This is a genomic window from Mesorhizobium shonense (assembly GCF_040545255.1).
Taxonomy (GTDB): domain Bacteria; phylum Pseudomonadota; class Alphaproteobacteria; order Rhizobiales; family Rhizobiaceae; genus Mesorhizobium; species Mesorhizobium shonense.
Genome location: NZ_JBEPLM010000012.1, coordinates 167657 through 224100, shown reverse-complemented (window position 1 = coordinate 224100; position 56444 = coordinate 167657). Strand labels below are relative to the sequence as shown.

Annotated in this window: 52 protein-coding genes and 1 pseudogene (2 of these 53 running past the window's edge); 32 read left to right on the top strand and 21 right to left on the bottom strand. The window is 64.1% G+C overall.

Annotated elements, in window-relative coordinates:
• Positions 1–333 carry the start of a diacylglycerol/lipid kinase family protein gene (locus tag ABID26_RS27050; protein ID WP_126097568.1) on the bottom strand. 588 nt of this gene lie to the left of the window's left edge, so only the first 333 of its 921 coding nucleotides appear in the window; it begins with the start codon at positions 331–333; its stop codon lies beyond the left edge, outside the window.
• Between the two features lie 242 nt (positions 334–575).
• Between ABID26_RS27050 and ABID26_RS27045 the strand changes: the two genes are divergently transcribed.
• Positions 576–1892: a PRC-barrel domain-containing protein gene (locus ABID26_RS27045; protein ID WP_126097569.1), complete on the top strand. Its 1317-nt coding sequence runs from the start codon at positions 576–578 to the stop codon at positions 1890–1892.
• A 75-nt stretch (positions 1893–1967) separates the two neighbouring features.
• On the opposite strand, the gene ABID26_RS27040 is transcribed toward ABID26_RS27045, so the two are convergent.
• On the bottom strand, positions 1968–3515 hold the full coding sequence (locus ABID26_RS27040) for an alkaline phosphatase family protein (protein WP_354417060.1): 1548 nt from the start codon (positions 3513–3515) through the stop codon (positions 1968–1970).
• A 231-nt stretch (positions 3516–3746) separates the two neighbouring features.
• Between ABID26_RS27040 and ABID26_RS27035 the strand changes: the two genes are divergently transcribed.
• The 4 genes from ABID26_RS27035 (at position 3747) to ABID26_RS27020 (ending at position 6955) form a co-directional block, all read left to right on the top strand.
• Entirely contained in the window at positions 3747–4679 is a 933-nt protein-coding gene (locus tag ABID26_RS27035; protein ID WP_126097571.1) for a VOC family protein, read from the top strand.
• Positions 4680–4683: 4 nt separating this feature from the next.
• The gene (locus ABID26_RS27030; RefSeq protein ID WP_126097572.1) at positions 4684–5322 is read left to right on the top strand and encodes an alpha/beta hydrolase; all 639 of its coding nucleotides are present in this window, start codon (positions 4684–4686) and stop codon (positions 5320–5322) included.
• Positions 5315–5614, top strand: coding sequence for a GNAT family N-acetyltransferase (locus ABID26_RS27025; RefSeq protein ID WP_126097573.1), 300 nt, complete (start codon positions 5315–5317; stop codon positions 5612–5614). The genes ABID26_RS27030 and ABID26_RS27025 overlap by 8 nt, the downstream gene beginning before the upstream one ends.
• 282 nt (positions 5615–5896) lie before the next feature.
• Entirely contained in the window at positions 5897–6955 is a 1059-nt protein-coding gene (locus ABID26_RS27020; RefSeq protein ID WP_292372917.1) for a dipeptidase, read from the top strand.
• Positions 6956–7205: 250 nt separating this feature from the next.
• On the opposite strand, the gene ABID26_RS27015 is transcribed toward ABID26_RS27020, so the two are convergent.
• The 4 genes and pseudogenes from ABID26_RS27015 to ABID26_RS27000 form a co-directional block, all read right to left on the bottom strand.
• Positions 7206–7457 carry a hypothetical protein gene (locus tag ABID26_RS27015; RefSeq protein WP_126097575.1) on the bottom strand — a complete coding sequence of 84 codons (252 nt, stop codon included), beginning with the start codon at positions 7455–7457 and terminating at the stop codon, positions 7206–7208.
• A gap of 1 nt (position 7458) precedes the next feature.
• Positions 7459–8712 (bottom strand): aminomethyltransferase family protein, encoded by a 1254-nt coding sequence (locus ABID26_RS27010; RefSeq protein ID WP_292344025.1) that lies wholly within the window; start codon positions 8710–8712, stop codon positions 7459–7461.
• A gap of 38 nt (positions 8713–8750) precedes the next feature.
• A pseudogene (locus tag ABID26_RS27005) lies at positions 8751–10330 on the bottom strand (phytoene desaturase family protein).
• Complete coding sequence (locus ABID26_RS27000; protein WP_292343977.1) at positions 10317–11936, bottom strand: phytoene desaturase family protein; 1620 nt, start codon at positions 11934–11936, stop codon at positions 10317–10319. Before ABID26_RS27000 ends, ABID26_RS27005 begins: the two are co-directional and overlap by 14 nt.
• A 326-nt stretch (positions 11937–12262) precedes the next feature.
• Between ABID26_RS27000 and ABID26_RS26995 the strand changes: the two genes are divergently transcribed.
• The 5 genes from ABID26_RS26995 (at position 12263) to ABID26_RS26975 (ending at position 17541) form a co-directional block, all read left to right on the top strand.
• Positions 12263–12943: a class I SAM-dependent methyltransferase gene (locus ABID26_RS26995; protein ID WP_354417057.1), complete on the top strand. Its 681-nt coding sequence runs from the start codon at positions 12263–12265 to the stop codon at positions 12941–12943.
• 6 nt (positions 12944–12949) lie between these two features.
• Entirely contained in the window at positions 12950–13636 is a 687-nt protein-coding gene (gene betI / locus ABID26_RS26990; RefSeq protein ID WP_435528612.1) for a transcriptional regulator BetI, read from the top strand.
• A gap of 48 nt (positions 13637–13684) precedes the next feature.
• On the top strand, positions 13685–14767 hold the full coding sequence (locus tag ABID26_RS26985; RefSeq protein ID WP_292340788.1) for an ABC transporter substrate-binding protein: 1083 nt from the start codon (positions 13685–13687) through the stop codon (positions 14765–14767).
• 402 nt (positions 14768–15169) lie between these two features.
• Complete coding sequence (locus ABID26_RS26980; protein ID WP_292343981.1) at positions 15170–16246, top strand: extracellular solute-binding protein; 1077 nt, start codon at positions 15170–15172, stop codon at positions 16244–16246.
• Entirely contained in the window at positions 16243–17541 is a 1299-nt protein-coding gene (locus ABID26_RS26975; protein ID WP_292343983.1) for a flavin monoamine oxidase family protein, read from the top strand. Before ABID26_RS26980 ends, ABID26_RS26975 begins: the two co-directional genes overlap by 4 nt.
• Here the strand turns inward: ABID26_RS26975 and ABID26_RS26970 are convergent.
• Genes ABID26_RS26970 through ABID26_RS26960 form a run of 3 tightly spaced genes read right to left on the bottom strand, consistent with a single transcriptional unit; the run spans position 17505 to position 20351 of the window.
• Complete coding sequence (locus ABID26_RS26970) at positions 17505–18578, bottom strand: ABC transporter ATP-binding protein (protein ID WP_292344027.1); 1074 nt, start codon at positions 18576–18578, stop codon at positions 17505–17507. The genes ABID26_RS26975 and ABID26_RS26970 overlap by 37 nt on opposite strands.
• 37 nt (positions 18579–18615) lie before the next feature.
• Positions 18616–19437, bottom strand: coding sequence for an ABC transporter permease (locus tag ABID26_RS26965; protein WP_292343985.1), 822 nt, complete (start codon positions 19435–19437; stop codon positions 18616–18618).
• A complete protein-coding gene (locus ABID26_RS26960) occupies positions 19434–20351 on the bottom strand; it encodes an ABC transporter permease (RefSeq protein WP_354417054.1) in 918 nt (305 codons plus the stop codon). Before ABID26_RS26960 ends, ABID26_RS26965 begins: the two co-directional genes overlap by 4 nt.
• Before the next feature lie 286 nt (positions 20352–20637).
• On the opposite strand from ABID26_RS26960, the gene ABID26_RS26955 reads away from it, so the two are divergent.
• Positions 20638–22056 (top strand): aminotransferase, encoded by a 1419-nt coding sequence (locus ABID26_RS26955; RefSeq protein ID WP_292343989.1) that lies wholly within the window; start codon positions 20638–20640, stop codon positions 22054–22056.
• Positions 22057–22228: 172 nt separating this feature from the next.
• On the opposite strand, the gene ABID26_RS26950 is transcribed toward ABID26_RS26955, so the two are convergent.
• Together ABID26_RS26950 and ABID26_RS26945 are read right to left on the bottom strand one after the other, a co-directional pair.
• A complete protein-coding gene (locus ABID26_RS26950) occupies positions 22229–23431 on the bottom strand; it encodes an aromatic ring-hydroxylating oxygenase subunit alpha (RefSeq protein WP_292299665.1) in 1203 nt (400 codons plus the stop codon).
• A gap of 27 nt (positions 23432–23458) precedes the next feature.
• The gene (locus ABID26_RS26945; protein ID WP_292299666.1) at positions 23459–23641 is read right to left on the bottom strand and encodes a hypothetical protein; all 183 of its coding nucleotides are present in this window, start codon (positions 23639–23641) and stop codon (positions 23459–23461) included.
• Positions 23642–23886: 245 nt separating this feature from the next.
• Here ABID26_RS26945 and ABID26_RS26940 point away from each other — a divergent pair, with 245 nt between their 5' ends.
• Entirely contained in the window at positions 23887–24297 is a 411-nt protein-coding gene (locus ABID26_RS26940; RefSeq protein WP_292299667.1) for a hypothetical protein, read from the top strand.
• A gap of 91 nt (positions 24298–24388) precedes the next feature.
• Here ABID26_RS26940 and ABID26_RS26935 read toward each other — a convergent pair whose 3' ends face one another.
• Positions 24389–26488, bottom strand: coding sequence for a hybrid sensor histidine kinase/response regulator (locus tag ABID26_RS26935; protein WP_292299668.1), 2100 nt, complete (start codon positions 26486–26488; stop codon positions 24389–24391).
• A 32-nt stretch (positions 26489–26520) separates the two neighbouring features.
• Positions 26521–27249 (bottom strand): response regulator, encoded by a 729-nt coding sequence (locus ABID26_RS26930; RefSeq protein ID WP_245460182.1) that lies wholly within the window; start codon positions 27247–27249, stop codon positions 26521–26523.
• 93 nt (positions 27250–27342) lie between these two features.
• On the opposite strand from ABID26_RS26930, the gene ABID26_RS26925 reads away from it, so the two are divergent.
• A complete protein-coding gene (locus ABID26_RS26925; RefSeq protein WP_292299670.1) occupies positions 27343–28044 on the top strand; it encodes a response regulator transcription factor in 702 nt (233 codons plus the stop codon).
• Positions 28045–28128: 84 nt separating this feature from the next.
• Here ABID26_RS26925 and ABID26_RS26920 read toward each other — a convergent pair whose 3' ends face one another.
• Entirely contained in the window at positions 28129–28293 is a 165-nt protein-coding gene (locus tag ABID26_RS26920) for a hypothetical protein (protein ID WP_292299671.1), read from the bottom strand.
• A gap of 34 nt (positions 28294–28327) precedes the next feature.
• The gene (locus ABID26_RS26915; RefSeq protein WP_292299672.1) at positions 28328–28690 is read right to left on the bottom strand and encodes a hypothetical protein; all 363 of its coding nucleotides are present in this window, start codon (positions 28688–28690) and stop codon (positions 28328–28330) included.
• A gap of 339 nt (positions 28691–29029) precedes the next feature.
• On the opposite strand from ABID26_RS26915, the gene ABID26_RS26910 reads away from it, so the two are divergent.
• The gene (locus tag ABID26_RS26910) at positions 29030–29482 is read left to right on the top strand and encodes a L,D-transpeptidase (protein WP_126097593.1); all 453 of its coding nucleotides are present in this window, start codon (positions 29030–29032) and stop codon (positions 29480–29482) included.
• Positions 29483–29685: 203 nt separating this feature from the next.
• Here ABID26_RS26910 and ABID26_RS26905 read toward each other — a convergent pair whose 3' ends face one another.
• Complete coding sequence (locus ABID26_RS26905; RefSeq protein WP_292343992.1) at positions 29686–32769, bottom strand: efflux RND transporter permease subunit; 3084 nt, start codon at positions 32767–32769, stop codon at positions 29686–29688.
• Positions 32766–34067, bottom strand: coding sequence for an efflux RND transporter periplasmic adaptor subunit (locus ABID26_RS26900; protein WP_292343994.1), 1302 nt, complete (start codon positions 34065–34067; stop codon positions 32766–32768). The genes ABID26_RS26905 and ABID26_RS26900 overlap by 4 nt, the downstream gene beginning before the upstream one ends.
• A gap of 146 nt (positions 34068–34213) precedes the next feature.
• On the opposite strand from ABID26_RS26900, the gene ABID26_RS26895 reads away from it, so the two are divergent.
• Together ABID26_RS26895 and ABID26_RS26890 are read left to right on the top strand one after the other, a co-directional pair.
• The gene (locus tag ABID26_RS26895) at positions 34214–34747 is read left to right on the top strand and encodes a TetR/AcrR family transcriptional regulator (protein ID WP_292340804.1); all 534 of its coding nucleotides are present in this window, start codon (positions 34214–34216) and stop codon (positions 34745–34747) included.
• Between the two features lie 129 nt (positions 34748–34876).
• The gene (locus tag ABID26_RS26890; RefSeq protein WP_292343996.1) at positions 34877–36478 is read left to right on the top strand and encodes an inorganic phosphate transporter; all 1602 of its coding nucleotides are present in this window, start codon (positions 34877–34879) and stop codon (positions 36476–36478) included.
• 63 nt (positions 36479–36541) lie between these two features.
• Here the strand turns inward: ABID26_RS26890 and ABID26_RS26885 are convergent, their stop codons facing one another.
• The 3 genes from ABID26_RS26885 to ABID26_RS26875 form a co-directional block, all read right to left on the bottom strand.
• Positions 36542–37387 (bottom strand): MFS transporter, encoded by an 846-nt coding sequence (locus ABID26_RS26885; protein ID WP_292343998.1) that lies wholly within the window; start codon positions 37385–37387, stop codon positions 36542–36544.
• Between the two features lie 316 nt (positions 37388–37703).
• Complete coding sequence (locus ABID26_RS26880) at positions 37704–38864, bottom strand: patatin-like phospholipase family protein (protein WP_292372920.1); 1161 nt, start codon at positions 38862–38864, stop codon at positions 37704–37706.
• Complete coding sequence (locus ABID26_RS26875; protein ID WP_292344029.1) at positions 38857–39645, bottom strand: acetoacetate decarboxylase; 789 nt, start codon at positions 39643–39645, stop codon at positions 38857–38859. Before ABID26_RS26875 ends, ABID26_RS26880 begins: the two co-directional genes overlap by 8 nt.
• A 225-nt stretch (positions 39646–39870) precedes the next feature.
• Between ABID26_RS26875 and ABID26_RS26870 the strand changes: the two genes are divergently transcribed.
• On the top strand, positions 39871–40659 hold the full coding sequence (locus tag ABID26_RS26870) for a 3-hydroxybutyrate dehydrogenase (protein WP_126097601.1): 789 nt from the start codon (positions 39871–39873) through the stop codon (positions 40657–40659).
• 200 nt (positions 40660–40859) lie between these two features.
• Here ABID26_RS26870 and ABID26_RS26865 read toward each other — a convergent pair whose 3' ends face one another.
• Positions 40860–42056 carry an ROK family transcriptional regulator gene (locus ABID26_RS26865; protein WP_040973638.1) on the bottom strand — a complete coding sequence of 399 codons (1197 nt, stop codon included), beginning with the start codon at positions 42054–42056 and terminating at the stop codon, positions 40860–40862.
• Positions 42057–42190: 134 nt separating this feature from the next.
• Between ABID26_RS26865 and ABID26_RS26860 the strand changes: the two genes are divergently transcribed.
• From ABID26_RS26860 to ABID26_RS26790, 15 genes are all read left to right on the top strand, one after another.
• Positions 42191–43456 (top strand): ABC transporter substrate-binding protein, encoded by a 1266-nt coding sequence (locus tag ABID26_RS26860; RefSeq protein WP_292344004.1) that lies wholly within the window; start codon positions 42191–42193, stop codon positions 43454–43456.
• 55 nt (positions 43457–43511) lie between these two features.
• Positions 43512–44447 carry a carbohydrate ABC transporter permease gene (locus ABID26_RS26855; RefSeq protein WP_040973636.1) on the top strand — a complete coding sequence of 312 codons (936 nt, stop codon included), beginning with the start codon at positions 43512–43514 and terminating at the stop codon, positions 44445–44447.
• Positions 44440–45336 carry a carbohydrate ABC transporter permease gene (locus ABID26_RS26850; protein WP_292299681.1) on the top strand — a complete coding sequence of 299 codons (897 nt, stop codon included), beginning with the start codon at positions 44440–44442 and terminating at the stop codon, positions 45334–45336. Before ABID26_RS26855 ends, ABID26_RS26850 begins: the two co-directional genes overlap by 8 nt.
• Positions 45333–46454 carry an ABC transporter ATP-binding protein gene (locus ABID26_RS26845; RefSeq protein ID WP_292344006.1) on the top strand — a complete coding sequence of 374 codons (1122 nt, stop codon included), beginning with the start codon at positions 45333–45335 and terminating at the stop codon, positions 46452–46454. Before ABID26_RS26850 ends, ABID26_RS26845 begins: the two co-directional genes overlap by 4 nt.
• Before the next feature lie 11 nt (positions 46455–46465).
• Positions 46466–47233 carry an SDR family NAD(P)-dependent oxidoreductase gene (locus tag ABID26_RS26840; protein ID WP_292299683.1) on the top strand — a complete coding sequence of 256 codons (768 nt, stop codon included), beginning with the start codon at positions 46466–46468 and terminating at the stop codon, positions 47231–47233.
• Positions 47234–47273: 40 nt separating this feature from the next.
• A complete protein-coding gene (locus ABID26_RS26835) occupies positions 47274–48275 on the top strand; it encodes a sugar phosphate isomerase/epimerase family protein (RefSeq protein ID WP_292299684.1) in 1002 nt (333 codons plus the stop codon).
• The gene (locus ABID26_RS26830; RefSeq protein WP_292299685.1) at positions 48272–49084 is read left to right on the top strand and encodes an SDR family NAD(P)-dependent oxidoreductase; all 813 of its coding nucleotides are present in this window, start codon (positions 48272–48274) and stop codon (positions 49082–49084) included. The genes ABID26_RS26835 and ABID26_RS26830 overlap by 4 nt, the downstream gene beginning before the upstream one ends.
• Before the next feature lie 11 nt (positions 49085–49095).
• Positions 49096–49872 (top strand): SDR family oxidoreductase, encoded by a 777-nt coding sequence (locus ABID26_RS26825; protein ID WP_354417045.1) that lies wholly within the window; start codon positions 49096–49098, stop codon positions 49870–49872.
• A gap of 139 nt (positions 49873–50011) precedes the next feature.
• Positions 50012–50830, top strand: coding sequence for a chromate resistance protein ChrB domain-containing protein (locus tag ABID26_RS26820; RefSeq protein ID WP_126097608.1), 819 nt, complete (start codon positions 50012–50014; stop codon positions 50828–50830).
• Complete coding sequence (gene chrA / locus ABID26_RS26815; protein ID WP_126097609.1) at positions 50827–52215, top strand: chromate efflux transporter; 1389 nt, start codon at positions 50827–50829, stop codon at positions 52213–52215. Before ABID26_RS26820 ends, chrA begins: the two co-directional genes overlap by 4 nt.
• 103 nt (positions 52216–52318) lie before the next feature.
• A complete protein-coding gene (locus ABID26_RS26810) occupies positions 52319–53203 on the top strand; it encodes a dihydrodipicolinate synthase family protein (RefSeq protein WP_126097610.1) in 885 nt (294 codons plus the stop codon).
• Between the two features lie 22 nt (positions 53204–53225).
• Positions 53226–53885: a GntR family transcriptional regulator gene (locus tag ABID26_RS26805; RefSeq protein WP_292299688.1), complete on the top strand. Its 660-nt coding sequence runs from the start codon at positions 53226–53228 to the stop codon at positions 53883–53885.
• A 64-nt stretch (positions 53886–53949) separates the two neighbouring features.
• Positions 53950–55287, top strand: a complete 1338-nt coding sequence (locus ABID26_RS26800; protein WP_292299689.1) for an ABC transporter substrate-binding protein — start codon at positions 53950–53952, stop codon at positions 55285–55287.
• On the top strand, positions 55287–56225 hold the full coding sequence (locus ABID26_RS26795; protein WP_292299690.1) for a carbohydrate ABC transporter permease: 939 nt from the start codon (positions 55287–55289) through the stop codon (positions 56223–56225). Before ABID26_RS26800 ends, ABID26_RS26795 begins: the two co-directional genes overlap by 1 nt.
• Positions 56226–56444 carry the start of a carbohydrate ABC transporter permease gene (locus ABID26_RS26790; RefSeq protein ID WP_126097614.1) on the top strand. 603 nt of this gene lie beyond the right edge of the window, so only the first 219 of its 822 coding nucleotides appear in the window; its start codon is at positions 56226–56228; its stop codon lies beyond the right edge, outside the window.

The window sequence follows — 56444 nt, the reverse complement described above, 5'->3', positions numbered from 1 at the left end:
CAGCGCCGCATCCAGCGTCTGCGGGATGCCAAGGCCGCGCGCGAAGAGATTCATCGTGCCGGCCGGCAGTATGGCCAAGGCCTTTTTCTTGTTCATGAGAAGGGTTGCCGCCGTAGAAATCGTGCCGTCGCCGCCTCCGGCGATCACGACGTCGACACTGCGCTTCGCTACGGCTTTTTCCAGAGCAGCGGCGATTACGCGGCCGTCAACGATGTCGACCTCAACCGAATGGCCTGCCGCTTCCAGCGTCTGGCGCAGGCGGTCGGCAAAGGCTGAAATATCGGTCGTGCGCAGCGTGCCGCCGTCCTTGTTCAGCACCGCAGCAAACCGCATGTCCCGCTCCGTCTCTTCCATTCTTGGGCCGGAAACGAGCCCCGGCCGCAGGCTGAAACGGAAGGGCCGCGGAAAGGTTCCGCGCGCGGCGGCAATCGCTGGTTGAGCAACGTCCACGTGGTTGGAACATCCCCCCGCTCACGACGTTGTGAAGCTGTGGAATAGGGCCGCGCCCGACCTGCTCTTGAAGAGGCCGGTCGCGGATGCGGCGTGCACGAAATTAGACAGGAGGAGATACGATCATGATCCGCACTCTTTTTGCGACGACCGCGCTTGCAACACTGGTTGCAACCGGGGCCTTCGCCCAGACGGCAACGCCGGCACAGCCGCCTGCCGCCGAAAACCCCGCTCCCGTGATCCGCGCGGACGGCGCCCTGATGACCAACATCATCGGGGAATCCGTCTATAACGGCACCGGCAAGGACGCCCAGGATATCGGCAAGATCGACGACGTCGTCTTCGACGCAAGCGGCAAGGCCACGTCGGCAATCATCGGCGTCGGCGGATTCCTTGGCGTCGGCACGAAGGACGTTGCCTTCGACTACAGCAAGATGGAATGGGCCGAGAAGAACGGTGACCGCTGGCTGGTGGCCAAGACGACCAAGGACGAGCTGAATGCTCAGCCTGCGTTCGACCGCAAGCCTTACGATCCAGCCCCGGCGCAGCCGGCGGATGCTACTCAGCCTGCAACCACTGGAACGGCGCAGGCGCCCGCTCAGCCGGCTGAACCGGTGAAGAAGGCCGACGGCAATCTCGCCACCAATATCATGGGCGAGTCTGTCTACAATGGCACCGCCGACGACGCCCAGAAGATCGGCGACGTGAACGACATCGTGCTTGCCAAGGACGGCAAGGCAGAGTCGCTCGTCATTGGCGTTGGTGGGTTCCTTGGCATCGGTGAAAAGAGCGTCACCTATGACTTCGCCAAGGCAAAGTGGGCGGAAAAGAACGGCGATCGCTGGCTGGTGGCCGAGACCACCAAGGAGCAGCTGCAGGCTCAACCGGACTTCAACCGCAAGGCTTACGATCCGGCGCCGGCCTCGACAAGCACTGCTGCGTCGAACGAGACGCCACCTACCACAACGCCCGCTGTGGCGTCGTCCGACACCACGGCCGGCAAGGAGGCTAAGCCAGCCCAAACTGCGCAGGCGACCACCGAGACCAAGCCTGCGGACTCCGGCACGTCCGCCACCGACACGACGCAGACAGCTTCGATCGACAAATCGACGCTGACCGAAATGCCGATGGACAATATCCGGGGCGACGATCTGAAGGGCGCCACCGTCTATGGCGCCAGCGACGCCAAGATCGGCACAATCGGCGATGTCGTGCTGAAGGACAACAAGCCGGACGCCGTGATCGTCGACGTTGGCGGCTTCCTCGGCATTGGCGCCAAGGAAGTGGCGGTCGGCATGGACAAGCTCAAATTCATGACCGACAAGGACGGCAAGAAGTACCTCTACACCAACTTCACCAAGGAACAGCTGCAGGCGCAGGCGGCCTATGACAAAGGCACCTATGCCGAGAAGCGCGACCAGCAGCGGATGATTCTGAAGTAAGGCAGTAGGGAGTAGGGGAGTAGGCAGTGGGCAGTAGGGCATATGTTCGGGAACGAGCTTCCCAACCCCTACTGCCTATTTCCTAGCGACATAGCCGGCCACGCCGTCCTCCGTCAGCTCCGCCAGCGCCAGTGACTGGTCGAGATGCCTGGCGCGCCAGGCGAGCAGCTTTTCGGCAAATTCCAGTCGCACCGGCAGATAGGCGGTGTCGCGCGCGACATTGCTCAGTTCTCCCGGATCCTTCGCGAGATCGAACAGCAGTGGCGGCAGGCCGCCGCCGAAATGGACATATTTGAAATCCTCCGTGCGAATGACTGCCAGGTTGCAGTCGCGCGAGCCGACGCCGAAATGATGCTCAGCTTCGCCCTCGGCGACCGAGCGGAAATCGAACTCCCAATGCGCGGCGTCGCGCCAGTCGCCTGGCTGGTCACCGTCGAGCCAGGGTGCCAGCGATCTGCCGTCGAGATGTGGCTGCGGTGCGGAGCCGATCAGGTCGAGCAAAGTCGCATAGATGTCGACGGCTTCGGTGAAGCGGTCAACCGATGCGCCGGCAGTTGTTCCGCGGCTGGGATCGCGGATGATCAGCGGAATGTGGTAGCTGGCGTCGAAGAAGCCGCCTTTGCCCAGCATGAAATGGTCGCCCATCATCTCGGCGTGGTCGGAGGTGAGCACGATCACGGTGTCGTCCCAGGCGCCCGCCGCCTTCAGCGCCTGCCAGATGCGGCCGAGCTGGGCGTCGAGCTCGGAGATCATGCCGTAATAGATCGCGCGGATGCGTCGGAAGTTTTGCTCGCTCCAGTCCGGCACCTTGCCCTCGATGCCCGGAACGAATTTTGTCCGCTTCTGCAGGCCAAGATCGTAAGCGAGATAGGGATGGCTTTCGACCTCGGCCTGCCAGTTTGCGGCGCGCTGGAAAGCGGGGCCGTCGGCCGGGTCGTACAGGGTGTTGTAGGGCTCCGGCACGATGAAAGGCGGGTGCGGGCTGATGAAGGAGATGTGGGCGAACCATGGCACGACCTGCTCCTGCTCCCCAAGCCAGCGGATGAACTCGCCGGCGAGAAATGCGGTGGGCGTCTGGTCTTTCGAATAGACCGGCGGCGCGTTGGTCACGTCGCCACCGACCTTGCCTGGCCCGACTGCCGGACGATGGATGTCAGGGCTGCCCGCGCTGGCGTCGATGCCTTGCGCTTGCAGCCAGGACAGCCACTGCTTCTGGTGCTCGGGCAGCGCCTGCCGCACGGTGAAGCCGGGCAGCACATCCTCATAGCTGCGCAGCCGCGGATCGCCGGCCGAGAGCCGGCGTGGATCAGGCGCCACATCGGTGTAGCCGAACAGCGTCGGGTCGTAGCCCGCCGCGCGCGCCGAAAGTGCGATGTTGCCGTGGCGGGCGTCGAGCGGTGAGCCGTTGCGGCAGACGCGGTTGTTCATCTGGTAGAGGCCGGTATAGAGGCAGGCACGCGCCGGAGAGCAGGGCGCGGCCCCGCCAAAGTGGCGCCGGAATAGCACACCCTCGGCGGCCAGCGCGTCGGCATTCGGCGTTTTCACCACCGGATGGCCGGCCGCCGACAGGCAATCGCCACGCCACTGGTCGCAAGTGATGAGGAGAACATTCGGGCGGCTCAATCGGTTGTCCAAAGTCTTCTCCTCAAGAAGGCGCGCCGCTCATGGAGCCGAATTTCGCCAGCGTTGCAAGACCAAGTCAGTTTCGTCAATTGGTGAACGTAAATTCTATGCTCGTTCACTTTTATGACACAGTCCATTCTGTGTTTGCGTGCTTTCCCGTCGTCAGGCCTATCCTCATATTGGCGTGGACAGCGGCGAGGGCCGCAGCAAGGATAGGGAAGGAGCATGATCATGCTCAATCAGATCAAGGGCCTGCATCACGTCACCTCGATGGCGAGCGATGCGCGCCGCAACAATGAATTCTTCACGAGGAAGCTCGGCCTGCGCCGGGTCAAGAAAACCGTCAATTTCGACGCGCCGGACGTCTATCACCTCTACTACGCCGACGAGTTCGGCACGCCTGGCTCGGTGATGACCTATTTCCCGTTCCCCGACATCGGCAAGGGCCGGCATGGGGTCGGCGAGGTCGGCACCACGGTCTTTTCCGTGCCCGAGGGCACGCTTGGTTACTGGGAAAAACGCTTTGCCGATGAAGGCGTGAGCGGTGTTGCCCGCTCGACAAGCTTCGGCGAGAAGCGGCTCACCTTCACTGGTCCCGACGGCGATAGTTTTGCGCTCGTCGAAGACAGGGCCGACACCAGAGCGCCCTGGGTCAAGGGCGGCGTGCCCGGTGACGAAGCGATCCGTGGCTTTCACTCGGTCGCGCTCAGATTGAAAGACGGCGGCGCCACCGAGGAGCTGTTGAAGTTCATGGGCTATGAGGAGGTCGATAAATCCGGCAGCGTCCGCCGACTGGCGATCAAGAACGGCAATGGCGCGGATGTCGTCGATATCGAATCGCTGCCCGGCGCCGGCTTCGCCAATCTCGGCGCCGGCTCGGTCCACCATGTCGCCTTCGCGGTCGAGGATCGCGCCAAGCAGCTTGAGGTGCGCAAGGCGCTGGTCGACACCGGCTACGGGGTGACGCCGGTCATCGATCGCGATTACTTCTGGGCGATCTATTTCCGCACGCCGGGCGGCGTGCTGTTCGAGGTTTCCACGAACGAGCCGGGCTTCAACCGTGACGAGGACACCGCGCATCTCGGCGAGGCGCTGAAGCTGCCGACGCAGCATCAGCATCTGAGGCCCTATCTCGAACAGCACCTGCAGAAGCTGGAAGACTGACGCCATGAGCAAGGACGCCTATATCCACAAAGTGCTGCCCGGTGCGCCGGGCAGCCCGCTGCTCTTCGTCTTCCACGGAACCGGAGCCGACGAGAACCAGCTCCTGTCCTTCGGCCGCGAGCTTCTGCTTTCAGCGACGATCATCTCGCCGCGCGGCGACGTGTCCGAGCATGGCGCCGCCCGCTTCTTCCGCCGCACCGGCGAGGGCGTCTACGACATGAACGATCTCGCGCGGGCGACGGCCAAGATGGCGGGCTTCGTCAAGGCGCATGTCGAGGCGGAAAAACCCTCGGCGGTGTTCGGGCTCGGCTATTCCAACGGCGCCAACATCCTGGCTTCGGTGGTGTTCGCTGAGCCGGACCTATTCGAGGTCGCGGCGCTGATGCATCCGCTCATCCCGTTCGAGCCGGAGGTGCAGGGCAGCCTTGCCGGCCGCCACATCCTGATCACGGCCGGCAGGCGCGATCCGATCTGCCCGCCGAACCTGACGGCGCGGCTGGAAGCCTATTTGCGCGCCGACGGGGCCGATGTCACAGTGGAATGGCACGACGGCGGGCACGAGGTGCGGCCGAATGAAATCGAAGCGGCGCGGCGGCTCTTCGCATCCGCGTCTGCCGCCGAAGGAGACAAGAACAATGGCTGACCAACTGCCCGAGATCGAACTGGAAGACCATGGCTCGAAGGGGCGCTACGTGCTGCGCGGTCCCGGCGGCGCCGAGGCCGAGATGACCTTCACCAAGGTCGGCGAGCACCAGCTCATCATCGACCACACCGAAGTGCCGGATGTCTTCCGCGGCCAGGGCGCCGGGCTTCGGCTCGTCACCCGCGCGGTCGAGGACGCGCGCGCCGCCGGCAAGAAGATCATCCCGCTCTGCCCCTTCGCCAACGCCCAATTCCGCCGCCATCCGGAATGGGCGGATGTGCTGAAGCGTTGAGTTCTTCCCTTCTCCCCTTGTGGGAGAAGGTGGCCGCGAAGCGGCCGGATGAGGGGTGTTCCAGGGAAAGCCAACGTCTCACTCCGCTGGAACACCCCTCAACCGTCTCGGCGCTGCGCGCCGATCCACCTTCTCCCACAAGGGGAGAAGGAAAAGAGCTGCCCAGCCACAACTACGAACACGCCACTGGCATTTGCGCAGTTCGGCCATCTTGCCTAAGTAGACAGATCAGCTGCGGATTCTCCCGCCCCCCGATCTGCCACCTCAAAAGCGAATGGCCTGATGACCGAACCCGACCTCATTCCCGTTTTCGACGGCCACAACGACACGCTGCTTCGGCTTTACCAGTCGAAGGAAGCGGATGTCGAAAAGCTGTTCATCGAGGGCACGCCGGGCGGCCATATCGACCTGCCGCGCGCCAAAAAGGGCGGCTTTGCCGGCGGCATGTTCGCGATCTTCCCGCCGCCGATCGAAAAGACCAAGCGCAGCGCCGTGCCGCCGGCGCCGAGCGACAATGAACCCCTGCCGCCGGAACTGCCGCGTGCCGAGGCGATCACCTCGACCATCGGCATGGCCTCGATCCTGTTCCGGCTGGAGCGCGCCGGCGCGCTGAGCGTGTGCCGCAGCGCCGGCGACGTGCGCGATGCGATGGCGAAGGGTTCGATCGCGGCGGTCTTCCACATCGAGGGCGTCGAGGCGATCGATCCCGAGCTTGCCATGCTTGACGTGCTTCATGCCGCCGGCCTGCGCTCGCTGGGCATCGTCTGGAGCCGTCCAAATGCTTTCGGCAATGGCGTGCCGTTCCGCTTTCCCTCGTCGCCCGATACCGGGCCGGGGCTGACCGACGCCGGCAAGGCGCTGGTCAAGGCATGCAACCAGCTCAGGATCATGATCGATCTCTCGCATCTCAACGAGAAGGGTTTTCGCGATGTCGCGGCGCTGAGCGATGCGCCGCTGGTCGCGACACACTCCAACGTCCATGCGATCTGCGGCCATTCGCGCAACCTGACCGACTGGCAGCTTGGCGCCATCCGCGAGTCCGGCGGCATGGTGGGTCTGAACTTCGCCACCGGCTTCCTGCGCGAGGACGGCCGCATGAACGCCGACACCGGACTCGACATCATGGTGCGCCATATCGACTCGCTCTTGCAGGCGCTAGGCGAGGACGGCGTCGGGCTCGGCTCCGACTTTGATGGCGCGATGATCCCGGCGGTCATCGGCGACGTCGCCGGCCTGCCCAAGCTGATCGACGCGCTCGCCGCGCGCGGCTTCGGGCGCGCGCTGATCGAGAAGATCGCTTATCGGAACTGGTTGAGTGTGCTGGAAAGGACCATCGGCTAGGCCTTCCGTGTGAGTGCACGATCACAGATTTAGAAGATCGGAGCCCAGCGCTTTTCAGGTCGTCATTCTAGGGCGAAGCAGGAGCGAAGCTCCGTCGCGAAGACCCTAGAATCCATGCCGTTACCTTCGCCAAGGAGTGCAACGGAGCAAAATTCTGCACCGTAGCAGCGCTTCCAAGTCACGGCATGGATTCTAGGGTCTGCGCCGCGTCGCTTCGCTCCTTGCTCCGCCCTAGAATGACGATTGAAGCCTAAGCGCCGATACGCTTCAGCCATTCCTTGCCGACGCCGCGGTCGCGGATGATCGGTAAGGGGTCTTCATGGTCGAGCCTCGCGCAGATGCGGTAGACCTCCAGCGTCTCGGCATTCATCTCGCCGCGCTTGAAGAAATACATCGCCGCCGCATAGCGGGTGCGGCCGGACCACATCTCGCCGAGCGGTGTGTTGACCAGCTGCCACTGCTCGGCGGCTTCCGCCTCCGCGTCCAGGTGCTCGCTTGCCATGTCAGAAATCCGCCGGCGGGTTGGCGGTGCGGCGGTCGAGCTTGATGAAAGGCCGCGGCACCACCTTCGCCCGCTTCATCAGCTTCTGGTACTGCAGCTCGCGCATGGCGTAGATCTCGACCCAGAGGTCGTCGACGATCCTGTCGCCATAGGGCCGCCGCAAAGAGGCGATGGCGATGTTGCGCTTGGCCATCGGCGACCACATCGCCGCGCTCACCAGTCCGACCTCCTGGCTTTTACGATAATAGACGATGGCGTGCTCGGCCGGAATGTTGCCTTCGATCTCCAGCCCGACCAGCACGTGGCGCAGCTTGCGCTCGGCCCTCGCCTCGAGGATGGCGCGGCGGCCGTTGAAGTGGCCCTTCTCGGGATCGATCATGAAGCCGAGGCCGATCTCGTCCGGCATGCGCAGGCGGTCGGCACGGATGGCGTGCTCGGCGGTGGTGAAATCGGCATTGGCGACGATCAGCCCGGCTTCGAGCCGGGCGCGGTTCAGCGCCGTGTAGCCGATGGCGCGGATGCCGCACAGCTCGCCCGCCGCCATCAGCCGGTCCCACAGGCTCAGAGCCTTGTCCGCCGGCACGAACAGTTCGTAGCCGAGGTCACCGGTGAAGCCGGTGCGCGAGATGGTGACTTGGCTGTTTCCTTGGGGGCCGCCGTCATGCGCGAACTCGGCAAGGTCGAAGATTTTCAGCCGTTCGACGCCGGCAAATCCGGCGTCGCGCAGGATGGCGAAGGAGGTCGGGCCTTGCAGCGCCAAGCCGGCGACCGCTTCGGTCTCTTCCTCGACGCTCACCTCGTAGCCGATCGCGCTGTCCAGAAGCCAGGGCAGATGCCGCTCCTGCGAGCACAGCCGGAAGCGTGTCGACGAGAGCCGGAACAGCGTGCCGTCGTCGAGCACGAACCCTTCGTCGTCGCACCAGGCGGTGTAGTGGACGCGACCGGGCTTGAGCCTGGTCACGTCGCGCAGCGTGACCCGGTCGAGATAGGCTTCGGCATCCGGGCCTTCGATCCGGTATTTGGTCATCGGCGAGATGTCGAACAGCGCCGCCTGGCTGCGGATGGCGAAATATTCGAGCTCCTCGTCCCACAGCGAATGCGGGGCGCGGTAGCCGGCCCAGTTATACCAGTCGTTTGTCAGCGCCAGCGCGTCGATGCGCGGCTGGAACGGCGTGCCCGGCCGAAGCGTGCGGAAGTGGGATTGTGCCAGGGTGCGGGCGTCGATCGGCGGCGTGATGGCGGGATGCTGATTCATGACGGCGCCGTAGAACTCGGCTTTGGTGATTTGCGAAATCATGGCCGCCCCCCCATCGCGATGATGCGCCGCGCGGCGTTGAGGCCGGGCGCGCCGGAGATGCCGCCGCCCGGATGCGAACCGGCGCCGGCAATGAACAGTCCTTCGAGCGGCGTGTCGTAGCCCGACCAGCCGGAGACCGGCCGCGACATCAGCATCTGGTCGGCCTGCAACTCGCCATGGTGCCAATGGCCGCCGGGCATGCGGTAGCGCGCCTCGATGTCGGCCGGAGTCAGCAACTCGGCGTGGCGCACCGTCGCGCCGACCCCCGGCGCATAGGTTTCGAGCTGCGCCATGATCGCGTTCAGGAATTGCGGCTTGCCGGCGGTCCAGCCCTCTCTCAACGCATAAGGCGCGTATTGCACAACGGCCGACAGCACGCAGGCGCCGGCGGGCGCGAGCGATGGATCGACGAGGCTGGGCAAGGTGATCTCCATCACCGGCTCGGGCGAGAACTCGCCATATTTCGACGGGTTGAAGGCGCGTTCGACATGATCTGGCGAAGGGGCGATGACGAGGCGGCCCTTGTGGCAGGCGGCGTCGACGCCGGCGAATTGCGGCGGCCGGCCGAGCGCCAGATGGAGCTTCGCCGCATCGCCCTTCATGCGAATGTTCTTCACCTTGCGCACGAAACCGGTATCGACTTCGCGCGGGCCGACCAGATCGAGGATCGTGGTCGCCGGGTTGATGGCGGAAACGACCGTCTTGGCCCGCAGCGTCTCGCCGCCTTGCGTGACGACGCTTACGGCGCGGCCTTTCTCGACGATGACTTTGGCGACCGGCGATGCCGGGCGGATCGAGACACCAGCCTTTTCCGCCGCGGCGCGGATCGCTGCGACGACGGCGCCCATACCGCCTTTGGGCTGGATCTGCGCGCCGGCAAGGCCGCCGATCTCACCGGTCAGCCGGTAGTAGAGGCCGAGCAGCGAGGTCGGCGAGCGGGGGCCGAGATGCGAACCGAGCGTCGCGTCGAAGGCGAGCAGGCCCTTCAGCCTGTCGTCGGAAAGCTGCTCGTCGAGCATGTCATAGACGTTCATCAAAAGCACGCGCAGGAAGTCGCGCATGTCTTCCTTGCCGAGCCTCTTCAGCGCCAGCGCGGTCTGGCCGAGCCCGGTCATTTCGGCGAGCGACATGCCGGCAAGGTCCGGCGGCCGGCGCGACAGGAACGGTTTCAGCACGCCGGCATAGCGCAGCAGTTGCGCGCGCAGCGCCTTCCAGGCGGACTGTTCGGAAGGGCTTGCGCCCGTCAGCACCTCGCCATAGGCGCCGTGCAGCACCAGCGGACCGTCCTTAGACAATGCGACCGACGGCACGAAATCGCCGCGCTCGACCTTCAGCCCATGCCGCTCCAGCTCCAGCGTCCTCACCACATCGGGATGCAGGCGATTGAGCAGATGGGCGACCGCGGAGACGCGGAAACCCGGCGCGAATTCCTCGGTGCGCGCTGCGCCGCCGACATCGTTGCCGGCCTCGAGCAGCAGCACCTTGCGTCCCGACTTCGCCAGCGTGGCGGCGGCGACAAGGCCGTGTGGCCGCCGCCGATGACGACGGCGTCCCAGTTCAGATCAGATGACGTCATGGGCCGGGCTCATATGGAGGGTTGGCTTGGCGAGGTCGCGCAGGATCTCGGCGGCGGCGTTGCGTCCGGGCGCGCCCATGACGCCGCCGCCAGGATGGGTGGAGGAGCCGCACATATAGAGCCCGCCGACGGGCGAGCGGTATTGCGCGTAGCCCGGCACCGGGCGGTTGAAGAGCAACTGGTCGAAGGTGAGCTCGCCCTGAAAGATGTTGCCTTCGGTGAGGCCGACCTCTGCCTCGATCTCGCGCGGCGTGCGCACTTCCATATGGACGATGCGGTCGCGGAAGCCGGGTGAGTATTCGGCGATCTGCGCAATCACGCTTTCAGCAAAACCATCGCGGTCGGCATCGGTCCAGTCGCGTCCGTCGATCTTGGGCGGCGCGTACTGCACGAAGCAGCTCATGAAATGTTTTCCCGGCGGAGCCATGGTCGGGTCGAGCGTGGTCGGGATCACCATGTCGAGGAAGGGGTCGGCCGACCAGCGTCCGGCCTTCCAGTCGTCATAGGCGCGCTCCATTCGCTCGATGGAATCGGTGAAATGCATGTCGGCGCGATAGACCGGCGAGTCCTTCGGCAGAGCCGGGAACTCGGGCAGCGAATCCAGCGCGATGTTGACCTTGCCGGACGAGCCGCGGATCTTGAAGTTCCTGACGCGGCGCAGGAAGATGTCGGGCAGCTCCTTTTCCTCGACCAGCTTCAGGAAGGTGCGCTTGACGTCGGCATTGGAGACGACGAGCTTGCCGTAGACCTCCTCGCCGCCGGCGAGCACGACGCCCTTCGCCTTGCCGTTCCTGATCAGCACGCGATCGACCGCGGCGCCGGTGCGGATGCTGCCGCCCGAGGCTTTGAAGGAGGCGGCCAGCGCCTTGGTGACGGCGCCCATGCCGCCGCGCGCGTAGCCCCAGGCGCCGACCGAACCGTCGACCTCGCCCATATAGTGGTGGAGCAGCACGTAGGCCGTGCCGGGCGACATCGGCCCGAGCGCGGTGCCGATGATGCCTGAAAGCGCGAAGTTCGCCTTGATGACGTCGGTCTCGAAATACTCGTCGAGGAAGTCCGAGATCGACATCGTCCAGAAGCGCAATGTCAGCGCCATCTCCTCGGCCGAGAGGCCGGCGAATTTCTTGCCAAGATAAAGCAGCTCGCCAAGGTCGCGCGGTTTGAGGCTGGTGGGGTCGGGCGCGGTGCGCATCAGCAGCGGCTGGATGAAGCGGCATTGCCTGGTGACGTCGCGCGAATAGCGGTCATAGGCCTCGGCGTCGCGCTTGGAAAAGCGCGCGAACTCGCGGCGGTGCGCGTCATGGTCGCGGTAGTTGGCGAGGTAGTCGCCGTCGCGCGTGAACACCGCGCCGCCTTCGTAGGAGATCACCTGCAGGCCGAAGCGCGGCAGTTCCAGGTCGCGCATGATCTCGGGCCGGAACAGCGAGCAGACATAGGAGCAGTTGGAGTAGAGGAAGCCCGGCGTCAGCTCGCGGCTGGTGGCGGCGCCGCCGACCCAGTCGTTCTTCTCCACCACCAGCACGTCGAGCCCGGCGCGTTGCAGATAGCAGGCGTTGACCAGCCCGTTGTGGCCGCCGCCGATGACGATCGCGTCCCATGTCTTCATGCGCGCTCACCCTCCGTTCGCCGGCCTTCTTTTTTGCGTGATCTTGGCTCTGGTTGCCCGAATTTGGCACGGCTAACAGTTTTTTGTCCAGCCATTTTGAATGAATGTTCAACAAATTGTGTTGCGTTTTCCCATTGATGCGCTAGGCTTTGCCTGCATTCTGGCCCTGCTTAGCTAAAGAGGGCCACTTCGGCTTTTGGGGCTAAAGATCCGATGATCGAAACGGCTGATGCCGAGCCGGAATATGACGATGCCGCCATACGCTTCCTCGAGCGCTCTGGGGCGACGGCTACCTGTCGCCGGGCGGTCCGGCAGAAGTCGACCGCGTGGTCGAAGGTCTGTCGCTCGAGGGCAAGACGATCCTCGATATCGGCTGCGGCGCCGGCGGCATCACGCTCTATCTGGCGGTGCGGCACGGCGCGGCTCGAGCCACCGGCTTCGACGTCGAAGGGCCGGTGATCGAGGCGGCGAGGCGAGGGGCGGCCCGGCAAGGCCTCGAGGACCGCATCAGCTTCGTCCAGGCGCCGCCGGGGCCGCTGCCTTTCACGGACGCTTCCTTCGACGTGGTCTTCTCCAAGGACGCGCTGCTGCATGTGCCGGACAAGGAGGCGCTGTTCGCCGAAATCTTTCGCGTGCTGAAGCCTGGCGGGGTGTTTGCGGCATCGAACTGGATGATCTCGCATGACGGCGAGCCGTCGCCCGAGATGAAGGCCTATATCGCGGCCGAAGGGCTCTCCTTCGCCATGGCCTCGCCGGCGCGCTATGCCGAAGCCATGCGCCGCGCCGGCTTCATCGACATCACGGTGCGCGACCGCAATCCATGGTATCGCGAGGTCGCGCGCGAAGAGCTTTCGCGGCTCAAGGGACCGCTCTACGCGCAAGCCGCGGCGGCGGTCGGCGCGGCCTATGTCGACAAGAACATCCGGACCTGGGAGGCGATGCAGAAGGTGCTTGACAGTGGGGAGCACCGCCCCACTCATCTGCGCGGTTGGAAACCGGTTGGATAGCCGGCAATGCTGGAGACCGTCATACCCATGAAGACTGTAGAGGCCAGGGACAACGCTCCTGAACCGGCGCGAAAAGCAGACGCCGAGAAGCGCGGGCGCAAGGCGTCGAAAGAGGTCAGGCAGCTCCAGCTGATCGAAGCGACGATCGATTCACTCGCCAAGCGCGGCTATGCGGAAACGACGATGGCCGATGTCGCCGATGGCGCCGGGCTGTCGCGCGGCATCGTCAACTTCCATTTCGAGAGCAAGGAAAAGCTGCTCGTCGCCACGCTGCAGTACATGTACGACGAGTATTCGGCGCATTGGCGCACCGCCTTGCAGAAGGCCGGCGACGATCCGGCCCGGCAGTTGCAAGCGCTGGTGTGGGCCGACTTCGACCGCTCAATCTGCAACAAGCGCAAGCTCGCCGCCTGGTGCGCCTTCTGGGGCGAGGCCAAGTCGCGGCCGACCTACCAGGCACTGAGCAGTTCGCGCGACGCTTACTACCAGCAGGTCTTCATCGACCTCTGCGCGACGCTGAAGCAAAGCGGCGGCTACGCCTATGAGCCTCAGGTCATGGCCCTGGCGCTCAGCGCCATGCTCGAAGGCCTGTGGCTGCGGCTGATGATGGGGACGGAGGACACCACGCGCGAAACGGCGCTGCAGGCGGCCAACGCCTTTTTGGCGGCCGCCTTCCCGAAACATTACGGTTAGCAGCAGCCGGCCGCCAAGACCGGCAAGACCAAAAGAGGATGGAACAGCATGAAGAAACTCAGCCGACGCCTCACATTGACATTGGCGCTCACCGGCGCGCTGGCGGCCTCGGCGGCGGCGTTCGCCGTCGCCGCCGACAAGGACCTGATCGTGTTCGACTGGTCCGGCTATGAGGATCCGAGCTTCCATCCGAAATATGTCGAGAAGGACGGCGACTCACCGACCTTCGCCTTCTTCGGCGACGAGGATGAGGCATTCGAAAAGATCCGCTCCGGCTTCAAGTCCGACCTCGGCCATCCCTGCTCGCAGAGCGTGGTGAAGTGGCGCGAGGCGGGGCTGCTGCAGCCGCTCGACACCTCGAAGATCGCCGGCTGGAAGGATCTCAATCCCGGCATCATGGCGATGAAGGATCTCGCCACGACATCCGACGGCAAGGCCTGGTTCATGCCGTGGGACTGGGGCGACACGCAGCTCACCTTCAATTCCGACAAGATCGCCGAGAACGACGTGCAGTCGCTCAAGGCCTTCGCCGATCCGAAGTACAAGGGCAGGGTCTCGATCGGCGACAATGTCGACGACGCCTATGCGCTGGCCAGCCTCGCCATCGGGCTCAAGGACTGGACGAAGATGACGGACGAGCAGTTCAAGCAGGCATCCGACTTCCTGCGCCAGGTGCACAAGAACGTGCGCTCGTACTGGACCGACACCACCGACATCGTGCAGCTCTTGAGCGGCGGCGAGGTCGACCTCGCCTGGGCCTGGAACGACGCCACGGTGCAGTCGGTCGCGGCGGGCGTGCCGATCAAATCCAAGAAAGATACCGACGAGGGCATCTCGACCTGGGTGTGCGGCTATGTGCTGTTCAAGGACGCGCCCGGCAATGTCGACAAGGCCTATGATTATCTCAACGCCGTCAACGATCCGGAAGTCGCCAAGGTGCTGGTCAAGGATTGGGGCTACGGCCAGGCCAACGCCAAGGGCATGGCCGGCGTCGACCAGGCGGTGCTCAAGGAAAAGGGCTACGACAATGTGGAAAAGTGGGTCGACAAGACGCTGTTCCAGCAGCCGCTGCCTTCCGAGCTCAAGCTGAAGATGATCGCCGAGTTCGAGAAGATCAAAGCCGGCTATTGAGCTGTTTTCGGGTGCTCACCCGGACGTGGCACTAAGGTGATCGCGCAAGTTGCCTGAACGTCCTTTCGAACGCTGGCGCCGCCCCTCACCTGCCTGCCGGCATCCTCTCCCCGTATGGTGGACGGGGAGAGGGGAGCTGCCATCGCCGATTTCGCCAACTACGAGCGTTGCAAGGTGGGTGCCGAGGTTGCGGCCGGCGTCTTTCTCCCCGTCACTATACGGGGAGAAATGCCCGGCAGGGCAATGAGGGGCAGCGCCAGCCTCGGCAATTGAAGGTCCCGGCATAAGTTGGAGGCAGGTCCGAAAGCCGTTGCTCCGGCCCCGGACCATGCGGGCTCGCCAAAGCTGCCGAATTCTCCTAACGTTTGCCGATACGTCCGCGACGGGGGGAGTTCTCGCGCCATGAAATCCATGCTTCGCCGCCTTGCCTTGGCTGCCGTCGTCACCGTCGGCGCGGGCACCGCCTATGCGCTTGCCGAGGGCGGCGGCGACCTCGTCGTCTTCGACTGGTCGGGCTACGAAGATCCGCTGCTGCATCCGGCCTATACCGCCAAATACGGGGCCGAGCCGAGCTTCTCCTTCTTCGGCGACGAGGACGAAGCCTTCGAGAAGATGCGCGCCGGCTTCAAGGCCGACATCGCCCATCCCTGCTCGCAGAGCGTTGTGAAGTGGCGCGAGGCCGGCCTGCTGCAGCCGCTCGACACGTCCAGGATCGCCGGCTGGAAAGATCTCAATCCCGGCATCATGGCGATGAAGAATCTCGCCACCACCGCCGACGGCAAGGCCTGGTTCATGCCCTTCGACTGGGGCAACACCTCGCTGCTCTACCGCACCGACAAGGTGACGGCACAAGAGGCGCAATCGCTGAAAATCTTCGCCGATCCCAAGTTCAAGGGCCGCGTCACCATCGGCGACAATGTCGACGATGCCTATGCGCTGGCAAGCCTCGTCATCGGGCTGAAGGACTGGACCAAGATGACCGACGAGCAGTTCAGCCAAGCTTCCGCCTTCCTGCGCGACGTGCACAAGAACATCCGCTTCTACTGGACCGACGACACCGACCTCAACCAGGCTTTCACCGGCAACGAGGTCGATCTGGTCTGGGGCTGGAACGAGACCTATGTGACGTTGAAAGGACAAGGACTGCCGATCGAGATGAACCGCAACACGAGGGAAGGCCTGTCGACCTGGGTGTGCGGCTATGTGCTGATGAAGGGCGCGCCGGGCAAGCTCGACCAGGCCTACGATTTCCTCAACGCCGTCAACGCGCCCGATGTTTCGGAGTATATGGTGAAGACCTTCGGCTACGGCCACGGCAACAGCGCCGGCATGGCGGCGATGGACCAGAAGCTGCTCACCGAACGCGGCTTCGACAATCTCGACAAGTTCCTCGACAAGACGCTGTTCCAGCAGCCGGTGGCGCCAGAGCTCAAGCAGCGGATGGTCGCCGAGTTCGAGAAGATCAAGGCCGGCTATTGAGCATCAGAACCGAAACGACCGACGTTGCCATCGTCGGCGCCGGCTTCACCGGCCTGTCCGCCGCGCTCGAACTGAAGCGCGCCGGGATCGACTTCCTTGTCCTGGAAGCGCGCGATCGTGTCGGCGGGCGCGTGGAGGCCGTGCGAAACGGACTCGGCGAGCTGGTCGACAGCGGCGGCCAGTTCCTGTGCGAGGACATGCCGGAGCTGATGGCGCTGGCGAAGGCGCGCGGCAAGACATTCGTCGAGACCTATGTCGAGGGCGAGTTCATCACCCATCCGCGCATGTCGGCCTCGAGGGGCGAGCTCATGTATCACGCCTCGATGGCGATCCGCGACCGCATGAACAGTATCGAGCCGGACGATCCGGCGATCGCCGGCTTGAGCGTCGCCGACTGGCTCGAACGCCAGGAAGACCCGGCGGACGCCAAGGCGGGCTTTCGCTCGTTGATCGAGGGCCTGTGGTGCCTGGCGCTGGACAAGGTGCCGCTCTGGCACCTGATCGACAACGACCGGCGCATCACCAACGAGGTGCCGGAGCTGCAATACTCGTTGCGCGAAACCATGCAGTCGCTCGCCGACGATCTGGCGGGCGATCTCGGCGACCGGCTGCGGCTCAGTCAGCCGGCGACGCGCATCGAGCATGGACCGGAAGGCGTTCGCGTGACTTCCGCCGCGGGCGTCGTCGAAGCGCGCGCGGTGCTGATTGCGCTGCCACCGGCGACAGCTGCCAAGCTTGACTTCACGCCTGCCTTGCCGCCCGCCCTGGCGAAGGATTTGGGCGTCTGGGAAAGCGGTGCGGTGATCAAGATCCTGGTGCGCTATACGAAGCCGTTCTGGCGCGAGCGGGGTTTGAGCGGCATGGTGATGTGGCGCGATCTGCCGGGGCTGTTCGCCTGCGACGCCAGCAAGGATGCGGGGCACGCCGCGCTCACCGTCTTCGTCGGCGGGCCGCGTGCATTGCGCTGGCGCGAGTTGGGCGAGGCGGCATTGCGTGCGGAGGTGACGGCGAGGCTTGTCGACGCGCTCGGCCCGGAGGCGGCCGACATGCTCGATTTCAGCTCACGCGACTGGACGCGTGACCGCTGGAGCGGCGGTGCCTACAGCGATCTCATCGTCGACGTGACGGCGAGGAACGCCGAGCGCACCATCCTTGGCGGCGCGCCGCCGGTCTATTTCTCGGCTTCGGAACTCTCGCCGTCCTTTCCGGGCTATGTGGAAGGCGCGATCGTGGCAGGGCGTATCGCCGCCAGGAAAATTCAGTCAGCCATCGCCACCAGCGCTTCAGGGTCGTAAGCGAGGCGGATCGGCGCGCCGACCGGAATGTCGTCGGCGCCGAAATCATTGGTCTCGGTCACCGAGAGCGGCTTTTCGAGTCCCGGTATCTCGACGATCAGATGCGTGATCTCGCCGAAATAGTGGCGTTCGACCACCTTGCCGGCGACCTCGAACTTCGCCGTCGCATTGTCCCACAAAACGCGCAGCCGCTCCGGCCGGATGCCGAGCGTGGCTACGCCGCCATTGGGCACGAAGACCTTCGGCTTGTCGGTTTTGACGCGCCCGAAGCCAAGCGTATCGACAACCAGTGAAGCGCCGTTCTCCTCGACGATCTCGGCCTTGACGAAATTCATGCCGCCGAGGAAATCGGCGACCTGGCGGTTGACCGGGCGCTGGTAAATCTCCTTCGGCGAAGCGACCTGCGCGATGCGACCGCCGAACATCACGGCGATGCGGTCCGACATGGCCAAAGCCTCATACTGGTCGTGGGTGACCAGCACGAAGGTGATGCCGACCGCCTGCTGCAGTCGGCGCAGCTCGACCTGCATCTGCTCGCGCAGCTTCTTGTCGAGCGCCGAGAGCGGCTCGTCGAGGAGCAGCACCTTGGGCCGCATGACCAGCGCGCGGGCGAGCGCCACGCGCTGGCGCTGGCCGCCGGAGAGCTCGGTGGCGCGGCGTTTGCCGAGGCCGGTCAGCGACACCTGCGCCAGCGCCTCCTCGACGCGGCGCTTTTCCTCGCCAGCCTTGAGCTTCAGCCGCTTCAGGCCGTAAGCGACATTCTGCTCCACATTCAGGTGTGGGAAGATCGCATAGCTCTGGAATACCATGTTGATCGGCCGCCGGTTGGCCGGAATGCCGTCCATCGGCTGGCCGTCCACGGCGATCGAGCCGCTGGTCGGATTGTCGAAACCGGCGATCATGCGCAAGAGCGTGGTCTTGCCGCAGCCGGAAGGACCAAGCAGCGAGAAGAACTCGCCCTCGCGGATGCTGAGCGATGCATCGTCCAGCGCCTTGAAGGCGCCGTAGCTGCGCGTGACCTCGCGGATCTCGATCATGGTGCGATCCGATTGGGCGCGCTCCGATTGGACCCGCTCAAGCATAGAGGCCTCCCTCGTTCTGGGTGCGTCTCGCCGCGCGGCGGCGCAGGATTTCGGCAATTGCCATCAGCACGAAGGAGGCCACTAGCAGCAAGGTGCCGAGCGCCAGCACGCCGGGGAGTTTTGCCGCGAAGCGCAGCTGCCCCCAGATGTAGATCGGCAGCGTCGCCTCGGTGCCGGTCAGGAAGAAGGCGATGATGAATTCGTCGAGCGAGATGGTGAAGCAGACGAGCAGGCTGGAGATGATCGCCGGCGCGACCATCGGCAGCGTCACGCGCCGGAAGGTGCCGAAGGCGCTCTCGCCGAGATCGGCGGAAGCCTCCTCCAGGCTGCGATCAAAGCCTTCGAAACCGGAGGTCAGCACCGTCATCGAATAGGGGATGCAGACCAGCACGTGGCCGAGCACGACGGTGAACAGCGACAGGCTCAAGCCAAGTTGCAGCATGACCAGCAGCATCGAGATGGCGACGATCACCTCGGGCAGCACCAGCGGCGCCATGATCAGCCCATTGATGGTGCGTCGGCCGGGATAGCGGAAGCGGGTGATCGAGCGGGCGGCGAGGATGCCGAACACGGTCGACAGGATCGAGGCCGAGACACCGACAGCCAAGCTGTTCCAAGTCGCGTCGATCAGCGCCGGCGTGCGCGGCAGGTCCTCATACCAATGGAGCGTGACGCCGGAGAGCGGGAATTTCGGCGTCGCTGCCGTATTGATCGAAAAGATCGGCAGGAAGATCACCGGCAGATAGAGGAAAAGGATGTAGAGGGCGGCGTAGCTCGACAGCCATCCCGGCAGAAAACGTCTGATCGCCGTCATCGCGCCAGCCTCTGCAGCGCGCGTATGACCAGCACCGTGGCGCCGGCCATCAGCGAGACGATGACCATGGTGGTGACGGAAAGCGCGGCGCCGAGCGGCCAGTTCGACGCCTTGCCGAATTGCGCCTGGATGGCGTTGGCGATCATGACGCCGTCCTTGCCGCCGACCAGCTTCGGCGTGACATAGTCGCCGACGGTCGGGATCATCACGATGAGCGCCGCCGAGATGACGCCCGGCGCCGACAGCGGCAAGGTCACGCGCAGGAAGGAGCGCAGCGGCCCGTCGCCGAGATCGGTCGCCGCCTCGACCAAGGTGCGGTCGACCTTCTCCAGCGAGACGAAGATCGGCAGGATGGCGAAGGTCGCCCAGGCATGTGTGAGCGTGATGATGACGGCGCTGGAATTGTAGAGCAGCGCCGTCGACGGCTCGTCGATGATGCCCAGCCCCATCAGGCCGGAATTGAGCACGCCGTTATAGCCGAGGATCACCTTCCACGACATCACGCGCAAAAGATAGCTGGTCCAGAACGGGATGGTGATGAGGAACAGCCACAGGCTCTTGTGGCGGCCGCCATGGAAGGAAATGAAATAGGCGATCGGGTAGGCGAGAGCTACGGTGAGCAGGCTGACCGTCAGCGAGATGTAGAGCGAGCGCCAGAGCAGGTCGCGGTAGATCGGCTCGGTCAGCGCGATCCGGTAGTTCTCCAGCGTCAAGGTGTGGTCGATGGTGAGGTAGTCCTGCGTCCAGAAGGAATGGGCGATGACGACCAGGATCGGCAGAACGAGAAGGATAAGCGCGTAGAGGAAGGTCGGGCTTATCAGCGCGAAGCCTTGGGCGGCTCCCGATTGCAGAAGGGGACTTCGTCTGGCTCCCGCCATGGTGAGCGGGGGCGACCCTTCCGCCGCCGCCGTCATTGCAGCGCTCCGGGCGTGATTGCGGTTGCTGGCTCGGACTGTCCCGCCATTCGGCCTTCCCATTAACCGGCGCCGTGTTCCCAAATTCTTATGCCTGGAGCGATCGCGCCCTGGCTTGCCGCCTTTCTTTCATCATGAGCGCATCCGCCGATTGAAATCAAGCGCTATTTCTGTAATATTGATTGAACAGACATTCAAAATGAAGTGAAGAAAGGCCGAATTTCCACGGTTTTCCGCTTCGTTTCGTGTCCATGGAAATTCCGCAACCGGATGATGCGAGGCTAACATGGCGGCTGCAAGAGAGATCAAAGCGAGGGAAATGATCGACGCCGGCGACGACGACGCGGTCGAAGTCGCCAAGCGCCATCTCGTCCAGCCCTGGCCCTATGCCGGCTCGGTCGGCGCAGAGGCGCGCGCGCTGATCGGCGAGGGCGACGGCATCTACATCACCGACGCATCCGGCAAGCGGCTGATCGACGGCCCGGCCGGCATGTGGTGCATCAATGTCGGCCATCGCCGCGAGGAACTGGCAAGGGTGATGTACGACCAGGCGATGGCGCTCTCCTACAATACGCCCTGGTACACGATGAACGCGCCTTCGGCCGAGCTTGCCCGGCGCATTGCGGACGCCGCCCCGGGCGACCTCAGCCATACCTTCTTCACCACCGGCGGCTCGTCGGCTGTGGAGACGGCACTGCGCTTCATGCAGTTCTACAACAACGTGCGCGGCCGCCCGGAGAAGAAGCTGATCCTCAGCCGCGGCGGCGCCTATCACGGCTCGACCTACCTGTCGGCCTCGCTCAACGGCCGCCCGCGCGACCGCGACTGGATGGACGGTGCCGACGAGCTGGTGGTGAAGCTGTCATCGCCCAACCCGTTCCGGCGGCCGCAAGGCATGAGCGTTCCCGCCTTCACCGATTTCCTCGTCGATCAGTTCCGCGACACCGTTGCGCGCGTCGGCGCAGACCGGATCGGCGCCTTTGTCGGCGAGCCGGTGCAGGCCTCGGGCGGTGTCGTCGTGCCGCCGGATGGCTATCTCAAGCGTATCCGCGAGATCTGCCGCGAGAATGATATCCTCTACGTCTCGGATGAGGTGGTGACCGGCTTCGGGCGGCTCGGCCACGTCTTTGCCTCGGGCGACGTGTTCGGCATCGATCCGGATATGATCACCTTCGCCAAGGGCGTCACCTCGGGCTATTTCCCGCTCGGCGGTGTCATCATCTCGGAGCGGCTTCTGGAAGAATTGCGACGCTCCAATCATCCCGACGCGCTGTTCGGGCACGGCCTCACCTACACCAGCCATCCGATCGGCTGCGCCGTCGCGCTGAAAAACCTCGACCTGCTGGAAGACGGCGTCCTTCAGCATGCACGCGAGATCGCGCCCTATTTCCAGGCGCGGTTGAAGACGCTCGAGGAATTGCCGCTCGTCGGCGAGGTGCGCGGCGTCGGCCTGATGGCTTGCGTCGAATGCGTCGCCGACCGCGAGAGCAAGGACCCGCTGCAGCTCGACAAGGATGTGGGCAAGCGCATCGACGCGCATTGCCACGAGCTCGGCCTTTTGGTGCGGCCTTTGATCAACATGTGCGTGATGTCGCCGCCGCTGATCATCAGTCGCGAGCAGGTCGACGACATGGTAGCGATCCTGCGCGAGGGGATTTCGCGGACGATGGATGATCTGAGGAAGGAAGGGGTGTGGCGGGGGTGAGAGCGCTCCTCTCCCCCCTTGAGGGGGAGATGTCGCCGAAGGCGACAGAGGGGGTCGTCTCGCGTAGATCGCCGGCGTTGTCTATGTCCCGAAGGGCGTTGGCGCTTCACGCGCAGCGACCCCTCTGGCCGCTTCGCGGCCATCTCCCCCTCAAGGGGGGAGATTGGCAGCTTTATCCCCTCGACCTCAGCGCATCGTTCAGCCCCCACATGTCCTTTTCCTCCGGCGCGGTTTCCAGATTGAGCACCGGGACCTGCTTGCGCAGATGGTCGTGGTGGGTGCGCACGCCGTATTCGAGATCGGAAAGATAAAAGCCCCCGAAGGCTTCCGACAGCATGGATTCGTTCGACCAGACCGAAAGCTGCACGTCCTCGTTCATGGTGTCGCGGTCGATGCGGTAGGCGAGGTAGCGGGCGGCCGCCTGCTCTCTTGTCTCGTCCTTGTAGCGATAGATCGCGCCGCGCAGCAGCGTTTCGCCGGTCGACAGCGGGAACTCCTGATAGAATTGCACCGATTCCGGCATGATCGACAGCGCGTTGTTGGGGAAGATGCCATAGTAGATCCAGGCCTTGCGCAGATGCTGCGGCAGATGCGTCGGCTCGGGCGCTATCCTGATGTACTGGCCGACGCTCCAGCGCCGCCCGGCATGCGGGTTGTAGGTGGCAAAGGACCGCGACACGCCGTTGATGAAGGGCTCGTCGAAATAGGTCGCGCCGTAAAGGTCCTGCAGCGCCGGATGCGCCATGGCGACATGATAGCCTTCATTGTCGACGTCGCGCACCGACTTCCAGTTGACCGGCGATTTCTGGGTCCAGATGCCCCAGGACGGCACCATGTCGGCAACGCGGTAGTTGGCGATCTCGGCCTCGATCGGCTTCAAGAGCTCGGCCACCGAAGGCTGCGGACCGCCCTTGCGGAAGCGGATGAAGATGAAGCCCATCCAGATTTCGAGGTCGAGCGGCATCAGGCCGAACTCGGTGTTGTCGAGCTCGGGGAAAGAGCGCGGGCGTGCCGCGCCGCGCAGCGTGCCGTCGAGATTGTAGACCCAGCCGTGGAACGGGCAGACCAGCGCGTTCTTGCAGGTGCCCTGGCTGTCGGCGACGACGCGGCTGCCGCGGTGGCGGCACATGTTGTTGAGGGCGCGCACGACGCCGTCCTTGCCGCGCACGATCAGCGCGCGCTCGCCGATGACGTCCATGGTCAGATAGTCGCCCGCATTCGGCACGTCGGAGACGTGGCCGGCGATCTGCCAATGATTGCGGAAGACATATTCCTGCTCGAGCTCGAGCAGCGCGTTGGAGTGATAACTCCATCCCGGCAAGCCCCGCCGGTCCCAATCGTTGGGGATCGCCACGTCACGGAGGTGCGGGTTCATAGAAGTGCTCTTCTATTTGTTGAATGATCATTCAATAAAAGCATATTTTGCATTGAAATGCAATGGGTTGTGGAAATATGGAAATTCCGCGGCGGCGACTTTGAGGCCGCCTAAGCCAGAAAAATCCCGGAAAATCCGGGCCTTAACGACGGATGTAAAACAGCGGTTCCGGCCACGGATCCGGGCGTTGCGAGAGGTACGTTCCGGCACGTCTGGTGCATCCGATGATCGCAACGGTCATGTCAATTCGGCGGCTGTGTGAGGTCGCTTACAGTCCGTCGCGTCCGACAGGCGCATGAACCTTCGCCAGCGGGCAAAGCAGGGATGGAAGGCTGGCGGTCCAGATCCCTGTTTCAATCCTGTTACACGGGCAATCTCGCCCTACCATTCGGCTGTTACGCGGCGCGATTAAGTTCGTTTCATGGGAAAAGGAAAGATAACGAAGGGAGCAGCCGATGTTTACGAAAGCCCAGACCGTCGACGCGAGTCGCCACGCATATGGCCCGGAGCGCAATGATCGCCGGCCGAAGCTGGCGCTGCGCCAGCGCGCCAGCGACCATCCGATGGCGATGTTCATGCTGATCGGCGCCTGCGCTTTCGCCGGCATGGTGCTGGCGCCTGTCTCCGGCCCCGCTTTCGCTTCGCTCAATCCGCCGGCCAACGTGGTGCAGGGCGCCTCGACGACCCTCAAAACGGCGCGGCTGCCGGAGCCGGCAATCGACTTTGCCTGCAAGGGTCAGAACTGGGGCGCCGAAAACGCCGAATGCCTGCGCGCCATCGCCGAACAGTCCGGCCAGCACCGGGCCCGCGCGGTGCGCATGATCGCCAATGCCGCGCCGCTCACCAACACGCCGAACGTCTTCTAGAGTTCCCCTGAGCGCACCCTCCGCGCTCCAGTCAGGCTCCCGTCGCAAGTCGATCGGGAGCCTCTTTTTTTGGCGGCTGGAACCGAGCCCGTCAGATGTGCGCCCCGCTGTCGACCGCGGCAAGCTCGGCAATCGCTGCGAGCACGCCGCGGACGTCGAGCGTCGAGAACGGCTTTTCCAGGATATGCGGGCGCTGCGGCGGCGGCAGCGCCTCGATCTCCGCCTTGGCGCCGATCAAGTCGCCGGTGACCAGCACGAAGCGCTGCGCCAGGCCTGGACGTTCGGCCAGCAGCTCGCGGTAGATGGATATGCCGCTGGTGCCCGGCATGCGCAGGTCGGAAAAGACGATGTCCGGCGGCATCTGCCCGCTCAGCACGTCGCCGGCCGACGTCCAGCTTGCGACGACCCGCGATTTCACCCCCATCAGCTCCAGTATGTCGGAGAGCGAAGCGGCGACGTCGGGCTCGTCGTCGATGATCAGCGCATGGCGCAGCCCGCTCGAGCGCGCCGGGCCTTCGCCGGCCTTGGCGGCGTCGCCGGAAATCGCCGGCAGTTGCACGACGAAGCGCGCGCCGTGCGGCTCAACCTCCTCGAACCAGATATTGCCGTTGTGGCGCTCGACGATCGATTTCGAGATCGACAGGCCGATGCCGGTGCCGACACCGACCGGCTTGGTGGTGAAATAGGATTCGAAGATGCGCGAGCGGATCGGCTCGGGAATCCCTGGACCATTGTCCTCGACGGAGAAGCCGGGATTGCCGCGGTCGCTGCGGAAGGTCCGCACCTTGATGCGCCGTTCGCCGGTAACGCCGGCCAGCGCATGCTGGCTGTTGATGAGGAAGTTGGCCGCGACCTGCGTGACATGGTCGGCATCCGCCATGGCAAGCAGCGGGCCATTGGCGAAATCGGTGTCGATGATGATGCCGCTGGAGCGCGCGCCGTAAGCGGTGACCTCGAGCGCGGCTCGCATCACCTGGTTGAGGTCGGTCTCGGCCTGCTCGGTCGGATGCAGGCGCACCATCGACAGGAAGCTCTTGACGATGCGGCCGCAGCGCTCGGCGGCGGCGCGCACCTTTTCGGCGCGCACCTTCGTCTGCGGGTCGGTCGCGAATTCATGCAGCAACGTCGACTGCGCCACCACCACCGCGAGTGGGTTGTTGAGTTCGTGCGAGACGCCGGCGAGCAGCGAGCCCATCGCCGCCATCTTCTCGTTCTGGTGCAGCTTCTCGCGCTGGCGGTTGATCTCTTCCTCGGCGCGCAGCTTTTCGCGCAGGTCGCGGATCGAACCGAAGATCAGCCGGCGGTCGGCAACCCGCATCTCGGTCGCGGTCAATTCGATCGGAAAGATCTCGCCGGCAGCGTTCTGGGTCACGGTCTCCAGCCGCTGGTTGACCATCGGCGCGCCGCGGCCGGCCATGTAGTCGGCGCCTGACGCATAGCCCTTGCGATAGTAGTGCGGCACGATCGTGTCGATCAGGTCCTTGCCGAGGATGTCGCCGCGCTTGAAGCCGAACATCTTCTCGGCGGCCGGATTGAATTCGATGATGGAGCCGGACTCGTCGATGACGATGATGGCGTCGAGCGAAGCCTGCAGCATTGTGCGGCGGATCACCTCGCTGGCATGCGCCTCGGAGGGTGAGCGCTCGATGGCGTCGCCGATGGCGAGCGCGATGATGTGCAGCGTCGCCTCTTCCTCGTCCGTCCATTTGCGCTCTGCGACGCAGTCGTTGACGGCGAGCGTGCCCCAGAGATGACCGTGAGCGAAGACAGATACGGAAATGAAGGATTTGATGCTCTGCTTCTCGAAATCGGCCCGCAGGAAACCCTCGAGGTTGCGCGTGTGGCCGGCAAAGACCTTGCCCTGGCGCTCGTCCTCCTGCAACCGTTCCAGCAGCGGATCGGAGTTGATGATCGACTGCATGATCACGGTGGGCGATGCGAGCTCGCCGCCGGAGGCCGGATCGATCCAGTAAGCGGCGACCGATTGGGCGAAGCCCTCGCCCGGCAATTCGCGCAGGCGGAAGAGGATGCCGCGCTGGCAATCCATCGAGCGGCAGAGCGTCTCCAATATGCCGTCCATCTCGCGCTGCCAGTCGCCCGCCTCGCGCAGGCGGCGAACGACATGGACGGCCGCCATCGCGGCGCCCTGACGGGAACCCTGCATATCGGTGCGTGCTGCCTCAGCAGTCATGGTCGGCTGTCATTCGAGCCCGCGCGTGTCGTTCAATTGCTGTCGCCGGTCGGCAGCGAGAAGATATAGCCTTCGCCGCGCACCGTGCGCAGGAATTTCGGATTGGCCGGATCGGCTTCGATCTTCTTTCTCAGACGCATGATGCGGATGTCGACCGCGCGCGACGATTCGGGGTCTTCCACGAAGCCGATCGCTTCCGAGATCGCCGCCCGCGTCAAAAGCCGGTTGGCGCGGGTCAGGAAGACCTCCAGCACGTCGAACTCGCTCTTGGCCATCTCGACGACCGCGCCATTGGCGCCGGTGACGAGCCTGCCGTCGAAATCGGCCTGGAAACCGCCGAAATTCATGAAGCGGCGGGCGCCGGCCTCGATCTTGGCAGCCTGCGGCGCTGCCGGCTGCGGCACGCGGCGCAGCACGCTGCGGACCCGCGCCAGCACTTCGCGCAATTCATAGGGCTTGACGATGTAATCGTCGGCGCCAAGCTCCAGCCCGACGATGCGGTCGAGCGCGGTGCCGGCGGCGGTGGCATAGATGATGCCGATCTGGGTCTTGGAGCGCAGCCAGCGGCCGAGCGACAGGCCGTCCTCGCCGGGCATGGCGATGTCGAGGATGGCGAGATGGAAGGATTGCGCGTCCAGCAGGCTGCGCGCCGCCGCGGCGTTCTCGGCCGTGGCGACGTCATAGCCGTTGGCGCCGAGATATTCGGCAACCGCCTCCCTCAGATCCGGCTCGTCCTCGACGACGATGATGCGCGCCTTCACAATGGTCTCGCTCCCGCTTTCAGCGGAAAGTAGATTGGGTATAAACATGATGTCCAGCGCTCATCTCGAGTTGTCTGTGGCGGGGTGAAAAAAATGGCAGCACGATCCGTCGTCGCGCTTGTGTCCGTTGCCGAGGTGGTGGCCAGTGACCTTGCCGACCATCTCGAGCGGCGGGGGCACGATGTGCGCCAAGCGCGCCAGCCCTGGGAGGCGGAGTCGTTGCTCTCGGCAGGGGGCATCGATGTCGTGGTCGTCGGTGACGATGTGACCCAGGCGGAAGGGCGCGAGCTGCTCAAGCGATATAGTAGCCAAGGCGGGGGCGGCGAGGGCGGCTCCGACTTCATCCTGATCTGCCGGCCACGCGATCTCGTCGACAAAGTGCTGGCGCTGGAACTCGGCGCCGCCGACGTGATCGAAAGCCCGCTCAACGTTCGCGAGCTCGCTGCCCGCATCGGCGGCCTGTTGATGCGGCGCGGCCGCAACACCCAGGAACTGATCGTGCTGGAGAACGCCACTGTCGACTTGAGGTCGGCCATGGTCATGCATCGCTCCGGCGCCGAGGATCAGCTGTCGCCGGGGCAGGTGGCGCTGCTCAGGCTGTTCCTGGCGAGCCCGCGAAAGGTGCTGACGCGCGACGACATCATCGCCGCCGCGCCTGCCGAGAATGCCGACGCTTTCGACCGCTCGATCGATTCGCGCATTGTAAGGCTGCGCCGCAAGCTCGATACCGACACCATCACCACGATCAGAGGCGCCGGCTATCGCTTCGATCCGCCGACGCCGCGCACCGACTGAGGCGGAGGCGGCCAAGTCATTTCCTTGATCTGGCATCGGAATTCCCCAAAACCTGCTTTACACTTTTGGGACCGATGCCAGTGCTTAACGCACCACGAGGACCGAGGGGCCCGATGGCATGTCGGCGTTGGCGGTGATCTCGGCGTGCGCGCGCTCCTTGAGGAGCACCGTTGCAAGCGCGGCAAAGCCGAGCAGCCCTTGAGCGTAAAGCAGCGCGGACAGCACCGAAGCTGCAAATTTCGTCTTCATGTCTGAATCCCCAGTTCGATAAGTCGTCGGTGCTTCAGGAAACTCCCGAAGCGCCCGCGCCGCTGACGGAGCCCCCCGCTGCGGCGCGGGCCTTCGGTCCTCTCGGCAGCAAGTAGCCGGAGGGGCCGCGCGTCCTCATCAGCCGAAAGCCGACCCGCCAGAGGGCCCTCAGCCGGTTGACGCGCAGGCTGGAAACAATCCAGACCGTGGCGATGAACAGTGCAGTGTGCAGCGTCGAAACCTCGCCGGAATTCATGGCGCCAAAATTCAGGGCGCCAAAATTCAGGGCGCCAAGCGTCGTCACCGGTTTGCCGGCGACTGAGCCGGCGCCACAGAGGATGACTGCCGCGACGCTTATCCTGAGAAGCCAGGAGCGTAGGTTCGATTTCCTGCCCATTTTCGTTTGCTGATGTCTGTTCCCGTTGCATCGACATTGCTGCCGGCCTGTATCCGCATCATGCCGCGCAGGCCGCGTTTTGTTGCAATTTGGTTTCGAGATCGGCGAAATAGCTTTCGTATCAGAGGCATACGAGCTTTCGTTTTCCGCATCTGCTTGATTTCTCGGTTAACCATTACGGCCGTCCACGAGCCGATTCCATAGGTGGCTCCGTTAGTTTCGAGAAACGGATTCGAAACAGAAACGAGCATCAAGCGAAATAAGCTTGAAACAGGTGTCCACGATAAGACGGCCCATCGAAATTGAAGCCGGCCGGGACCGGACAAAAGAGGGATCGTCATGCATACCGCCATTTCAGCCAAGCTCATCAACATTGCCGCCGCCGCGCTGACCGGCGCTGCACTGCTTTTCGCCAGCAATGCCGCCCACGCCAATCAGATCGTCGCCCGGGTTTCGCTGTCGCAGCAGATCATGGAAGTCACGGTCGACGGCCGGCCGACCTTCACCTGGAAGGTATCGACGGGCGACAGGGCGCACATCACGCCGACGGGATCGTTCAAGCCGACGCGCATGCACGAGATGTGGTATTCGAAGAAATACGACAACGCGCCGATGCCGCATTCGGTGTTCTTCAGCGGCGGCTATGCCGTGCACGCGACCTATGCCATCAATCGCCTTGGCCGGCCTGCCTCGCATGGCTGCGTGCGGCTGCATCCCGATGCGGCGGCCGATTTCTACCAGCTCGTCGAGGCCTTCGGTCCCACCAACACCAGCATCGTCATTGTTAAGTAACGGGCTGGGTCAAGTAGCAGGCAGGTTGCCGCCTTCGGACGAATTCACCGAAGCTGTGAGGCGACTGCCAAAAAAAGAGGCCGGAAAGTTTCCGGCCTCTTTTTTGGAGCGAATAGCGAATAGCGAATAGTGGCGCGCAACGGGCCTTCAGTCCCCTACTCGCTATTCGCTACTCCCTATTCGCTATTCGCTATTGCCTTAGTTCAAGTCGGCAGCGCCGGCATCAGCTTCGGATCCGGCTTCTCGGCAAGGTGCGGCAGATCCTTGCCGGCGATGAAAGTGTAGAACATGGGCACGACGAACAGCGTGAACATCGTGCCGACCAGGATGCCGGTGAAGATGACGAGGCCCATCGAGTAACGGGCCGCGGCGCCGGCGCCGCTGGAGATGATCAGCGGCACGACGCCGAGCGCCATCGCCGCCGTCGTCATCAGGATCGGCCGCAGGCGCACCTTGGCCGAGGCTATGATGGCGTCGCGCCGCCGCATGCCATGGATCTCGCGCTGCTGATTGGCGAATTCCACCAAAAGGATGCCGTGCTTGGTGATGAGGCCGATCAGTGTGATCAGTCCGACCTGGGTGTAGATGTTGAGCGTGCCCAGGCCGATGTTGAGCGGCACGATGGCGCCGAAGATCGAGAGCGGCACGGCCATCATGATGATCAGCGGATCGCGGAAGCTCTCGAACTGCGCGGCCAGCACCAGGTAGATGACGATCACGGCGGCGGTGAAGGCGATCAGGATGGTGTTGCCCTGCTCCTTTTCCTGCCGCGACTGGCCGGAATAGTCGATGAAGAAGGTGTCGGGCAGCGTTTCCCTGGCGAGGTCTTCCAGCACCTTCAGCCCGTCACCGGTGGTCACGCCGGGCAGAGGCAGGGCGGAGATCGTGGCCGAGTTCAGCTGGTTGAACTGCTCGATCGCCGCCGGCGAGGCGTTGGTCGAGATTTGCACCACGGCCGACAGGGGCACCATCTTGCCGTCGACGCTGCGCACGAAATACTCGCCGAGCTTGGCCGGATTGTCGCGGAATTCCTGCGGCACCTGGGGGATGATGTCATAGCTGTTATTGTCGCGGTCGAACTGCGCCACCTCGGCGCCGCCGACAAGCAGCGTCAGCGTGTTGCCGATATCGGCGATCGGTAGGTTCAGCGCCGCGGCGCGCTCGCGGTCGATGGTCACGGTCACCTGAGGCGCGTCGTAGGACATCGAGTTCTGGACGACGATGAAGCGGCCGGAAGCCTGCGCCTTGTTCTTGATCTTCTCTGCCTGGTCGAAGACCTCGGACGGATCGCCGGTCGAGCGGACCACCATGGAGATCGGCAAGCCGCCGCCCGAACCAGGCAGTGTCGGTGGCGCGAAGACGAAAGCCTCGACGCCGGCGACCTTGGCCAACCGGCCCGTGATGTCGGCCTGGATCTCCTTCGAGCTGCGCTTGCGTTCGGCCCAGTCCTTGAAGGCGAAGCCGACGAAGGCGCCGTTGGTGGCGCCGCCGAAGGCGACCGCCGAGAACTGCGCCCGCGTTTCTGGAATGTCCTTCACAAGACCGAGGATCTGGTTAACGTAGGTCTCGGTGTAGTCCGAGGTCGCGTAGCGCGGCGCGGTCACGATCGAGAGCAGGAAGCCCTGGTCTTCTTCCGGCGCCAATTCTGTCGAGGTCTTGGTGAACATGAAGCCGGTGAGCGCCACCAGCGCGACGACGATGATAAAGGTAACCGGCCTGTTTCTGAGCGAAGCGGTCACTGCCCGCTCGTAGACGCGCTCGACCCGGCTGAAGGTGCCGTCGACGATGCGCTGGAAGCGGCCATGCGCGCCCGGCTTCAAGAGGCGCGCCGACATCATCGGTGTGATGGTGACGGCGATAAGGCCGGACAAGACCACGGAGCCAGCCAGAGTGACAGCGAATTCGCGGAACAACGCGCCCGTCAGGCCACCGGTAAAGGCAAGCGGCGCGAACACGGCGGCCAACGTGATGGTCATTGCGACGATGGCCGAGAAGATCTCGCGCATGCCGTTGAAGGCTGCCTGCATCGGCGACATGTGGTCTTCCTCCATGTGGCGATGGATGTTTTCCACCACCACGATGGCGTCGTCGACGACGAGGCCGATCGCCAGCACCATGGCCAGCAGCGACAAAAGATTGATCGAATAACCGACCGCGAACAGCAGGAAGCAGACGCCGATCAGCGACAGCGGGATGGTGACGATCGGCATCATCACCGAGCGGAAGGACCCGAGGAACAACAGGATGACAACGATGACGATGGCGACCGCCTCGACTATGGTCTTGAACACCTCTTCGATCGAGGCGCTGATCTGCTCCGTGGAATCGTAGACGACCTCGATGGTCATGCCTTTCGGCAGTGTCTCCTGAATCACCGGCACGAGCTTGGTGACTGCCGCCGCCGTCGTCAGCGGGTTGGCCGCCGGCGTCGGGAAGATGGCGAGGAAGGTGCCAGGCTTGCCGTTGAAGCTCACCCTGGTGTCGGTGCTGGCGGCGCCGAGCTCGACGCGCGCCACGTCGCGCAGGCGCACCACCTGCCCGTCCGTCGAGCGGATCGGCAGCTGGGAGAAGGCTTCCGGCGTCTGCAAGGTCGAGTGAACCGTGATCGACGAGACCACATATTCGTTCTGGGTGTTGCCGGGTGCCGAGAGGAAGTTGGAGTTGTTGATCGCGGTCAGCACGTCGGCGGCGGTGGCACCGCGGGCGGCAAGCCTGACCGGGTCGATCCAGACGCGCATGGAATATTCCTCGGCGCCAAAGATCTGAACATCGGCGACGCCTTCCACCGTCGAAATGCGGGGTCGTACGACACGCTCGATGTATTCGGTGAGCTGCTCCTTCGTCATGTTCGGATTCTGCATCGAGATGTACATCATCGCGAACTGCTGGCCGGTGCCCTTGACGATCACCGGGTCCTTGGACGCATCCGGCAAAGTGCCGCGCACGCCCTGAACCTTGGACAGCACCTCAGTCAGCGCCACGTCGGGATTGGAGCCGAGCTTCATCTGCACGGTCACGGTGCTCGAAGACGGACGGCTCGACGATGTCACGTAATCGATGTTTTCCGTCGAGGCGACGGCGCGTGCGATCGGGGCGGAGATGAAGCCCTGGATCAGGTCGGCGCTGGCGCCGGGATAGGCCGTGGTGATGGTGATCGCTGTCTCGTCCACCTTCGGATACTGGCGGATCGACAGGTTGAAGATGGCCTGGAAGCCTAGCAGCAGGATCATGCAGGCCAGCACCGTCGAGAGGACGGGCCGGCGAATGAAGATGTCGGAAAAGCTCATTGCTGAACCTGCTTGTTCGCCGATTTGCTGGGATCGATGGTGTTGTCGACGCCAACGGACATGCCGTTGAAGAGCCGGTTCTGGCCGGCGGTGACGACCTGGTCGCCGGCCTTCAGGCCCTCGGAGATCTCTACCATGCCGTTGTTGCGGCGGCCGAGCTTGACGAACACCTGCGACAGAACGAGCGCCGGCTGCTGCCCGGCCTCGGCCGGCTTCTGAGCGTTGTCAGCGGGCTTTGCGGCGTTGTCGGCGGGCTTTGCTGTATCGGAGGCCGGCTTCGAGGCATCGGCCTGCGGTTTGGCTGCCTCGCCGGCCGGCTTTACGGCGCCAGTCTTCTGGTCATCCGGTTTGGCCGGCGCAGCCGCGCCGGCATCGGCGGGCTTGGCCGGCACCACCACGAAAACGAAGTCGCCGTAAAGGCTTGACGTCACCGCGGTCTGGGGCACCGAGATGATGTTGTTTTCCTCCGGCAGCTCGACGCGGATCTGCACGAACTGGCCTGGCGTCAGCTTGCCTTCCGGATTGGCGACCTCGCCTCGGATCGACACCAGCCGGCTCGCCGGGTCGATCTTGGGATCGATGCCGCGAATGGAGCCGGCAAAGGACATGTCGGCAGCGTTGCTGCCGATCCGCACCGTCTGGCCGATCTTCAACAGCGGCAGCTGCTGCTCGGGCACTGTGAAGTCGACCCGCATCGTGTCCAGATCCTGGATCGTCACCACCGAGTTGCCGGGCGCCAGATATTGGCCGATGTCGATCTTCGGAATGCCGATCGTGCCGGTGAAGGGGGCCGAGAGCTGCTTCTGGTCGAGCACCGCCTGCAGCTTGTTGACCTGCGCGGCCGAGGCGTCCGCAGCCGCGCGCGCTGCGTCAAGCGTCGCGTCCGTGCCGACACCACGCCGTTGCAATTCGATCGCGCGGGTCAGCGCCGCCTGATCGGACGCGGCCTGAGCCTTCTGCGCCACCAGGTCGGCTTTCTCGACGGCATCGTCGAGCTGCAGGAGCACGGCGTCGGCCGCGACCTTCTGGTTGGCGTGGAAGAGGATGTCCTTGACGATGCCGGCTGTCTCGACCGTCAAGTCGACGCCGCGCACGGCGTTGACGGTGCCGATCGCCTCGACGCCGGGCGTCCAGTTCGAAGGCTTCGCTACGACCGTCGAGACGGTCGCGGCCGGCGGCTTCATGGTGGCGAAAAACTGCTTGATCGCATTGTCGCGAAACAGGTTGAAACCGACGATCCCGGCGCACGCCACAACGAGCAGCAGCAGAATTCCGGCGATGATGAAGAAGCGCTTCACGGACAATCCCCTCGAGCCGGCAACCGGCAAAACAAACGATGCCGGGACACATATCGACGTGAATCCCGATTTCAAATGGCGGGCGCTTTACTGTACCGTCTGGACGGTCTTGTCAATTCCGCACATGCTAATGTAAGGGAGGCGTGATGAAGGCTCGCAGGGCAAACTCGCGCGACAGAATATTGGCCGCCGCCGCCGACGTGGCCCGCGAGGCGGGTCCGGGAAGCCTGTCGCTCGACGCCGTTGCCAACCGGGCCGGCGTCTCCAAGGGGGGCCTGCTCTACAATTTTCCGACCAAGGCCAAGCTGATGCAGGGGCTGGTGGAAAATTACCTCAACGCTTTCGAGGAGGCGCTCGAGGAACGCACGGCCGAGGCCAGCGATGAAAGCGTGCTCGCGGCCTACATACGGCTTTCGGCCGATGATTGCGAGAAGCCAAAACCATCGGCTTCCTGGATGTTCTCCGCGATCGCCGAGGATCCGGATTTCCTGACGCCGATAAAGGCGTTCAAGCGGCAGCTGTTCGAACGGCTGAAAGACGAGACGGACGACCTCGGCTCGCTGCTGGTCTGCTTCCTCGCCATCGAAGGACTGCGCAGCATGAATCTCTTCGATTCCGACGTGCTCTCGCCGGAGGAGCACAAGCTCCTGGTTTCCTCGCTTCTCAAGATAGCCGGATAGAGAGGAGCGCAAGCTCCTCGTCTCCCCGCTTGTGGGAATAGCCGCATAGGTTGCACGGCGTCACACCAGCTTCATCCTGGAGACATAGCGTTCTTCCCGGTTCTTTGCTGCATGCAAAAGGAGTGGGACATGGTGGACGTTGTTTCCAGTGAGGCGGGGATTCTGAGACCGGATCACCCGTTAGAGCAATCGGGCGGTGCCAAATGGTTCCTGCCGGCCTTCGGGGTGCTGGTTCTGGCCGGCCTGGTCTATGTCGGCTATGCGCTGAGCCAGGATCTGGCGATTGCCAAGACGGTGCCCTGGATCCTGCTCGGCATCGCGCTCCTGATTGCGCTGGGCTTCGAGTTCGTCAACGGCTTCCACGATACCGCCAATGCGGTGGCCACCGTGATCTACACACGATCGCTGCCGGCGGAATTCGCCGTCATGTGGTCGGGCGTGTTCAACTTCCTCGGCGTGTTGACCTCGAGCGGCGCGGTGGCGTTCGGCATCCTGTCGCTGCTGCCGGTCGAGCTCATCCTGCAGGTCGGTTCGTCTTCCGGCTTCGCCATGGTGTTCGCCCTGCTGGTGGCGGCGATCCTGTGGAACCTCGGCACCTGGTTCCTCGGCCTGCCGGCTTCGAGCTCGCACACGATGGTCGGCTCGATCATCGGCGTCGGCCTCGCCAACCAGTTCATGGCCCCGGCCGGAAGCGCCACCAGCGGCGTCGAGTGGGGGCAGGCGAGCAATGTCGGCATGTCGCTGCTGGTCTCGCCCCTCGTCGGCTTCTTCGCCGCCGCCCTCCTGCTCTATGTGATGAAGCTTCTGGTGCGCAATCCGGCGCTCTATGAGGCGCCGAAGGGCAACACGCCGCCGCCGTGGTGGATCCGCGCGCTGCTCATCTTCACCTGCACCGGCGTCAGCTTCGCGCATGGCTCGAACGACGGCCAGAAGGGCATGGGCCTGATCATGCTGATCCTGATCGGCGTGGTGCCTACCGCCTACGCGCTCAACCGCACGCCCGACATCAATTATCTCGAAGCCTACAAGGCGGCCTCGGTGTCCGTCGAGCAGGCGCTGGGCAAATATGCCAAGCCTGGCGTCACCGTCGCGGATGCCAAGGCCACGGTTCAGGAGGCCGTGCGCAGCAAGTCGTGGAACGACCAGACGACCGTGGCGCTGCAGACCTACATCCACAACACGACCGCCGGGTTGCAGCCCTACGCCACCGTCGACAAGGTCCCGACCGACCTGGTCAGCAACGCCCGCAACGACATCTATCTGATCGGCGAAGCGCTGAAGCTGATCGACAAGAAGAAGCTTTTGCCGATGCAGGACGCCGACCTGAAGGCGGTGACCGACTATCACAAGGCGGTCGACAGCGCGACCAAGTTCATCCCGCTGTGGGTGAAGATCGCGGTGGCGCTGGCGCTCGGCCTCGGCACCATGGTCGGCTGGAAGCGCATCGTCGTCACCGTCGGCGAGAAGATCGGCAAGAGCCACCTGACCTATGGCCAGGGCGCCGCCGCAGAGCTGGTGGCGATGGTCACGATCGGCATGGCCGACCGTCTCGGCCTGCCGGTGTCGACGACCCACGTTCTATCGTCGGGCGTTGCCGGCACGATGGCGGCCAACGGCTCCGGCCTGCAGTGGGCGACCGTGCGTAACCTTTTGCTTGCCTGGGTGCTGACGCTGCCCTGCTCGATCGCGCTTGCCTTCGCGCTGTTCGTGATCTTCCGCCAAGTGTTCTAGCGTTCGAAGCGGAAAACCAGAGGCGGCGCCGTTCGCGGCGCCGTTTTCTTTTTGCCGGCCAGCCTATCGCCGAGCGACATCCGCCCTGCTACGGCGGCGCAGTTGGCGCAGCGACAATACATGTAGCAGGATTGAGCTTGGCACCACGAAAGCAGGAGTCAGTACACCCGGGTAATCGCCAGCACCGATGCTCTGCACATGCGGAACGATCAGTTGCCAGGGTCCGGGCGAGGTAATCACGCCCATGGTGATCGCGACTGCGAAGTCTGCAAGGCCGAGGAAATTCCAGAAAATTGCCGCCCTCCGGCCCTCGACTGTACCTGTCGCCACAGCGATCGCCGCCGGCAACGCGAGCAGTCCGGTCAGCATGTCGCCGATACCTGCCGGCACTGCGAATACGCCGGGCAGCGCACCGTGCAGCCAGGCTGCGATCGCCCAGCTGCCGAATATGCGGTAGAGCTGAAGCGTGACAAGCCAGCTCGCTGGTATCGCATCGAGTACCTGCCCAATCCGCTTTGAGAACAGCAGCAGCGGCGCGCCGATCATCACCGGCAGGAAGATCGCCATTGGCAACACCGGTAAAGACGCAGTGTCCGGGTGAAAGACGCCGTTGATCGCGGCGCTCCAGGCGACGGTGAGCCACAGCGTGTCCGGGACCATGATTGCCAGCCAGGTCGCGCGGCGTTGATCCTGCGTCAGGCTCGTGTGTTCGAGGCCGAGCCACAATCCCAGCGCTACGAGCCCGTGGGCGGCGAGTTGGTGGGCCGTGGTCGGAATCCCGCTGGCCGGGATCGCTGGCCAACTGTAGATCAGCAGTAGCCATAGCACCGTGAGCGGCGCAAGCCAGAGCAGGCTGCGCCAGGCGTCACGCGACGGAACGATGGCAGAGGAAACAGCTTCGGCGGTCATCGGCAGCACTCCAGAGCCTGGCGAATTTACTTGCGCCCGGATGTACGCCCGCTTTCCGCAAGCGGCTATTCGCGATAATGTTGATGGCCTATTAAGAGGAACTTCACAGTTCGAAGGCGTTCCCAAGCGTTGCCCTGCGCCGCGGTTTTCGCCGTGGCGCCGCAGAATTCAGAATGTCTCTTATCGGATAAGTCAGCGGTGCGCCTTTATGGAAGCGCGTCGGGCTAAAGCGTGATGCACACCCGATGCCCAGGATCGGCGCTGACCGAAGCCGGGGAAGGTTTTCCTTCCGCGCGCAAGCCTGCCTTCGACAATATCAGGTCGGGTCTTCGCGATGCAGGTCGTGGATGGCGACGCCTTCGACATTGGTCGGCAGCATCAGCCACTTTTTGTGGCGCAGCGTACGCTCGGTGTCCTCGAGGCCCATCTCCCAGTGCTCGCGCATCGAGGTGCCCGAGAATTCATAGTCCTTGGCGTGGCCCTCATAGCCTTTGTGCTGGTAGATCAGGTGGACGATGTTGACCACACCGGCATCGGAGTAGTCGGCCATCAGTTCCTTCTCGCCATCCTTGAGCAGTTCCGGCGGAACGCGCTTGAGGGCATCGAGCAGCTTCATCTTGAGCGCATGGATGCGCTGGAAATTGTCGGTGTTCTGGCGCGTGCGGCTGGAATACATGATGTCCTTGTGGCGCGACAGCACGTCGGCCATGCCGCGCGGCAGCGCGCCGCGGGCGCTGAACAGATCGACCTGGAACACCAGCGAGGAGCGGTCTTCCTCCTGGTCGAGTAGGTATTGCAGCGGCGTGTTGGAGACGATGCCGCCGTCCCAGTAATACTCGCCCTCGATGCGGATCGAGGGGAAGGCAGGCGGCAGCGCGCCGCTCGCCATGATGTGCTCCGGCCCGATGCGCACCTTGTCGGTGTCGAAATAGACGAAGTTGCCGGTCCTGACATTGACCGCGCCGACGCTTAACCGCTTCTTGCCGTCGTTCAGCACATCGAAATCGATCAGGCTCTCGAGCGTCTCCTTCAGCTCGGCGGTGTCGTAGAAGCTGGTGGCGCCTTCAGCGCCTGGGGGCTCGAACCATGGATTGGGATTGCGCGGCTTGAAGAAGCCCGGCTGGCCCATGGTCATCGTCATCCACGACGAGGTGCGGTTGCGGATGTCGCGGTAGATGTCGCCCTCCGGCGTGTAGGCCCAGATCTTGCGGCCGGAAATCGTCTGCCAGAATTGCTCCAGCCGCTGCAGGCGGCGGCTCGGCTCGTTGCCGGCGATGATCGAGGCGTTGATGGCGCCGATCGAAACGCCGGACAGCCAGGTCGGCTCGCAGCCGGCATCGGCAAGCGCCTGATAGACACCGGCCTGATAGGCGCCCAGCGCGCCGCCACCCTGGAACACCAGGGCGATGCGGTCATATTGCGCGGTGATTTCCTCAATGGTGGCGGCGTTTGCCTTGTTTCGGGTGCGTTCAAGCACGAGCCATCTCCGGCTGGATTGCGCTGGTCGCGGACGGGTTGCGATCGGCGAGATAATCATGAACGACCTCGCCCAGCCCAAGCGTCAGGTCGGCGGTGAAGTGGACGGCCGAGACGATCTCGAGCACCGGCAGCTTCGCCACATCGGCCATGACATGGGGCCGAAGGTCCAGCGCGGCCGGCGCCGTCCAGGCTTCCTTCAGCGTTACATCGGTGAGGTAGTAGCGAACCAGCTCGCAGATGCGCGGGCTGCCGTCGACATGCGGGATAATCTTGATCAGGAAGTTGGGCGCGGCGAGCGAGGCGAGCACCTGGTCATGGTCCGCCTCGCGGTGCTTGTAGCCCATCGTGCCGGTGGCGCAGAGCACGCTGCCGTAATGGAGCGTGCCTACCACCACCTCGCCCTCATGCATGATCTTGGGGCTGGCGAGCTTCTTCGGGAACCCCCAGAGCTCGCGGCCGCCGGCGATCGGCGCGTCGTCGTCGAGATACATGGAATGGACATAGCCACCATGCTGGCCGCCGAAACGAACGGGTATCACCTGGCCGGTTTCGGTGTAGTCGCCGAAGCCGGTCGAATCCGGCATGCGGATGAACTCGTATTTGACCAGCGGCTCATCGATCTCGAGCGGCGCCGGCACGACCGCCTCAAGCGCCTCGCGCGTCGTGCGGTAGGTGATGATGATGTATTCGCGGTCGAAGAAACGGTAGGGGCCGGGCGGGAACGAAGGATTGGTGAGGGGCATCGCATAGGCGCGCTTCACGACATCGTCGATTTCCAAGCTGTTCACCCTTCGGTTCGGGAATGACACACGCGAGACGCGCAGGAGGAATATGTTGCACGGCACCATGACAGTGCCATGTCATGGTCCTCGCGCGCCAGCTTCATGGCTCTCGGACAGCATCACAACAATGTAATCGCAACGACATACGGCCATGGCATTGTTATGTTGCGACGCACAAACTATGTGCGCCTATAGCTCCTTCCACCTGTCGCGAGATCTCCCATGGGTTCCCTGTCTTCGAAGAATGCGCTCGTCACCGGCTCGACCAGCGGTATCGGCCTCGCAATCGCCCGCGCCTTTGCCGCCGAGGGCGCCAACGTCACCATCAACGGCCTGGGCGACGCCGCGGCGATCGAGCAGGAGCGCGCCGGCATCGAGAAGGATTTCGGCGTAAAATGCCGCTATTCGGGCGCCAACATGATGGACGGCGCGGCGGTCACCGCCATGATCCGCGAGGCCGAGGAGGCGTTCGGCAGCCTCGACATACTGGTCAACAATGCCGGCATCCAGCATGTGGCGCCCATCGACGAATTCCCCGACGACAAGTGGGAGGCGATCATCCGCATCAACCTGCTCGCCGCCTTCTATGCCATCAAGGCGGCGCTGCCCGGCATGAAGCGGCGCAAATGGGGCCGCATCATCAACACGGCTTCTGCGCATGCGCTGGTCGCCTCGCCGTTCAAGTCGGCCTATGTCTCGGCCAAGCACGGCATTGCCGGCATGACCAAGACGGTGGCGCTGGAAGTGGCGCAGGACGGCATCACCGTCAACGCGATCGCGCCCGGCTATGTCTGGACGCCGCTGGTCGAAAAGCAGATCCCAGACACGATGAAGGCGCGCGGCATGACCGAGGAGCAGGTCAAGCACGATGTGCTTTTAGCCGCACAGCCGACCAAGGAATTCGTCACCGTCGAGGAACTCGCCGCGCTGACGCTCTTCCTGTGCTCGGACGCCGCCAAGCAGATGACCGGCACGACCTTGCCGATGGATGGCGGCTGGACGGCGCAGTAGGCGCGCTTCCCTAGAGCAGTTCATCGTTTCACGGAAACGCTGAACTGCTCTAACTATCTGTTTTTACGCAATTCCGGACGGAAAACCGTTACACACTTTTCCTGGAATTGCTCTAAAGGGGGCGCTGTCGCGGCGTAAGGCTTAACTCGCGGTGCTTCGTACTATCCTTCCCCTGGCGCAGTCCTTGCCGGTCCCCATGGCTATTGAAGTCGCCCGTAATGGCTCAGGACAAGGCCGACGGCTCCAAGCAGCACATCGTTTTCGGTGTGCTTGCCGATGATTATTCGCGTGCGCCTGTCGGGGGCGACGTCCCGCGCCTTGATTAGGGTGTGCCGTTCATAGGCTGCAATGAGCGGCGTAAGTAGGATGTCGCCGGCGAGCGCCATGCGTCCTCCGATGATGATGAGGGGCGGGTTCAGAACGGATCCAATCATGCCCAGGCCGCGGCCCGCCATTTCGGCCGTATCCTCGATCATGCGCAATGCTCCGACATCCCCCTGCTCGGCCATGCGGATCACGTCGTCCATCGTGACGCGCCGGCCCGTCACGCGCGCGATCTGCTCCAATGGCCGGTTGAAGCTGGCGTAGAGTTCCAGGCAGCCTCGATTGCCGCAGCGGCAAAGATCGCCCGATGGATCGATGCTCATGTGACCGAATTCGCCCGCGCCGCCGGCAATTCCGGTCACGACGCGTCCGTGCTGGACGATCGCGCCGCCGACCCCGAGGTCGATCTTGAACAGGACAAAGTCCTCGTAACCGACGGCGGCGCCCCACATCATCTCGGCAATGGCGGCGCAGTTGCTTTCATTGGCTGCGAAGATCGGCTGCTCCAGCACCGGCCCAAAGACATGTCGGATGTTGACGCCAGCCCAAGTGGGAACGATGCTGGCCCGCTGGACGAAGCCTTCGGGGCTGACCGGTCCCGATACAGAAACCCCGACACCCAGGAGGCCGGACGCAGACAAGCTGTTCTCCTCGTAGCATTGCGCGATCGCCGCCTTGGTGAGCTTTGCCGCCCGGTCCGGAGGATAATCCAGGCCGAGGGGGATAGTTTTTTCAGAAATGAATGAATGCGAGACGTCGGCCACAGCGACCCGAATCTCGTCGAGACTAAGATGAACGCCAACGCAGGTGCCGGCTTCAGGATTGAGCGTCAGCGTCGCCGGCGGCCGGCCGACGCCTTTGGCCGTTTCGTCAGCCGCCGCCAGTTCCACCACGATCCCTGACTTCTTCAGACCAGTCAAAGCCGTCGAGACGGTCGAGCGGGCCAAGCCGGTGAGCCGGGCAATCTGCGCGGCGGAAATGGCGCCGCGCTGGCTGAGACAGCGGACAATCAGACTTTCAGGCGTGCCCGGAGGCTGACCGTCCAGCAGCGATCTGAGCAGGCTTTTTGTCATTTTCGTTCTAAAACTCCTTGACTGTCGATCGTATTTGATCATTCTAGAAAAAACTAGAGACCTTCTGCGATGCGCGGGCGGTCTCGACGAAACGGTCGTGATGAACCGTGCTGAAATCAAATGGGAGTGAGACGATGAGATATCTGAGGGCGACCCTTGTCGCTACGGCGGCATTTGCCTTTCTTGCAAACACAGCACTCGCCGAGCCGAAGACCAATCTGCTCCACCAATGGGCGACCGGATCGGACGCGCAGGCCATCGCCAAGCTTGGCGAGATGTTCGAGGCGAAGGGCGGAAAATGGCAGCAGACCTCGATCGCCGGCCATACCGCCAACACGCTTGCCAAGCTGCGCGCCGACGTGATCGCAGGCAATGCTCCGCCGGCGGTTCAGCTCAAGGGTCCCGAGATCGCTGAATGGAACAAGACCGGCATGACCGCCGATCTGGATGATCTCGCGAAGGCGGAGAATTGGGAGAAGGTGGTGGCGCCGGAATTGCTGCCGGTGATGAAGCCGAGCGGCAAGTGGGTGGCAGCACCCATGAACATCCACCGCATCAATTGGATATGGGCGTCGCCGAAAGTCATGCAGGCCGCCGGCGTGACGGAAGTTCCGAAGACCTGGGCGGAATTCAACGCAGCCTGCGACAAGATTGTGGCCACCGGCAAGATCTGCATCTCGCACTCGACCGCCGACTGGACCGATTCCACCGTCTTCGAAGTCGTCGTCTACGGCCAGGACCTCGACCTCTATCGCAAGGCCTTCGTCGAAGGCAACGTCGACGCCATGCGCAGCGACGGCATGGTCAAGGCCTTCGAGCAATTCCGCATCATGACGTCCAAGTACATGGACGCAGGCATGAACGGCCGCGACTGGGATTCGATGTCGGCTCTCGTCGGCCGCGGCGAGGCGGCGTTCCACATCATGGGCGATTGGACAATCGGCTTGCTCACCGCCGCCGGCTTCAAGGAAGGAACGGATTATGTCTGCGCCCAGGCGCCGACCGACTGGGGCAAGCCCGGCTTCATCCTGAACTCCGATTCCGTCGTGTTCTTCCAGCAGAAGGATCCCGACTATGTGGAGGGCCAGAAGCTGCTCGCCAGCACCATCCTGTCGCCGGAGTTCCAGACCGTCTTCAACCAGGCCAAGGGCTCGATCCCGGCGCGCCTCGACGTCGATCTGTCGAAGGGCTTCAATCCCTGCCAGCAGAAGTCCCAGAAGGACCTGCAGGCCTCGATCGAGGCGGGCACGCTGGTCCGCTCAATGGCCCACAACATGACCATCCCGCAAAAGGTCCGCGGCGCCATCATGGACACGATCACAGAATTCGTCGCGACGCCGGACATGTCCGCCAAGGATGCGGCCAACGCCATGGCCGACGCCGCCGAAGCGCAGGAATGACGTGCGGAGAGCGCCGGCGCGACATCGCGCCGGCGCCCGGCCGGCAGGAAGCCCAATGTCCATCCACGACCTTTCCGTTCCGATAGCCGTGCCCGCCCGCTCGTGGCGGGATCGTCTGGGATCGATCGTGCCGATCCTCGTGCTCGCCCCTTCGCTCGCGGCGAGCTTCGTCTATGTCTTCGTGTTCACGGGCTGGACGCTCTATCTGTCGCTGTCAGACTCGACACTTTTGCCGAGCTACGGCTTTGCGGGTCTCGACAACTACGTATCGCTCTGGTCCAACCGGCGCTGGAACATCGCCTACACCAACCTCTTCCTCTTCAGCGGCTTCTATATCGTGGGCTCGATGGCGGTCGGGCTGCTGCTGGCCATCCTGATCGACCAGCGCGTGCGCGGCGAGGCGGTGTGGCGGACGATCTTCCTCTACCCGCTGGCGGTTTCCTTCATCGTCACCGGCACCGTCTGGAGCTGGCTCTACAATCCGGTCGACGGCATCCAGGCGCTGGTGCGCGGGCTGGGCTGGAGCGACTTCAGCTTCGCGCTCACCAGCGATCGCAACCACGCGATCTATGCGGTGATCATCACCGGCGTCTGGCAGTCTTCCGGTTTCGCCATGGCGCTCTTTCTGGCCGGCCTACGCTCGGTCGATCCGGATCTGGTGAAGGCGGCGCAGATCGACGGCGCATCGGTCGTGCGCACCTACAGGAAGGTCATTCTGCCAACCATCGCGCCGATCTTCCTTGCGGTCGCCGTCATCCAGATCCAGTTCGCCATCAAGACGTTCGACCTCGTCGCCGCCCTGACCCGCGGCGGGCCGGGCATCTCGACCACGTTCCCCGCCATCTACGTCTACGATCTGATGTTCCAGCGTGGCGAGATCGGCGAGGGCGCGGCCGCCGCGGTCATGATGTTGGCCGCGCTTGCCGTGGTGCTGGTGCCCTATTCGTTGTGGGTGGTGTGGCGCCGCCGGGCGGAGGCAGGAAATGGCTGAACTGGCCGCCGCCATCGACCTGGAAGCGGCTGCAGCGAGCCGCAGGCACTTCTGGAGCCGGTTCGCGATCTATGGCCTGCTCACGGTCTTCGCCGCAATCTATCTGATCCCGCTGCTCGTGGTCGTCTTCAATTCCTTCCGCGAGCAGGCGGAGATCGCGCGCGACGGGCTCATCTCGCTGCCAAGGACCTTCCGGCTGGAGGCATGGGCGCAGGCCTGGAGCACTTATTGCATCGCGGGCACCTGCCAGGGGATGCAACGGAATTTCCTGAACTCGCTGTGGATGACCATTCCGGCGACGATCATTTCCACGCTGCTCGGCGCCGTGAACGGCTACGTGCTGTCCAAATGGCGCTTCAAGGGCTCGGAGGTCCTGTTCACCCTGATGCTGCTCGGTGTCTTCATGCCGGGGCAGATCGCGCTGATGCCCTGGGCGTTCGTTCTTGGAAAGCTCGGCCTGACCAACTCGACCTACGGCCTGATCCTGGTGCATGTCGTCCAGGGAATTTCCTTCACCACCCTCTTCTGCCGCAACTACTATGTCGGCATCCCCGACGACCTGATCAAAGCGGCGCGCATCGACGGCGCCGGCTTCTGGCGGATCTTCTGGAAGATCATAATGCCGCTGTCGCCGCCCATCCTGATCGTGACCGTCATCTGGCAGTTCACCGGCATCTGGAACGAGTATCTGTTCGGCGTGGTCTTCACGTCCGGCCAGGCGCAGCCGATCACAGCCGCGCTCGTCGCGCTGACGGCGAGCGGCACGACCGCCCGCAGCTACGACGTGATGAGCGCCGCCGTGCTGATCGGGGCGCTGCCGCCGCTCCTGATCTATCTCTTTGGCGGCAAATACTTCGTTCGCGGTCTGACACAGGGCGCCATCAAATGACGAGCCAATCCCTATCCGCCCTGACCATTCGCAATCTCTACAAGAGCTACGGCGCCGTGGACGTCTTGAAGGGCATCAACCTCGAAGCGCAGCCGGGAGAGTTCATCGCTCTCGTCGGACCTTCCGGTTGCGGCAAGTCCACCCTGCTTGCCATGATCGCCGGACTTGAAAGCGTGACGTCGGGTGAAATCCGCATCGGCAACCGGCTCGTCAATTCCGTGCCGCCAAAGGACCGCGACATCGCCATGGTGTTCCAGTCCTATGCGCTCTACCCGACCATGACCGTGCGCCAGAACATCACCTTCGGCATGGAGAGCCGCGGCGTGCCGAAGGCCGATCAGGCCGAAGCCGTCAAGCACGTCGCGGCGCTGCTGCAGATCGAGGCGCTGCTTGGCCGCAAGCCCGGGCAACTCTCCGGCGGCCAGCGCCAGCGGGTCGCCATGGGCCGGGCGCTGGTGCGGGACCCGAAGCTTTTCCTGTTCGACGAGCCGCTTTCCAACCTCGATGCCAAGCTGCGCGTCGACATGCGCACCGAGATCAAGAAGCTGCACAACCGTGTCGGCAAGACCACGGTCTATGTCACCCACGACCAGGTGGAGGCGATGACGCTCGCTTCGCGCATTGCCGTCATGCATCAGGGGTCGGTGCAGCAGTTCGACGCCGCGCAGATGATCTACAGCCGCCCCGCCAACATGTTCGTCGCGGGCTTCATGGGCTCTCCGGCGATGAATTTCATTCCCGCCGAGCTCGGCGACGGGGCGGGCCGGCCCTGCGTCACGGTTCGGACCGCGGATGGCGGCACCGCAGCGTTGGAACTTGCCCAGCCGGTGCCGGCCGGCGCGCCGAGGAACGTCGTGCTTGGCGTGCGGCCGGAACATATTTACCGCTTTTCCGACGACTTGAAGCACCGCAAGCGCGCCATCGCGGCGGTGAAGGCCCCGGTCGAGCTGGTCGAGCCCACGGGTGCCGAGACCTTGGCGGTACTTCGCTTCGGCGATCTCGAAGTCACCGGCCGTTTCGACCCGGACAGTGCGCCACGCATGGGCGAGACAATGACCCTCGGCATCGACATGGCGCGGGCTTGCCTCTTCGATCCGACGACCCAATCCCTTCTTTGAAAGCTCAGCCTTTGACATTCGCCACCTATCCAAGCCTCGCAGACCGTGTCGTGCTGATCACCGGAGGAGCCTCTGGCATCGGCGCCGAAATGGTTCGCGCCTTCGCGGCCAGCGCAGCGCGCGTGGCCTTTCTCGACATTCAGGAATCGGTCGGCCGGGGACTAAAGGCGGAGCTTGCGGGCGCTACGCGCCACGCGCCTCTGTTCCTGCCATGCGATGTGACCGACATCGCGGCCCTGCGCGCAGCGATCGAGAATGTGCGGGAAAAGGCCGGGCCGGTTGCTGTCCTGGTGAACAACGCCGCCAATGATGACCGCCACGCAGTCGCCGAGGTGACGCCGGACTACTGGGATCATGCCCAGAACGTCAATCTGAAGCATCAGTTCTTCGCCGCCCAGGCCGTCCATCCGCAGATGAAGTCGCTGGGCTTTGGCTCCATCATCAACCTTTCCTCGACCTCCTGGCGCTTCGGCGCCGACCAGATGACCGCCTATGCCACGGCCAAGGCCGCGATCATTGGCATGACGCGGTCGTTGGCCCGCGCCTTCGGTCCCGACAATATCCGCGTCAACGCCATCGAGCCGGGCGCCGTGATCACCGAGCGGCAGCGCCGTCTTTGGTACACAACGCAGGAGTCCGTCGATCAGATGGTCGGGCGCCAGTTGATCAGGCAGGTTCTGCTGGCCGACGAGATCGCCCGCACGGCGCTTTTTCTCGCCGCCGACGACAGCCGCATGATCACCAAGCAATCCATCACCGTCGATGCGGGCCTGCGCTGATGCAGGTTCTCCGTCTCCCCTCGTTCGATCGGCTGGCCTGATGCTGCGCGTTGGTTTGAACCCCTATGGGCTTACCTATCATCTTGGGCTGCAGGGCCGCGGCACACCGCGCGCCAACCCCAAGGGCGCGGGGCTCGAAGGCTTCATCGCCCTGGCCGAAGAGCTCGGCGCACGCACGCTGGAGATCTATGATCCGTGGCTGGCGGAAATGTCCGATTCCGGACTAGCCGCGCTGAAGGAGCGGCTCGATGGGGTTGGGATGACGCCCGTCGTCAGCGCCGGGCTCAACATGATGGGGCCGCTGGAGAGCGCGTTCCGTTCCGCCCGCTCGCTCGGCGCGAAGACCATCCGGCTCGGCCTGACACCGGTTCTGTGCGGTGACCGCAATGCCTGGGGCGAGAAATGGGGCGAGCTCAACGCCTCGATCAGGTCGGCGCTTCAGCAATGGGGGCCGCGGGCCGAAGCCGAAGGCCGCGTGCTCGCGATCGAGAACCATCAGGATTTCGGCAGCGCCGAGCTGGTGGCGTTCTGCGAGATCGGCGGGCGAGGGGTCGGCATCACGTTCGACACCGGCAATACGTTTCCCGTCGCCGAGGCGCCGCTCGACTTCACCCGCCGCGTCGCGCCCTATGTGCGGCATGTCCACCTGAAGGACTACCGCGTCCAGTTCACGGGCGAAGGTTACCGGCTCGTGCGCTGCGCCATCGGCGACGGTGCCGTGCCCTTCCGCGACCTCGCGGCCCTGCTCGGCGACCTCCACGACGAACTCACCGCAGTGCTCGAGCCGGGCGCGCTCGAGGCGCGCCATGTGCGCTTTCTTCTCGACGACTGGTGGAACGGCTATCCGCCGAAAACCGCGCGCGAATTCGCCGCCTGCCTTGCGGCCGCGCAAGAGAATTGCCTGCCCGACGATGCTGATTTCCGCACTCCCTGGGAGCGCGGGGACGACGGCGCCCTGGTTTCCTACGAGCTCGACATGATCCGGCGCAGCGTCGCCAACATGAAGGAGCTCGGCCTCATGACCTTGGAGAACCCCTCATGACAACTCGCGAACTCAGCGGCGTCACCGCCTTCGTCACCGGTTCCGGACGCGGCCTCGGCCACGTGATGGCCGACCGGCTGGCGGAACTCGGGGCGGACGTAGCAATCCACGACCTGGACTGGACCCAACCGGCGAAGTATGGCGAGTTCGCAGACCTCGGTGAATCGGCAAGGCACTTGGGACGACACGGCACTCGGGTGACCGCGGTCACCGGCAATATCGGCGACCGTGCCGCCGTAGCCGAGATGAAGCGCAAGATCGAGGCGGAACTCGGCGACGTGCATGTGCTCGTCAACTGCGCAGGCGGGGACATCGGCGCCAAGGGAACCAAGCCCAACCCCAACAATGCCCTCGACATCGATTACGAGGACATAAAGGTGCTCACCGAAAACAACCTGATCGGCACCATGCTGGTTTGCCAGGCCTTCGTGCCGCCGATGGTGAAGCGCGGGTCAGGTTCGGTGATCAATATCGCCTCGGCGGCCGCTCACCTCGGCTGCTCGCCGGAGGTCGTCTATTCGACGCTCAAGGCTGCTGTCGTCCACTATACCCGTTGCCTCGCCAAGGAGCTGATCGACGAGGGCGTGCGGGTCAATGCAGTCAGCCCCGGGGCGACGAAAACCGCCCGGTTCCAGGCGACACGCGTCGTCGATCCGGCAAGGATGGATTCGTCGAAGCGTTCCCTGAACCGCTATGCCGAGCCTGAAGAGGTTGCCGAGGCTGTCGCCTTCCTCGCCGGATCGCGCGCCCGCTTCATCAACGGCCAGGTGATCCGCGTGGACGGCGGCTTCACGATCTTTCCGGGGTGATGCATGTGACGATGAGGGAAACTGCCATCAAGCGCTTCGACCTTTCCGGCCGGCTCGCGCTGATAACCGGATCCTCGAAGGGGATAGGCTTCGCGATCGCCCGCGGCCTGGCCGAAGCAGGCGCGGAGCCGGTGCTCAACGCGCGCAACGAAAGTGTGCTGGAGGAGGCCCGGGCAAGGCTCGCGGCGGAAGGCCATAAGGTTCACGCTCGCGCCTTCGACGTGACCGACGCGGCCGCCGTGACGGCAGCGGTCGACGCCATCGAGAGCGAAATCGGTCCGATCGAGATCCTCTTCAACAATGCCGGCACGCAGTTTCGCGCGCCGCTCGAGGAATTTCCGCTGGATGCCTGGGAAAGGCTCAAGGCGACCAATATCGACAGCGTGTTCCATGTCGGCCAGGCTGTGGCACGCCGCATGATCCCGCGCGGACACGGCAAAATCGTCAACATCGCCTCCGTGCAGAGCGAGCTGGCACGCACGAGCATCGCGCCCTATACGGCGACCAAGGGTGCCGTGAAGATGCTGACCAAGGACATGGCGACCGACTGGGCGCGATATGGCCTGCAGGTCAATGCGATCGGTCCAGGCTATTTCAACACCGAACTCAATGCCGCCCTGGTCGCCGACGCCAACTTCACCGCCTGGCTGGAGAAACGCACGCCTGCCGGCCGCTGGGCAGAGGTCGAGGAACTGATCGGGGCGGCGGTCTTCCTGGCATCCGATGCATCAAGCTTTGTCAACGGCCACGTCCTCTATGTCGACGGCGGCATCACGGCATCGCTGTGACGGGACGAGCGTAGAAGCTCTTCCTTGACAATCGGCGGGGATCATTCCAGCATCATTGCAAGGGGTTTCCCGCGACGACCCCGTGAGGCGTCAGCCCAACGATCGCGTCCAGACTCTCTTTGTTCAGGAGGTGGACGCCATGCCATCAACGACCGCAATCACCATTCCGCAACTTATACGTCTCGTCGGCTTGCCCGATGCGCCGGTTCTCATCGACGTGCGCATCGACGAGGATTATGCAGCCGATCCGCGGCTGCTGCCGGCTTCCCGCCGGCGCGATTTCAGAACCGTCTCGGCCTGGGCGGCCGAATTCTCCGGATCAAAGGTCGTCGTCATCTGCCAGAGAGGGCAGAAGCTCTCGCAAGGCGTCGCCGCGTGGCTGCGCCATGAAGGCATCGCGGCGGAATCGCTCGAAGGCGGCTTCGAGGCCTGGGCCGCCGCCAAGGCGCCATTGGTCACGGCCAGTGCGGTCCCGCCCCGCGACCAGAAGGGCCGCACCGTCTGGGTCACGCGTTCCCGGCCAAAGGTCGACCGCATCGCCTGCCCCTGGCTGATCCGCCGCTTCGTCGATCCCGATGCGGTGTTCCTGTTCGTCGATCCCGCCGAGGTGCCCCTGGTGGCCGATCGGTTCGCCGCGGTTCCTTTCGACATCGAAGGCGTGTTCTGGAGCCACCGCGGCGACCGCTGCACATTCGACACGATGATCGAGGAGTTCGGCCTGCGCGTCGAGACGCTCGATCGCCTGGCGCTCATCGTGCGCGGAGCGGACACGGCACGGCTCGACCTCGTGCCGCAGGCGGCCGGGTTCCTCGCCGCCTCGCTCGGCCTGTCGCGCATGTTCCGCGACGACCTTGAGCAGCTCGAAGCCGGCATGCTTCTCTACGACGCCTTCTTCCGCTGGTGCCGCGACGCCACGGACGAGACGCATAACTGGCCGGTCGCAGGCAAGGCACAATGACTGTGCTTGCCAAAGACGGCGCCGCGCAGCCGGCCGATATCCCGGCCGTGCCGACCTTCGGCGAAGCGACACGGCTCTGGGCAAAGATCGGCCTGCTCTCCTTCGGAGGGCCGGCCGGTCAGATCGCGCTGATGCACAAGGAACTGGTCGAGGAGCGCCGCTGGATCGGCGAGGAGCGGTTTCTGCATGCGCTCAACTACTGCATGCTTTTGCCCGGCCCCGAGGCGCAGCAGCTCGCTGTCTATATCGGCTGGCTGCTGCACCGGACGGCCGGCGGCCTCGTCGCCGGAACATTGTTCGTGCTGCCCGGTGCGCTAGTCATGCTCGGCTTGAGCAGCTTCTACATGCTCTACAACGACGCGCCGGTCATCGAGGCGCTGTTCTTCGGCGTCAAGGCGGCAGTGCTTGCCGTCGTCGTCGAGGCTGTGATCCGCATCGGCAAGCGGGCGCTGAAGAACCGGGTCATGGTGGCGATCGCGGTGGCGGCCTTCCTCGCCATCTATGTCGCGAGGTTGCCGTTCCCGCTGATCGTGCTTGCGGCAGGCCTGATCGGCTGGGTCGGAAACCGCTTCGCGCCGGGCCTGTTTTCGGGCTCGGCGCACGGCAAGGGCAAAACCGCCGCCGACAGCCGGGGCGTGGTCGACCTGATGTTCGAACGCGGCGAGCTCGGCCACACCGTGCCGACCAGGTGGCATGCCGCCCGCACCGTCGCGATCTGGCTGCCGCTCTGGCTCGGACCGGTGGCACTTATCGCCGCGCTGGCGGGACCGGGGAGCGTGTGGGCGCAGATGGGCGGCTTCTTCAGCCTGATGGCGGTCGTCACCTTCGGCGGCGCCTATGCGGTTCTGGCCTATGTCGCGCAGGCTGCGGTGACCTCGTTCGGCTGGCTTTCGCCCGGCGAGATGGTCGACGGGCTCGGGCTTGCCGAGACGACGCCCGGGCCGCTGATCCTGGTGCTGCAATTCGTCGGTTTCGCCGCCGCCTATCGTCATGCCGGCGCGATCAGCCCGCTGCTTGCGGGATCGCTCGGGTCGGCGCTGACGCTCTGGACAACCTTCGTCCCCTGCTTCTTTTGGATATTCCTGGGCGCGCCTTACATCGAGCAGTTGCGGCAGAACAAGGCGCTGTCGGCGGCGCTCGGCGCGATCACGGCGGCCGTCGTCGGCGTGGTGATGAACCTTGCGCTCTGGTTCGCGCTGCATGTCGTGTTCACCCAAGTCGAGAGCGTCGGCTGGGGCGTGGAGGTCCCGGTCTTCTCCTCGCTCGACTGGCGCGCGGCGCTGCTGTCGGCGGCGGCGATGGTCGCCATGCTGAAGCTGAAAGTCGGCATGTTGCCGACGCTCGCGGCATCGGCGCTGGCGGGACTGGCCTTGCAAGCACTGTGAACTGTTTCAGGCCGCAGCCAAGCGTGATCGACGGATGCTGTTTACAACTAACATGTCAGCATGATACTTCTGCCTGCATATTGATGAATTGGAGACTTTGCAGGTGGCTTCGCGCTTTGGTCTGTCGGTTGCCCTCACAACGCCCTTTGATGCATTCGGGCGGATTGCCGTCCCGCTCATGACCGCGCATGCCTGGGCTTGTCTCGATGCCGGCTGCAGCAGCGTGACGCTGTTCGGCACCACCGGCGAAGGCGCCTCCGTCGGGACGGCGGAACGGCAGCCGGTGATCGACGCCATGCTTGCGGCAGGCATTTCGGCCGACCAGCTTGTCGCCGGCGTGCTGGTCGATGCGGCGGAAGATGCCGCGGAGCAATCCCGCCAGGCCTTGCAGCGCGGTGCGCGCAACATCCTGCTGGCGCCGCCGAGCTACTTCAAGAATGTCGGCGACGACGGACTGTTCGGCTGGTTTGCGGCGGTGTTCGCGGCCCTCGGTCCGCTCGCCCGCGGCATGCTGCTCTACAACATCCCTTCGGTCACCACGGTGCAGCTGTCGCTCGACCTGATCGGCAGGCTGCGCAAGGCGTATCCAGGCGTGGTCGCAGGGGTCAAGGATTCCGGCGGAGACTGGGCCTACAGCGAAGCGCTGATCAAGACGCATGGCGACCTGATCATCCTGATCGGCGACGAACGGCATCTGGCGCCCGCGGTGCGGATCGGAGGTCAGGGCGCGATTTCCGGCATGGCCAATTTCGCCGCCGGCGAGCTTCGCGCCATGATCGAGAGCGGGCGCGACGATCCCCGTGTGGAAGGCTTCGTCCTCGAACTGCTCAGGCGCCCGGTTATTCCGGCGGTGAAGGCCATGGTGGCGCGCCAGGCCGGCGACGAACGCTGGCTGACGGTTCGGCCGCCGCTCGAACCGGTGGTACTGCAGGAGCGGCAGCAGCTTGGCGCCGCTTACGACAGGCTGTTCGCGACGCAAGCGGCCTGAACGGCAAGGACGCGGGATCGGCATGGACGACACGAGCGAACCGGCAACCCTGAGGGAAAAGGCCTATGCCAGCTTCACGCGGCATCTGTTGGCCCGCGACCTCAGGCCGGGCCAGTTCGTGTCGCAGCGCGAGCTGGTCGCCTTCACTGGCCTGCCGCTTGGCGCGATCCGCGAGATCGTGCCGCGGCTCGAGGCGGAGGGGCTGCTGACGACCATTCCGCAACGCGGGATGCAGATCGCGCATATCGACATCAGCCTGATCCGCGAAGCTTTCCAATTCCGCCTGTTCATGGAGCGCGAGGCGGTCGCGCTGTTTGCCGTCAACGCTTCCGACGCCGAGATTGCGCGGCTGCGGCACGAACACGAGGACATGCTCGCCCAGGCGCTGGCGCAGACGGCGACGTCGGAAATGGAAGCCAAGGCCCAGAGCATCGACTGGGCCATGCATGACACCTTCATCAGCGCGCTGGGCAACGAGATCATCGCCAAGGCCTATCTGGTCAATTCGGTGAAGATCAGGCTGATCCACCAGGAGCGTTTCCGCATCGACGGCCGCGTCGTGCCGGTCATGCGCGAGCATCTGGCGGTGATCGACGCGCTGGAGAAACGCGATCCGCAGAAGGCGGTCGAGGCGATCAGCCAGCACATCGACAATGCGCGCCGGCTGGCGCTGCAGATTTGAGGAAGCAGGACCGCGCCGCAATCGACGCTGCGCAATCGACAACGACAGCAACCGGGAGGAAGAAATGTCGTCCAATCCGTTCAATCCAACCAGGAGGCAGCTGCTCCAGGGAACAGCCGCGCTCGCGGCCGCCGGCCTTGCCGGTCTTCGGCCGAGCTTTGCCGCGGGCGTCGACTGGAAGCGCTTTGCCGGCACGACGCTCGACGTCAATCTGGTGAAGAGCCCGCGCAGCGACACCATCCTGAAGAACCTCGCCGAGTTCGAGGAACTGACCGGCATCAAGGTCAATGCGGAGGCCACGCCCGAACAGCAGCAGCGCCAGAAGACGGTGATCGAGCTCAGCTCCGGCAAGCCGAGCTTCGATGTCGTGCATCTGAGCTACCACGTGCAGAAGCGGCAGTTCGAGAAGGGCGGCTGGCTGGCCGACATTTCCGGCTATCTTGCCGATCCGGGCCTCACCGATCCGGGGCTGGTCGAAAGCGACTTCGCCGAGGCCGGCATGCAGTTCGCCAAGGACGGCCAGGGCGTGCTGCGCTCGCTGCCGTTCTCGGTCGACTATTGGATTCTTTACTGGAACAAGGAGTTGTTCGACGCCAAGGGGCTGAAATATCCAGAGAGTTTTGAGCAACTGGTGGCCGCCGCCGAAGCGCTGACGGACCCGTCGAGCAACACGTTCGGCTTCGTCGCCCGCGGCCTCAAGAATGCCAACACGCCGGTGTGGACGTCGCTGATGCTCGGCTACGACATGACGCCGCTCGGCAGCGACGGCAAGCTGCGCACGACGTCGCCGGAAGCGGTCGAAGCCGCCAGCCTCTACCAGCGGCTGATGACCAAGGCCGCACCTCCCGGCGTTACCGGCTTCAACTGGGCCGAGGCGCAATCCGCGTTCCTGCAAGGCAAGATCGGCATGTGGTTCGACGGCGTGGGCTTCGCGCCGCCGATGGAAAATCCGGAAAAGTCGCGGGTGGTCGGCAAGGTCGGCTACGGCGTCATGCCAAAGGGACCGAAAGCGCATGCTTCGGGTACGTTCGGTGACGGCATCGGCGTGACGTCGGCCAGCTCGAAGAAGGAAGCGGCTTATCTGTTCTGCCAGTGGGCGGTATCGCCGGCCATGGGCGCGCGCCTGCTGCAGGCCGGCGCCGGCGTGCCGTTCCGCAAATCCGTGCTCGAAGACCCCAAGGTGCGCGAGGGCGTCACCATGCCGCCGAGCTGGCTGGACGCCGTGGTCGGCTCCGGCAACATCAGCCGGCTGGCGCTGCCGGTCATCATCCCGGTCACCGAGTTCCGCGACATCTATGGCGTGGCGCTGACCAATATGATCGCCGGGGCCGACCCGGCCGACGAGCTGAAGAAGGCCACCGAGCAGTTCCAGCCGGTTCTCGACAGGAGCGAGCAAGGCTGATGTCCGCCATCGCCCCAGAACGCGCGGGGGTGACGACGCAAGCCATCGAAGAGAGCCAGCCGGTCCGGCTGGCTCCCAACTACTGGCCTTTCGTCGTCCCTGCGCTCGTCGTCGTCGGCGCGGTGATCATCTTTCCGTGGGCCTTCACGCTGTGGATGAGCGTCAACAGCTGGACGCTCGGCCAGTCGCGAAGCTTTGCCGGGATGGAGAATTATCTGCGCCTGGCGAGCGATCCGCGTTTTTGGGAATCGCTGTGGCACACCTTGACCTATACGTTCCTGTCGGTGGTCGCGCCGATGTTTTTCGGCACCGTCGCGGCGCTCATCTTCGACGCCAGGTTCCCGTTGCGCGGCCTGCTGCGCGGGCTTTTCGTGATGCCGATGATGGCCACACCCGTCGCCGTGGCATTGGTCTGGACGATGATGTTCCATCCGCAGCTCGGCGTGCTCAACTACCTGTTGTCGCTTGTCGGCATTCCGGCGCAGGAGTGGATATTCAACGCCAACACGGTCATCCCGTCGCTGGTCGCCGTCGAGACCTGGCAGTGGACGCCGCTGGTGATGTTGATCGTGCTGGGCGGGCTGGCATCGGTGCCGCGCGAGCCGTTCGAGAGCGCCGAGATCGACGGCGCCAACGCCTGGCAGCAGTTCCGCTATCTCACCTTGCCGATGATCGCGCCGTTCCTGATGATCGCCGTCATCATCCGCACCATCGATGCGCTGAAGAGCTTTGACATCATCTACGCCATGACCCAGGGCGGGCCGGGCACCGCGTCGGAGACGATCAACATTTACCTCTACAACACCGCCTTCTCCTATTACGACATGGGCTATGGCTCGGCCATGGCCGTGGTCTTCTTCATCGTCATCGTGGCCCTGTCCTTCATCCTCCTGATGCTGCGCCAGCGCTCGCAATGGATCGACGCGGAGGGCAAATAGATGAGCTCGCGGCTGCTCAACAAGCTGGGCCTGTTCTTCGCGGCGCTGGTGCTGGTCTCGCCGGCGATCCTGTTCTTCCTCTGGATGATCTCGCTGTCGCTGAAGTTCGAGATCGACAACGGCGCCTACCCGCCGATCCTGATCCCGGAGCGCTTCGCCTGGTCGAACTACGCGAAGGTGTTCGAGGAGAACAATTTCCTACTCTATCTCTGGAACTCG

Excerpts from the sequence above, each read along its gene's own strand:
- ABID26_RS26835 (WP_292299684.1), top strand. The coding sequence starts at position 47,274 with ATGCTGCGCGTTGGTTTGAACCCCTATGGGCTTACCTATCATCTTGGG.
- ABID26_RS26865 (WP_040973638.1), bottom strand. The coding sequence starts at position 42,056 with ATGACAAAAAGCCTGCTCAGATCGCTGCTGGACGGTCAGCCTCCGGGC.
- ABID26_RS27025 (WP_126097573.1), top strand. The coding sequence starts at position 5,315 with ATGGCTGACCAACTGCCCGAGATCGAACTGGAAGACCATGGCTCGAAG.
- ABID26_RS26920 (WP_292299671.1), bottom strand. The coding sequence starts at position 28,293 with ATGAAGACGAAATTTGCAGCTTCGGTGCTGTCCGCGCTGCTTTACGCT.
- ABID26_RS26795 (WP_292299690.1), top strand. The coding sequence starts at position 55,287 with ATGTCCGCCATCGCCCCAGAACGCGCGGGGGTGACGACGCAAGCCATC.
- ABID26_RS26970 (WP_292344027.1), bottom strand. The coding sequence starts at position 18,578 with ATGATCGAGATCCGCGAGGTCACGCGCAGCTACGGCGCCTTCAAGGCG.
- ABID26_RS27010 (WP_292344025.1), bottom strand. The coding sequence starts at position 8,712 with ATGAATCAGCATCCCGCCATCACGCCGCCGATCGACGCCCGCACCCTG.
- ABID26_RS26925 (WP_292299670.1), top strand. The coding sequence starts at position 27,343 with ATGGCAGCACGATCCGTCGTCGCGCTTGTGTCCGTTGCCGAGGTGGTG.
- ABID26_RS26890 (WP_292343996.1), top strand. The coding sequence starts at position 34,877 with ATGGTGGACGTTGTTTCCAGTGAGGCGGGGATTCTGAGACCGGATCAC.
- ABID26_RS26805 (WP_292299688.1), top strand. The coding sequence starts at position 53,226 with ATGGACGACACGAGCGAACCGGCAACCCTGAGGGAAAAGGCCTATGCC.
- ABID26_RS27020 (WP_292372917.1), top strand. The coding sequence starts at position 5,897 with ATGACCGAACCCGACCTCATTCCCGTTTTCGACGGCCACAACGACACG.
- ABID26_RS26860 (WP_292344004.1), top strand. The coding sequence starts at position 42,191 with ATGAGATATCTGAGGGCGACCCTTGTCGCTACGGCGGCATTTGCCTTT.
- ABID26_RS26950 (WP_292299665.1), bottom strand. The coding sequence starts at position 23,431 with ATGAACCCGCACCTCCGTGACGTGGCGATCCCCAACGATTGGGACCGG.
- ABID26_RS26965 (WP_292343985.1), bottom strand. The coding sequence starts at position 19,437 with ATGACGGCGATCAGACGTTTTCTGCCGGGATGGCTGTCGAGCTACGCC.
- ABID26_RS27035 (WP_126097571.1), top strand. The coding sequence starts at position 3,747 with ATGCTCAATCAGATCAAGGGCCTGCATCACGTCACCTCGATGGCGAGC.
- ABID26_RS26855 (WP_040973636.1), top strand. The coding sequence starts at position 43,512 with ATGTCCATCCACGACCTTTCCGTTCCGATAGCCGTGCCCGCCCGCTCG.
- ABID26_RS26940 (WP_292299667.1), top strand. The coding sequence starts at position 23,887 with ATGTTTACGAAAGCCCAGACCGTCGACGCGAGTCGCCACGCATATGGC.
- ABID26_RS27000 (WP_292343977.1), bottom strand. The coding sequence starts at position 11,936 with ATGAAGACATGGGACGCGATCGTCATCGGCGGCGGCCACAACGGGCTG.
- ABID26_RS26830 (WP_292299685.1), top strand. The coding sequence starts at position 48,272 with ATGACAACTCGCGAACTCAGCGGCGTCACCGCCTTCGTCACCGGTTCC.
- ABID26_RS26960 (WP_354417054.1), bottom strand. The coding sequence starts at position 20,351 with ATGACGGCGGCGGCGGAAGGGTCGCCCCCGCTCACCATGGCGGGAGCC.
- ABID26_RS26910 (WP_126097593.1), top strand. The coding sequence starts at position 29,030 with ATGCATACCGCCATTTCAGCCAAGCTCATCAACATTGCCGCCGCCGCG.
- ABID26_RS26870 (WP_126097601.1), top strand. The coding sequence starts at position 39,871 with ATGGGTTCCCTGTCTTCGAAGAATGCGCTCGTCACCGGCTCGACCAGC.
- chrA (WP_126097609.1), top strand. The coding sequence starts at position 50,827 with ATGACTGTGCTTGCCAAAGACGGCGCCGCGCAGCCGGCCGATATCCCG.
- ABID26_RS27045 (WP_126097569.1), top strand. The coding sequence starts at position 576 with ATGATCCGCACTCTTTTTGCGACGACCGCGCTTGCAACACTGGTTGCA.
- ABID26_RS26850 (WP_292299681.1), top strand. The coding sequence starts at position 44,440 with ATGGCTGAACTGGCCGCCGCCATCGACCTGGAAGCGGCTGCAGCGAGC.
- ABID26_RS26820 (WP_126097608.1), top strand. The coding sequence starts at position 50,012 with ATGCCATCAACGACCGCAATCACCATTCCGCAACTTATACGTCTCGTC.
- ABID26_RS26985 (WP_292340788.1), top strand. The coding sequence starts at position 13,685 with ATGAAGAAACTCAGCCGACGCCTCACATTGACATTGGCGCTCACCGGC.
- ABID26_RS26885 (WP_292343998.1), bottom strand. The coding sequence starts at position 37,387 with ATGACCGCCGAAGCTGTTTCCTCTGCCATCGTTCCGTCGCGTGACGCC.
- betI (WP_435528612.1), top strand. The coding sequence starts at position 12,950 with ATGCTGGAGACCGTCATACCCATGAAGACTGTAGAGGCCAGGGACAAC.
- ABID26_RS26980 (WP_292343981.1), top strand. The coding sequence starts at position 15,170 with ATGAAATCCATGCTTCGCCGCCTTGCCTTGGCTGCCGTCGTCACCGTC.
- ABID26_RS26905 (WP_292343992.1), bottom strand. The coding sequence starts at position 32,769 with ATGAGCTTTTCCGACATCTTCATTCGCCGGCCCGTCCTCTCGACGGTG.
- ABID26_RS26845 (WP_292344006.1), top strand. The coding sequence starts at position 45,333 with ATGACGAGCCAATCCCTATCCGCCCTGACCATTCGCAATCTCTACAAG.
- ABID26_RS26915 (WP_292299672.1), bottom strand. The coding sequence starts at position 28,690 with ATGGGCAGGAAATCGAACCTACGCTCCTGGCTTCTCAGGATAAGCGTC.
- ABID26_RS26955 (WP_292343989.1), top strand. The coding sequence starts at position 20,638 with ATGGCGGCTGCAAGAGAGATCAAAGCGAGGGAAATGATCGACGCCGGC.
- ABID26_RS26800 (WP_292299689.1), top strand. The coding sequence starts at position 53,950 with ATGTCGTCCAATCCGTTCAATCCAACCAGGAGGCAGCTGCTCCAGGGA.
- ABID26_RS26935 (WP_292299668.1), bottom strand. The coding sequence starts at position 26,488 with ATGACTGCTGAGGCAGCACGCACCGATATGCAGGGTTCCCGTCAGGGC.
- ABID26_RS27015 (WP_126097575.1), bottom strand. The coding sequence starts at position 7,457 with ATGGCAAGCGAGCACCTGGACGCGGAGGCGGAAGCCGCCGAGCAGTGG.
- ABID26_RS26825 (WP_354417045.1), top strand. The coding sequence starts at position 49,096 with ATGAGGGAAACTGCCATCAAGCGCTTCGACCTTTCCGGCCGGCTCGCG.
- ABID26_RS27030 (WP_126097572.1), top strand. The coding sequence starts at position 4,684 with ATGAGCAAGGACGCCTATATCCACAAAGTGCTGCCCGGTGCGCCGGGC.
- ABID26_RS26895 (WP_292340804.1), top strand. The coding sequence starts at position 34,214 with ATGAAGGCTCGCAGGGCAAACTCGCGCGACAGAATATTGGCCGCCGCC.